This window comes from Marinoscillum furvescens DSM 4134 (genome assembly GCF_003386095.1).
In the GTDB taxonomy this organism is placed as follows: Bacteria; Bacteroidota; Bacteroidia; order Cytophagales; family Cyclobacteriaceae; genus Marinoscillum; species Marinoscillum furvescens.
In genome coordinates this window covers 1-55,175 of record NZ_QREG01000030.1, presented here as the reverse complement: position 1 = coordinate 55,175, position 55,175 = coordinate 1, and the positions used below count along the sequence as shown (strand labels likewise).

45 protein-coding genes are annotated in these 55,175 nt (G+C 45.2%); 11 read left to right on the top strand and 34 right to left on the bottom strand.

The window, feature by feature from the left end; translation table 11 throughout:
* The 5 genes from C7460_RS21685 to C7460_RS21665 all read left to right on the top strand — a co-directional run.
* On the top strand, nt 1–480 hold a 480-nt coding region (locus C7460_RS21685; RefSeq protein WP_147303047.1), incomplete at its 5' end, for a transposase.
* A 945-nt stretch (nt 481–1,425) separates the two neighbouring features.
* Entirely contained in the window at nt 1,426–2,565 is a 1,140-nt protein-coding gene (locus C7460_RS21680) for a cystathionine gamma-synthase (RefSeq protein ID WP_115870244.1), read from the top strand.
* Nucleotides 2,566–2,628: 63 nt separating this feature from the next.
* Complete coding sequence (locus tag C7460_RS21675; protein ID WP_115870243.1) at nt 2,629–3,078, top strand: DUF1572 family protein; 450 nt, start codon at nt 2,629–2,631, stop codon at nt 3,076–3,078.
* 63 nt (nt 3,079–3,141) lie between these two features.
* Complete coding sequence (locus C7460_RS21670) at nt 3,142–4,257, top strand: fatty acid desaturase family protein (RefSeq protein ID WP_115870242.1); 1,116 nt, start codon at nt 3,142–3,144, stop codon at nt 4,255–4,257.
* An 89-nt stretch (nt 4,258–4,346) separates the two neighbouring features.
* Entirely contained in the window at nt 4,347–6,203 is a 1,857-nt protein-coding gene (locus tag C7460_RS21665; RefSeq protein WP_115870241.1) for a cation:proton antiporter domain-containing protein, read from the top strand.
* Between the two features lie 6 nt (nt 6,204–6,209).
* On the opposite strand, the gene bioA is transcribed toward C7460_RS21665, so the two are convergent.
* Together bioA and bioD are read right to left on the bottom strand one after the other, a co-directional pair.
* Nucleotides 6,210–7,484, bottom strand: coding sequence for an adenosylmethionine--8-amino-7-oxononanoate transaminase (gene bioA, locus C7460_RS21660; protein WP_115870240.1), 1,275 nt, complete (start codon nt 7,482–7,484; stop codon nt 6,210–6,212).
* Entirely contained in the window at nt 7,472–8,080 is a 609-nt protein-coding gene (gene bioD, locus C7460_RS21655; RefSeq protein ID WP_115870239.1) for a dethiobiotin synthase, read from the bottom strand. Before bioD ends, bioA begins: the two co-directional genes overlap by 13 nt.
* A gap of 91 nt (nt 8,081–8,171) precedes the next feature.
* Here bioD and C7460_RS21650 point away from each other — a divergent pair, with 91 nt between their 5' ends.
* Nucleotides 8,172–9,014 carry a 1,4-dihydroxy-2-naphthoyl-CoA synthase gene (locus C7460_RS21650; RefSeq protein WP_115870238.1) on the top strand — a complete coding sequence of 281 codons (843 nt, stop codon included), beginning with the start codon at nt 8,172–8,174 and terminating at the stop codon, nt 9,012–9,014.
* A gap of 93 nt (nt 9,015–9,107) precedes the next feature.
* On the opposite strand, the gene C7460_RS21645 is transcribed toward C7460_RS21650, so the two are convergent.
* From C7460_RS21645 to C7460_RS21600, 10 genes are all read right to left on the bottom strand, one after another.
* Entirely contained in the window at nt 9,108–11,093 is a 1,986-nt protein-coding gene (locus tag C7460_RS21645; protein ID WP_115870237.1) for a hypothetical protein, read from the bottom strand.
* A 13-nt stretch (nt 11,094–11,106) separates the two neighbouring features.
* Nucleotides 11,107–11,850, bottom strand: a complete 744-nt coding sequence (locus C7460_RS21640) for a hypothetical protein (protein ID WP_115870236.1) — start codon at nt 11,848–11,850, stop codon at nt 11,107–11,109.
* Between the two features lie 89 nt (nt 11,851–11,939).
* On the bottom strand, nt 11,940–12,356 hold the full coding sequence (locus C7460_RS21635) for a hypothetical protein (RefSeq protein ID WP_115870235.1): 417 nt from the start codon (nt 12,354–12,356) through the stop codon (nt 11,940–11,942).
* Nucleotides 12,357–12,374: 18 nt separating this feature from the next.
* Nucleotides 12,375–14,192, bottom strand: coding sequence for a GLUG motif-containing protein (locus C7460_RS21630; RefSeq protein ID WP_115870234.1), 1,818 nt, complete (start codon nt 14,190–14,192; stop codon nt 12,375–12,377).
* On the bottom strand, nt 14,192–16,924 hold the full coding sequence (locus C7460_RS21625; protein ID WP_170148133.1) for a BACON domain-containing protein: 2,733 nt from the start codon (nt 16,922–16,924) through the stop codon (nt 14,192–14,194). The genes C7460_RS21630 and C7460_RS21625 overlap by 1 nt, the downstream gene beginning before the upstream one ends.
* A gap of 39 nt (nt 16,925–16,963) precedes the next feature.
* Nucleotides 16,964–18,064, bottom strand: a complete 1,101-nt coding sequence (locus C7460_RS21620; RefSeq protein WP_147303046.1) for a hypothetical protein — start codon at nt 18,062–18,064, stop codon at nt 16,964–16,966.
* A gap of 17 nt (nt 18,065–18,081) precedes the next feature.
* The gene (locus tag C7460_RS21615) at nt 18,082–18,858 is read right to left on the bottom strand and encodes a DUF5683 domain-containing protein (RefSeq protein ID WP_115870231.1); all 777 of its coding nucleotides are present in this window, start codon (nt 18,856–18,858) and stop codon (nt 18,082–18,084) included.
* Nucleotides 18,859–18,888: 30 nt separating this feature from the next.
* Nucleotides 18,889–19,545 carry a hypothetical protein gene (locus C7460_RS21610; RefSeq protein ID WP_115870230.1) on the bottom strand — a complete coding sequence of 219 codons (657 nt, stop codon included), beginning with the start codon at nt 19,543–19,545 and terminating at the stop codon, nt 18,889–18,891.
* A 136-nt stretch (nt 19,546–19,681) separates the two neighbouring features.
* Nucleotides 19,682–20,458 carry a response regulator transcription factor gene (locus C7460_RS21605; RefSeq protein WP_115870229.1) on the bottom strand — a complete coding sequence of 259 codons (777 nt, stop codon included), beginning with the start codon at nt 20,456–20,458 and terminating at the stop codon, nt 19,682–19,684.
* A 10-nt stretch (nt 20,459–20,468) separates the two neighbouring features.
* On the bottom strand, nt 20,469–22,340 hold the full coding sequence (locus tag C7460_RS21600; protein WP_147303045.1) for a tetratricopeptide repeat-containing sensor histidine kinase: 1,872 nt from the start codon (nt 22,338–22,340) through the stop codon (nt 20,469–20,471).
* A 487-nt stretch (nt 22,341–22,827) separates the two neighbouring features.
* Between C7460_RS21600 and C7460_RS21595 the strand changes: the two genes are divergently transcribed.
* Together C7460_RS21595 and C7460_RS21590 are read left to right on the top strand one after the other, a co-directional pair.
* A complete protein-coding gene (locus tag C7460_RS21595; RefSeq protein WP_115870227.1) occupies nt 22,828–23,466 on the top strand; it encodes a hypothetical protein in 639 nt (212 codons plus the stop codon).
* Nucleotides 23,463–24,617 carry a hypothetical protein gene (locus C7460_RS21590; RefSeq protein WP_115870226.1) on the top strand — a complete coding sequence of 385 codons (1,155 nt, stop codon included), beginning with the start codon at nt 23,463–23,465 and terminating at the stop codon, nt 24,615–24,617. The genes C7460_RS21595 and C7460_RS21590 overlap by 4 nt, the downstream gene beginning before the upstream one ends.
* Here C7460_RS21590 and C7460_RS21585 read toward each other — a convergent pair.
* Nucleotides 24,614–25,738 carry an aminotransferase class I/II-fold pyridoxal phosphate-dependent enzyme gene (locus C7460_RS21585; protein ID WP_115870225.1) on the bottom strand — a complete coding sequence of 375 codons (1,125 nt, stop codon included), beginning with the start codon at nt 25,736–25,738 and terminating at the stop codon, nt 24,614–24,616. The two genes, C7460_RS21590 and C7460_RS21585, sit on opposite strands and share 4 nt — an antisense overlap.
* Before the next feature lie 228 nt (nt 25,739–25,966).
* Between C7460_RS21585 and C7460_RS21580 the strand changes: the two genes are divergently transcribed.
* The gene (locus C7460_RS21580) at nt 25,967–26,902 is read left to right on the top strand and encodes a lipid A deacylase LpxR family protein (protein ID WP_170148132.1); all 936 of its coding nucleotides are present in this window, start codon (nt 25,967–25,969) and stop codon (nt 26,900–26,902) included.
* Here C7460_RS21580 and C7460_RS21575 read toward each other — a convergent pair.
* Entirely contained in the window at nt 26,899–27,870 is a 972-nt protein-coding gene (locus tag C7460_RS21575; protein WP_170148131.1) for an NADPH:quinone oxidoreductase family protein, read from the bottom strand. The genes C7460_RS21580 and C7460_RS21575 overlap by 4 nt on opposite strands.
* 153 nt (nt 27,871–28,023) lie before the next feature.
* On the opposite strand from C7460_RS21575, the gene C7460_RS21570 reads away from it, so the two are divergent.
* Nucleotides 28,024–28,509, top strand: coding sequence for a DUF4199 domain-containing protein (locus tag C7460_RS21570; RefSeq protein ID WP_115870222.1), 486 nt, complete (start codon nt 28,024–28,026; stop codon nt 28,507–28,509).
* Here C7460_RS21570 and arsC read toward each other — a convergent pair.
* From arsC to C7460_RS23905, 18 genes are all read right to left on the bottom strand, one after another.
* Nucleotides 28,506–28,847, bottom strand: coding sequence for an arsenate reductase (glutaredoxin) (gene arsC, locus C7460_RS21565; protein WP_115870221.1), 342 nt, complete (start codon nt 28,845–28,847; stop codon nt 28,506–28,508). The genes C7460_RS21570 and arsC overlap by 4 nt on opposite strands.
* Before the next feature lie 181 nt (nt 28,848–29,028).
* The gene (locus C7460_RS21560; protein ID WP_147303044.1) at nt 29,029–29,325 is read right to left on the bottom strand and encodes a hypothetical protein; all 297 of its coding nucleotides are present in this window, start codon (nt 29,323–29,325) and stop codon (nt 29,029–29,031) included.
* Nucleotides 29,326–29,645: 320 nt separating this feature from the next.
* Nucleotides 29,646–31,247 (bottom strand): cell division protein FtsZ, encoded by a 1,602-nt coding sequence (ftsZ, locus tag C7460_RS21555; RefSeq protein ID WP_115870219.1) that lies wholly within the window; start codon nt 31,245–31,247, stop codon nt 29,646–29,648.
* Between the two features lie 52 nt (nt 31,248–31,299).
* Nucleotides 31,300–32,595, bottom strand: coding sequence for a cell division protein FtsA (ftsA, locus tag C7460_RS21550; protein ID WP_115870218.1), 1,296 nt, complete (start codon nt 32,593–32,595; stop codon nt 31,300–31,302).
* 121 nt (nt 32,596–32,716) lie between these two features.
* Nucleotides 32,717–33,472 carry a cell division protein FtsQ/DivIB gene (locus tag C7460_RS21545; RefSeq protein WP_115870217.1) on the bottom strand — a complete coding sequence of 252 codons (756 nt, stop codon included), beginning with the start codon at nt 33,470–33,472 and terminating at the stop codon, nt 32,717–32,719.
* Nucleotides 33,462–34,847, bottom strand: a complete 1,386-nt coding sequence (gene murC / locus C7460_RS21540) for a UDP-N-acetylmuramate--L-alanine ligase (RefSeq protein WP_115870216.1) — start codon at nt 34,845–34,847, stop codon at nt 33,462–33,464. Before murC ends, C7460_RS21545 begins: the two co-directional genes overlap by 11 nt.
* On the bottom strand, nt 34,844–35,932 hold the full coding sequence (murG, locus tag C7460_RS21535) for an undecaprenyldiphospho-muramoylpentapeptide beta-N-acetylglucosaminyltransferase (RefSeq protein WP_262511862.1): 1,089 nt from the start codon (nt 35,930–35,932) through the stop codon (nt 34,844–34,846). Before murG ends, murC begins: the two co-directional genes overlap by 4 nt.
* A 32-nt stretch (nt 35,933–35,964) precedes the next feature.
* Entirely contained in the window at nt 35,965–37,134 is a 1,170-nt protein-coding gene (locus tag C7460_RS21530) for an FtsW/RodA/SpoVE family cell cycle protein (protein WP_115870214.1), read from the bottom strand.
* Nucleotides 37,134–38,504, bottom strand: coding sequence for a UDP-N-acetylmuramoyl-L-alanine--D-glutamate ligase (gene murD, locus C7460_RS21525; protein ID WP_115870213.1), 1,371 nt, complete (start codon nt 38,502–38,504; stop codon nt 37,134–37,136). Before murD ends, C7460_RS21530 begins: the two co-directional genes overlap by 1 nt.
* A 25-nt stretch (nt 38,505–38,529) precedes the next feature.
* Nucleotides 38,530–38,922 (bottom strand): hypothetical protein, encoded by a 393-nt coding sequence (locus C7460_RS21520; protein ID WP_115870212.1) that lies wholly within the window; start codon nt 38,920–38,922, stop codon nt 38,530–38,532.
* Nucleotides 38,923–40,101 carry a phospho-N-acetylmuramoyl-pentapeptide-transferase gene (gene mraY / locus C7460_RS21515; RefSeq protein WP_115870211.1) on the bottom strand — a complete coding sequence of 393 codons (1,179 nt, stop codon included), beginning with the start codon at nt 40,099–40,101 and terminating at the stop codon, nt 38,923–38,925. It lies immediately after the preceding gene.
* A 34-nt stretch (nt 40,102–40,135) separates the two neighbouring features.
* On the bottom strand, nt 40,136–41,599 hold the full coding sequence (locus C7460_RS21510; RefSeq protein ID WP_115870210.1) for a UDP-N-acetylmuramoyl-L-alanyl-D-glutamate--2,6-diaminopimelate ligase: 1,464 nt from the start codon (nt 41,597–41,599) through the stop codon (nt 40,136–40,138).
* Nucleotides 41,599–43,698, bottom strand: a complete 2,100-nt coding sequence (locus C7460_RS21505) for a penicillin-binding protein (RefSeq protein WP_115870209.1) — start codon at nt 43,696–43,698, stop codon at nt 41,599–41,601. The genes C7460_RS21510 and C7460_RS21505 overlap by 1 nt, the downstream gene beginning before the upstream one ends.
* Nucleotides 43,695–44,060, bottom strand: coding sequence for an FtsL-like putative cell division protein (locus C7460_RS21500; protein ID WP_115870208.1), 366 nt, complete (start codon nt 44,058–44,060; stop codon nt 43,695–43,697). The genes C7460_RS21505 and C7460_RS21500 overlap by 4 nt, the downstream gene beginning before the upstream one ends.
* A 25-nt stretch (nt 44,061–44,085) precedes the next feature.
* Complete coding sequence (gene rsmH, locus C7460_RS21495) at nt 44,086–45,006, bottom strand: 16S rRNA (cytosine(1402)-N(4))-methyltransferase RsmH (RefSeq protein ID WP_115870207.1); 921 nt, start codon at nt 45,004–45,006, stop codon at nt 44,086–44,088.
* Nucleotides 45,006–45,449: a division/cell wall cluster transcriptional repressor MraZ gene (gene mraZ, locus C7460_RS21490; protein WP_115870206.1), complete on the bottom strand. Its 444-nt coding sequence runs from the start codon at nt 45,447–45,449 to the stop codon at nt 45,006–45,008. The genes rsmH and mraZ overlap by 1 nt, the downstream gene beginning before the upstream one ends.
* A 491-nt stretch (nt 45,450–45,940) precedes the next feature.
* A complete protein-coding gene (locus C7460_RS21485; protein ID WP_115870205.1) occupies nt 45,941–46,648 on the bottom strand; it encodes a hypothetical protein in 708 nt (235 codons plus the stop codon).
* Entirely contained in the window at nt 46,605–52,898 is a 6,294-nt protein-coding gene (locus C7460_RS23905; protein WP_170148130.1) for an ATP-binding protein, read from the bottom strand. Before C7460_RS23905 ends, C7460_RS21485 begins: the two co-directional genes overlap by 44 nt.
* Before the next feature lie 318 nt (nt 52,899–53,216).
* Between C7460_RS23905 and C7460_RS21475 the strand changes: the two genes are divergently transcribed.
* Nucleotides 53,217–53,477 carry a hypothetical protein gene (locus tag C7460_RS21475; protein WP_115870204.1) on the top strand — a complete coding sequence of 87 codons (261 nt, stop codon included), beginning with the start codon at nt 53,217–53,219 and terminating at the stop codon, nt 53,475–53,477.
* Nucleotides 53,478–53,766: 289 nt separating this feature from the next.
* On the opposite strand, the gene C7460_RS21470 is transcribed toward C7460_RS21475, so the two are convergent.
* Entirely contained in the window at nt 53,767–54,246 is a 480-nt protein-coding gene (locus C7460_RS21470) for a hypothetical protein (RefSeq protein WP_115870203.1), read from the bottom strand.
* Nucleotides 54,247–54,818: 572 nt separating this feature from the next.
* Nucleotides 54,819–55,133 (bottom strand): hypothetical protein, encoded by a 315-nt coding sequence (locus C7460_RS21465; RefSeq protein ID WP_245986516.1) that lies wholly within the window; start codon nt 55,131–55,133, stop codon nt 54,819–54,821.
* Between the last annotated feature and the right edge of the window lie 42 nt (nt 55,134–55,175).

The window sequence follows — 55,175 nt, the reverse complement described above, 5'->3', positions numbered from 1 at the left end:
AAAATCTTTGACAATAAAGATGCAACAGTGCTTCCCGGTATAACCGATTATGGATGGCTGCAGATATATGGCGAAACGGGGAGTGATTTAAGTAAATGGCCAACGGAAAAGCACTTTACAAGTTGGCTAGGATTAGCTCCAGGTCAACATAGGTCGGGGAAAATGAATAAATCACGAAACAGAAAGCAACACCCTAAAGCAGGACAAATATTCCGTCAGTTAAGCCAAAGCCTAATCGAGAGCAAGCAGATTGCACTAGGAGCTTTTGGTAGGAAGATAAAAAATAAGAAAGGAGCAGGAGTTGCTGTTAAAGCAACAGCTAGGAAGCTAGCGGTGCTATATTGGAAACTAATGGTAAAAGGACTGGCATATACCGAAAAAGGGATTGCGGCATACGAGGAAAGAATAAAATTACAGCAAGAAAGGTGGCTGCAAAAAACTGCCAAAAAGCTTGGATACCAGCTTACAGTTAGTGCGTAGAAAAATACGTCATCGGTAGCTGGCGGACGGCCAGTCGCGGACGGCCAGTCTCGAAAGATAGACACACAGCTCGATTCTTGGTTTTTGCCTTATAGTTCGAGACTAGCCGCCCGCCAACTACCGATGACAAAACCATTACTCAGAGCCACCTTGCCTGCTGCACCCTCCGCCCATGTTGGTCTTGTGACCAACAGGTGGGTGTAGATAGATTGTCGCATCGAGGAACAGTATCACAGGCAGTCCTGGATTGGATAGCTGTAGGTGACAACACCTACAGCGGCTGGAGAAAAGTGCTTTAACCGCTCTGCGCGCTCTATTGTCATCGTAAAAATTCAATCTGAGCACTAAGAGAACGAATCATCGCGTTTTTGCCAAGTTTATCCTAAAAATCAGCGAATAATTCATGACCATAGTGCTACCAAACGCTTCCATGGTATTGCTGACGGGCTCCATGAGCCACAATTAAACTTTCTTAGGTAAGCCCACATAAAACCTGCTAGATCCATAATCAACCACCCTCTAAAAAAAACATCCCGCACGAGGCGGGATGTCGACTACAAAATTGTGTACCAAATGTTAACCTAATTCACTATGTACAAAACAACTCTGCAGTTTATCTTCATAGCTATAGCATTGCTGTTCAGCGTGTTGCTATACCTCAAAACGTCTTTGGCTTGTCTACATTGTGGTGTCTCCAGTAAGCATACGCAAAAAATGCTAATCCGTTTGATTAACTCAAAAAATCTGCTCACCAGAACTGATACTCGAAGATAGTAAAGTTTTGATGCATCGCAGAAACAAATCCACCAGTCTGCGTTTTTCTTTTACCAACGGTAACCATTTCTATGCAAAAGCGTGTGCATGATAGCATACTGACTTTGGCAAATGCTTTAAACTTCTAATCTTTGCCACCGTCACAAATCAAAAACAGAAGACAATTAACCTATGAAATTCGGAACGAAAGCCATACATGCCGGCCAGGAGCCAGACCCAAGCACAGGAGCGATCATGACTCCTATCTACCAAACGTCCACCTTTGTGCAGGCATCTCCGGGAGACCACAAGGGCTATGAATACGCGCGAACTCAAAACCCCACCCGAACCGCACTAGAAGCGAATATTGCCGCACTGGAAGGTGCTAAGTTTGGCCGATGCTTTAGCTCAGGAATGGGCGCTACGGATGCGATCCTGAAGCTATTTGAGCCAGGCGACGAGATCGTGAGTACCAATGACCTCTATGGTGGCACTTATCGGATGTTCACCAAAATCTATGCGAAATATGGCATCAAGTTCCGCTTTGTGGACATGAAAGACCTGGATGCTGTAAAGTCTGCAGTAAATGAAAACACTAAACTGGTGTGGGTAGAGACGCCTACCAACCCTATGATGAGCATCGTGGACATTGAAGCCATCGTGGACATTGCCAAAAGTGTGAATGCCAAAACAGTGGTAGACAACACGTTTGCGAGCCCTTATCTGCAAAACCCGATTGCGCTGGGTGCAGACATAGTGATGCACTCGGTGACCAAATACATCTCTGGCCACTCGGATGTGGTGATGGGCTTTGTAGGCACCAGTGACCCTACCATAGACGAGCAAATTGGCTTTATGCAAAACTCAGCAGGAGCGGTACCAGGCCCTCAAGACTGCTTCCTGGTACTCAGAGGGATCAAAACCCTTCATGTACGTATGGATCGCCACTGTGACAATGGGGAGAAAATTGCCCACTACCTGCGCGATCACGACAAAGTGAAAAACGTCTTCTGGCCAGGATTTTCGGATCACCCCAATCATGACGTGGCGAAAAAGCAAATGAAAAAATTTGGCGGCATGCTGTCCTTCGCACTGAAAGACGACAGCCAGGATGCGGCATTTAGACTGTTGGAAAAACTAAGAGTCTTTAGCCTGGCCGAATCACTGGGAGGAGTAGAGTCACTAGCCGGTCACCCAGCCAGCATGACACATGCGAGCATTCCCAGAGAGCAAAGACTGGAAGCCGGACTTACCGACTCGCTCATCCGACTATCAGTAGGTATCGAAGATGTAGACGACCTGCTCAGAGATCTGGAAGAAGCCATCGGATAATATTTTACGGGATGCCCCAAAGACCTGCTCTGGGGCATCCCCTACTTACCAATCACTGATGTCATGACCCAACACCTTGCCCAGCTTTTTGTCCGCGACCTGGATCGCCTTGCTACAGAACTAGAAAACTACACCTCCGAAGAACAGATTTGGAAAGTAGCCCCCGGCACCTCCAACAGTGCAGGAGTACTGGCCAAACACCTCATCGGCAACCTAAACCACTTTGTAGGTGCCATTTTGGGCAACACGGGATATGTTCGCAACCGCGAAGAAGAGTTTACCAATGCGCCAAAACCAGTCACCTCACTACTCCGCGACATTACCGACCTAAAAGACCTGCTCACTCAAACTCTAGCGCAACTGGATGAACAACAACTGGCTGCCGACTACCCGCTGGAAGTGTTTGGAGCGCCTATAAAAACCGATTTTTTTCTCATTCATTTACAAGGACATCTCAACTACCATCTGGGCCAGATCAACTATCACCGTCGGCTGCTAGCCACAGATAAATAAAATAAAGGACTGTGGGGGAGCATTTTCGCAGTATCTTGGGGTCAATTACGATTTCCCCCTTTCATGAATAAAGCAGCAGTTAAATTTAACACACAAGATCAACCTGAATTTTTTAGAGAACTACGATCACGTGTGAATGCGCACTTCCGCGACAATAACATTTCTAAATATGCAAACCTCAACATGAAGCTGAAAACAGTTTTCATGATTGCATTGTATTTCACCCCATTTGTACTGATGGTCACAGGCACTGTGACTGGCACCTGGAGCGTTTTGGGTTTATGGGTACTGATGGGCATCGGCATGTCAGGCATAGGACTGAGCATCATGCATGACGCCAATCATGGCGCTTACAGCAAAAACAAACACGTCAACAACTTCCTGGGCTATCTGGTAAACTTTCTGGGAGCCTACCACCAAAACTGGAAGATTCAGCACAACGTACTCCACCACTCCTACACCAATGTGGATGGACACGACGAAGACATTGCCAAAGAAGGCATCATGCGTTTTTCGCCCAATCAGGAGCACCGCTCTTATTTCAAGTTTCAGGTGATCTATGCACCGTTTTTGTATGGTTTGATGACCCTCTACTGGTTGGTAAGTAAAGACTTTGAGCAGGTAGTACGCTACAAGAAAAAAGACCTCCTGGCAGGCCAGGGCCTGACGTTTCGAAAGGCCATGCTAGAAGTTAGCTTTAACAAAGCCTGGTACGTGGTACTATTTCTTGTGCTACCTCTGATTGTGGTGAGTTTGCCCTGGTGGCAAATTGTTCTTGGCTTTTTGGCCATGCACTTTATCTGTGGCTTGTTCTTGGCACTGATCTTTCAGCCGGCGCATGTTATTAATGAAACCAACTTTTACGAACCAGACGAGTTTGGTAGTGTAGAAAACAACTGGGCCATTCACCAGCTACTCACTACCGCCAATTTTGCAGGCAATAGCCGAATCTTCTCATGGTTTGTAGGTGGTCTCAACTACCAGATAGAGCATCACCTCTTCCCTAACATTTGTCATATCCACTACCGACAGCTATCGAAAATCGTAAAAGCTACTGCAGAGGAATATAACATCCCCTACCACCAGCACAGAACGTTTTTCAGCGCGGTGAGAAGTCACTTTTCGCACCTGTATAAGCTCGGCACCAATACTTACGACATGAAGCTGACAGCCGCCTAAGATCAGAAAAGCCGCCAATTTTGATGTTCAGGTTGTAATGAATATCTTTCAAGTTTCAACCTTTAAGTTCCAACCAACTTAGCTACTCTATGGACACCATTAATTATTGGCCACTTTTCATCATTTTCATTATTGCCTGGATCGTACCGTTAGTCCTCTCTTGGCTAGAGGTCTCTAAGGTGCCAGCGGTAATTGTGGAGATCATCATGGGAGTGATCATGGGGCCGTTCGTTTTTGACCTGATCCCTGACACTCCATACATGGATTTTCTGGCTAAAACAGGGTTTCTGTTTTTGATCTTCCTGGCGGGACTAGAGATCGATGTGAGTAAAATGCTCTCATCACTACCAAGAGGAAAAATCCGCATGGTAGATGTAGTGAGCAACTCGCTACTGGTAGCCCTCATCATATATTTCGGCTCGTTGTTTCTGTCGCTACCCTTCGCCTGGTTGGTGGCACAGTTTATAGAAATAGACGTGGTATTTCTTACCATCCTACTACCTACAGTGGCACTCAGCATCACAGTCCCTATACTCAAGGCAGAAGGTGAACTTTCACGAAAGTTTGGACAGATCATGCTGATGGAAGGTGCCATAGCTACCATCATGAGTATTATCCTCATTTCGGTATACTCTGGTGTGTTGAAAAATGGTTTTCAGGTAGAGCTCCTGTTGTTTACAGTGATCTTTGCGGTGTTTGTGGTGACCTACATCGTGGGCAAACGCATGATGCGTGTGCGGACTTTTCAGCACCTGTTGTATAGACTAGAGCATGCTGCCAGCCAGATACGCGTAAGAGGTACTGTAGCCCTCTTGCTCCTGTTCGTGATCGTGGCGCATTGGATCAACACCGAGCTGGTCATGGGAGCCTTCTTTGCCGGCACCCTGATGGCACTATTCGTCAATAAGGAGCGCTCTGCCCTGCTCTTCAAGCTGGATGGCATGAGCTACGGCTTTTTCATCCCGATTTTCTTTATCATGGTAGGTGTAAAGCTGGACCTGTCCTCTCTGGCTCAGTTTCAGGACTCTATTCCACTGATTCTCACACTGATTGTTGGCTTTTCGGTAACGCAAATCCTACCTGCACTGATCCTTTCCCGGGTATTTGGTATCAAAAGAGCCTTTGCTGGAGGTGTGCTGCTCTGCGCACGCATGGGTCTGACCATCGCAGCGGCACAGATCGGCCTTTCACTGGAGGTGATCTCACCTGCCGACAATGCGTCCATCGTCACAGCAGCAATCCTCATTAGCCTGATCTCACCGCTCATTTACAAGATATTTTCCAGCGAGGGTGAGGCGCACTACGGCATCTACATTTTCGGTGGCAACCGCTCCAGCCTGCTATTGGCGGAGCGCATCAAAATGCACGGCATCTCCTGCCTTACGGTCCTCCAAAACAAAGACATCATTCCAGAGTTTGAGCGCAAGAGCATCAAGTTTAAAGCTGTGGATCACCTGAGCACGGAGACACTAGACAAGCTGGACATACGTACGGGAGACATGGTCATCGTCCTTACTGAAAACCGGGCGCTCAACCAGGAACTCACACGCCACCTGAAAGAAGAACTAAATCACCACAAGGTGATTACCAAGAAACAGTCGATGACGCACGACATCATCAATGCGGACTCCAATCTAAAGTTTGTAGACATTGATGAAATCACGGCCAAGTATGTGGAAGACATGATCGTGCGCCCAGACTCTGTTACGGCATTGGCCGAAAGCTTTGGCATGTACCGCGTAGAAGAAATACACATCAAGCGCTCCGACATCCACCGCAAGCTGGTCAAAGAGATTGCCTTTCCACCTACAGGGTCGCTGGTAATGCAGCGCAGGGGTAGTGAAATCTTCATCCCTCACGGAGACACGCACCTACTCAAAGGCGATGTGATCACCGTGATCGGCAACACCGCAGCACTCACACAGTTTAGAGAGCTATTGGAGTGATCATTTCTACTGTCGGGTAGCCAAAAATTCTTCGATGGCTGCATACATTTTCTCCAGCTCGTCGTTGGTGATGATGTATGGAGGGATCAGGTAGATCACGTTACCCAGAGGTCTCAGGAGCATATCTTTGGCCATAAAAAAGTCATATATAGCTTCCTTTAGGCTACTGGTATAGCCCGCGTCATCCGCATGTAGTTCAATCGCCAGTATGGTACCTCTGTGGCGTACTTCCTTCACTTCCGCAGTGGGCTGAAAGCGCTCCACAAAAGCTGCATGCGCCTGGCTGATGCGCTGGATATGTTGCTGACACTTCTTACCAAGCAGCAGCTTCATGCTGGCATTGGCCGCCGCACAGGCGAGCGGGTTGGCCGTATACGAGTGGCCATGAAAAAATGCTTTGAGCCGATCTTCCACATCAAAAGCCTTGACCAGGCGCTCATTCACGGCAGTAACGCCCATGGGCAGGTACCCTCCAGTGATGCCTTTCGAGAGGCAAAAAAGGTCTGGCTCTTCTTTCAAATAATCGCAGGCAAACATCTTACCCGTACGTCCAAAGCCAGTCATCACTTCATCAGCGATACAGATCACGTCTTTGGATTTGGCTATACGCAAAAGCTCATCCAAAACCTCTGGCTGGTACATCTGCATGCCAGCAGCCCCTTGTACAAGTGGCTCGAAAATGAAAGCTGCCGTATCATCGTTTACGATTTCTTGCATACGCTCGATCGCTGCTTTTCCATCACCTGATGGAAAAGGCAAAAACTCTACTTCGAATAGAAAGTCATTGAATGGTGCAGAGAAAATATTGCGCTCTGCCACAGACATACTCCCGAAAGTATCGCCATGATAGGCCCCTTCCAGCGCTATGATCTTGCGCCTCGGCTTGCCCTCATTGTGCCAGTACTGGATGGCCAGTTTTATGGCTACCTCTACAGAGGTACTGCCATTGTCACTAAAAAACACTTTGGAGATGCTTTTGGGCAACAGCTTGAGCAAGGTTTTTGACAAGTCGATGGCCGGCCGGTGAGTGAATCCCGCAAAGATCACCTGCTCTACTTTCGCTGCCTGCCGGCTGATGGCCTTGTTGATTTTAGGGTGACTATGTCCATGGATATTCACCCACCACGAAGAGATCGAATCGATGATCTTGCGCCCATCGTGGGTGTGGATGTAGACCCCTTTTGCCTTTTTTACCGGTATGGGCTTGTTGCCCGCCAGCGGCGAAAATGGATGCCATATATTTTTTTGATCAGCCTTTTCCAGATTTGTTAGTCCCAGCATTTGCGTAGTTGTTCAGCGTATTTTTTTACGACTTCTTTCGTGATTTCTTCTTCTCGCTCTATTTTGAGCAGCTGTCGGTAGCCCGATTTAAGTAAGATGATGCGCTCACTCTCTGGGTTAGACTTCCCATTGAATATGATGCCTTTCACCGGATAGCCTTTCGCTTTTAAGTACTCACAGGTGAGGAGCGTATGGTTGATACTGCCCAGGTACAGGTTAGACACCAGCACCACTTCGGCTGCAACCCGCGGAATGATATCCGCCACCACATCGTCATCATTGAGCGGAACGAGTACCCCTCCGGCGCCTTCTACCACCAGATCTCTGTTGCTCACCGGCGGTACGATTTGATCCAAATCGATGTGTACCCCATCAATAGCGGCAGAAGCATGAGGAGAAGCAGGCGTCTTGAGCAGGTATGCTTCTTTGTAAAAGTTACTTTGATCATTAGCTACCAGACTTTGGACGGTTTCCGTATCTCTGGGCTCACCAGATTGCACCGGTTTCCAATAATCTGCTTTCAGCATTTCTGTAAGAATGGCACTCACCAAAGTCTTGCCACTGTCTGTATCTATAGCCGTCACAAAATAATTCATGATGCGAAGTTATAACAGGAACATTTAAGAGAGGGAAATGGATTTATTTTGAGTTTATACATATTTGCGCTGACATTAATAAAAGATCATCATGAACAAGCCCAATTGGACCACCGTAAAGGAATACGAAGACATCACCTATAAAAAATGCGGCAGTGTAGCCCGAATCGCATTCAATCGCCCTGAAGTGCGCAATGCGTTTCGCCCCAAGACGGTAGCCGAACTCTACCAGGCATTTTTGGATGCACGAGAAGATACGTCTATCGGTGTGGTCTTGCTTTCCGGTGAAGGTCCATCGTCCAAAGACGGTGGCTGGGCATTTTGCTCAGGTGGTGATCAGCGTGCCAGAGGCCATCAGGGCTATGTAGATGATGACGGCATGCCACGTCTCAATATCCTGGAGGTACAGCGCCTGATTCGCTTTATGCCTAAAGTGGTGATTGCTGTGGTGCCCGGATGGGCTGTAGGTGGTGGCCACTCACTACATGTGGTGTGTGATCTGACACTGGCCAGCAAGGAGCACGCCATTTTTAAGCAAACGGATGCGGACGTCACCAGCTTTGATGGTGGCTATGGATCAGCTTATTTGGCAAAAATGGTGGGCCAAAAGAGGGCTCGTGAGATTTTCTTCCTCGGCAGAAACTACTCCGCTCAGGAGGCCTATGACATGGGCATGATCAACGATGTGATTCCACACGATGAGTTAGAAGACACAGCCTATCAGTGGGCTCTGGAGATTCTGGAAAAGTCCCCTACTTCCATCAAGATGCTCAAATTTGCCTTCAACCTTACCGACGATGGCATGGTAGGTCAGCAGGTATTTGCCGGTGAAGCCACACGCTTAGCCTACATGACCGATGAGGCCAAAGAGGGTCGTAATGCCTTCCTCGAAAAGCGCAAGCCTGACTTTAAGGATATCAAGTGGATTCCTTGATTGAATATCTAAAAAAAGACTTCCCAGCCTCAAAAGCCGGGAAGTTCGTAAGCGGTGAAAATTAGTTACTTAAATTCATGAGTATAGAGCTGATTATTTGAATGAATACCTCACCTCAAAATGGCCGTCATTGTCTGACTCTTTATTGTCGTTGATTCTGAGCTGAAGAAGTCCGTCCCTATCTGCGGCGATGGTCTCCTGAGTACCAACATAAAACCAGTCTCCATCACCAATTTTACCAATCAAACAGCCGTGGTTGTATCTGCCATCCACATTGTGCGTTCGAAAACCAGAAATACCATTTGGGTAACATGGAACGGAAAAAACTCCTAAAGTAATTGATCCATTTGCGCTCAAATTAATTTCGTCCCCTTTCTTGAGGCTTATGTGAGTATAATTTGTCCAAGGTGTAATCTTGAGCAGATGATCTCCAATTTTTTCTGCAACCACAACCCCCTTTGCGTCCAGGTTATCCAGGGCGGTCACCCGTAGATCACCACCTTCCAAGTCGATCTTATAAAATGTCGTTCCACTCTTGACATAGCTCCCTGATTCTGCTTTTAACTCTCCTCCTTCCCAAGGTTCTATGTAAGGGCTTGTACTTTTCCTGTATTCAGTCGTGAGTTCGAGCATATATAGTTCGATTATATCTCGTGGAGCATTTTTAACTTTAAAATTTCCGCTTACTGCGTATTGATTATTTCGTTCATCATCCAACCTCACCGTGTAAATTTCCCATCCTCTACTATTGCGGAATGTATTAATGTCGGAGTATAGATCATCTCCCACTTGCATGTAACCTAGATTTTCAACTCTTCGAATGAACTTCTTACCATCCTCAGTGTAGTATCTATCCTTGATATCAGATCCGAGTCTCATGATATCAAAAATATCCTCGATGGTGGGCAGGCTTGATTCGTACTTGATTTTGAGGTCTTTTCTTCTTTGAGCAATCTCAGCTTTCTTTTCTTTGATCAAATTGACTCGTACGAGTTCCTCTCTCCTTCGCTTTTCCTCCTCTTCTCGGAGGTATTTTTCAATACGCGCTATCCTTGATTGAATAAAATCATCTAGCTTTTCAATATTGGGAACTGACTTAGTATTAGAAAGGAATTTTCCTCGAAGTGCATCCAATTCTGCCACAGTATAATATTTCTCAGCCTTTTGTGCTATATCATACGCGCTGATGGATACAAAGTATGTTTTCTTCTCTTTATAGTATTCATAAATCGATTTAACAGAGCTGTAATCCTCGTATTTTCGGTACTTCTTTTTAAGCTCTTCAAAGGCACGGTTTACCTCTTCTATCTCGGAAATCTCGAAGCGGGTTTTTTCCAGACTTTTTACTTCTATTACTGCGAGGCTTTCAAGTACGTCCTGCCGCTTGTTTTCAATTAAAGCCTTCATTTCGGACTTTACGGTCGAACTAGCAAATCTATAAATCTGGCTATTGTTATGCTTAAAGTTGTCCAGCTCTGCTAACGTTTTGAAGGTATTTGGTAAACCTGTGACCTGGTCTTTTTTCAGGATCAAATCCTTATCTGCCGCCGCTTCTTTTTTGGAACTGATTAAATCAAGTATTCCATTTAACTCGACAGTAGTAAGTAAGCCAAACTCAGTTTTAATTGACTTTTCCACTTTCATGAGTGCTTCCAAACTCAAGCTACTTTTCAGTTCAGTTTTAATGTTACTGAGCTTACTCCTTTGAGTTTGCGCTTTCGACACTCTGCTTTTCACTTCACTAAGGTTTGATGATAGGAAAACCTGATATAAATAGTCTCTTAGCTGCCAACATCCGTTGACATCTGCGCACTTAAATAACTTCTTTTTGAGCCTCTCAACTTCCTTCTCACTAAAGTCCACAAAACTCTTTTTACTAATTTGGGTGAAGTATTTATCAGAAATCAGGTTATAGGATATTCGGTCAAAAAGTTTCCTATCTTTTGTAGGGTGATCATAAGACACTTCAGGAAATTCACGAATGACCGTTTCGTAGAGTTGAGCAAATTCATCACATTTCTGCGCAACCAGATTGAATGAATAGCTGCAAACCAATATGAAAAGAAACCACGTTTTCATGAGCACTTAGCTTTTAATCACAAGATTCTATGGAGAACGACGCTACTGGCTCAGAAGGCGGATATGCCCCGAAATAGATTTCCACATTTGACGGATTGTCATCATCACCGATATAGTAGACGGCCTCCCAATAGATAGTCCAAGAACTCCCCAATTCAGCAGCTTTATCCTTGGATACATTAGCTGTGTAGCGGCAGCTCCTCTTCTTAGGCAGTCTTACATTAAAAGTGAATGTTTCACTATTGAAATCATACTGCGGGACTTTTTTCGGTGTGATTGTGACAAGGCTCTTTCTTCTGATTTCCTCTGACCAAGCGTTTAAGGCAGTAAGAACGCCTTGTTTCTCCAGTTCCTTTACAATCTCAATTCTTTGAAACTGGCTTTTTTGATCGTTATAATTCCGGAACCCTCTGAGCAATTTGTTTCTACCTTTTTCGCTCAGCAGCATTTTGAGATTATCAAAAAAAGCTTTTGAAGATGGCTCCTGCTCTTTGATATGCCACAGTGCATCAATCCTCTTTTGATTTTTCTTAATAGCTCTTACGAAGGAGTGGTTATTGTTCAACCTCACCCCATAGCCACCGCTTTTGAAATACACTATTTTATCATTCAGGGTATTGGCTGAAAAGTCAGCAAGAAACTTATTTTCAAACTCGATATTGTAGGTTTCAAAATACCGACCAAGCGTTCCTATTGGGTTTGAAATGGAAACACTGGAAATTAGCATGGTGAATACTATAATAATTGCTTTTTTCATCCTTTCGTTTTTAAGTGATACCCTGGATTTTGTATATCTGAAAGATTTATGAACCTTTCATCCATTAGAAATAAATGATCATAAAGATCCTATGACGTCTTCCGCTGACTTTTGAGTTTATTCTGAACAATTTGATAGAGGCCAAAAACAATCAGGAAAACCCACAGCGAGTAGCCCCAAACCCAATCCATAAAGGGAATACTGTATGCCGGCAAAGGGTCTGATAGCACTCCGGCTGCCTGGAGTTCGGCTAGCTCCTCCTCTCTCAATGGAATATAAGAGCCCTCGTCATTTTGCAACACATAACCATCATCTGATAGATACACACCTAGCAGGAGGTATTGTGTAGTGGTTTTATAAGCCAGAAATAAGGGCCCACTGTCTGATTCGGGAAGATCAATTTTCTGAATCGTGCGAATGGTTTCATCTTTCCCAAACATAAACTTACCTGCAAATATCTCACTGGCAGCAAGCAATAGAATCAATAAAAAAAGAGTCGCTCTCATAGTCTATAGAGTGTGGTGTCAATTATTATTCATCATTCGATCCCATTGGACATCCAGGCCAACAGGCATGTTTTTGAGGGCAGGATAGACATTGGCATCACCAAAGTCCCATGAGGTTTCGTCCCAGGTGAGGTATATGCTCACATCAGAAGTGACACCTTTAAGGGTTTGTGTGGGATAGCCCACACCTCCGTATGATGAATCCATGCCACTGCTGGTCACGTCCCAATAATTGGTGCCTGTCACCGAGCCACTATTGCGTCCAAGTAGACCTCCGGTTTTACTAGCTCCAGATACGGTACCAATAGCATAAGAGCTAACTACTGTACCGGAGTTATCTCCAATCAAACCGCCTACATAGTAGGAGTTAGATTCCACTGCCCCGGTAGCATAGCAGTTGGATAGCTCTCCGGAGAATGCCCCTATCAATCCACCAACAGATTGACCATTGGCTATTACCCGACCGGTAGCGTAACAAGAAAGCACGCGAGGGTAACCGGAATAGCGAGCTCCTATCAGCCCTCCCACATCGCTCACACCGCGCACGGTGGCGGTTGAGAAGCTGTTTAGCACGTAAGGTCTGTCGGAACTTCTATAGCCTAAAAGGCCTATCAAGCCACCCACCTGATTGCCACTGGCTTTTGATAACCCTTCGCTAAACGACTGCTCCACAGTTCCATTTATCTGCCATCCTAATAAAACACCTACGCTGGACGAGCCCGATACCGTACCCGAAACAGAGCAGCCGTAGATCCGCCCCTTGCTGGCACCAACCAGGCCCCCTACATACGAATCTCCCGATATGGAAACATCAAGAAGAGCCACATCCTCAATGGAAGCACTCTCCGCCGTATAAGCAAAAAGACCCACGTAATCGGCCTGACTCTCTATGCTTAGATGGCGGATGTAGTGGCCATTACCTACAAATTTTTTAGGAAAATCCTTTTTTTGATGGGCTCCAATCGGAATCCAACCACCCACAGCACTCAGTTGCTCCTTCAATGCAAGATTGCGATAACTCGTATCGGCTTCAAAATCCAGGTTCGTAACCAATTCAAAACCTACAAACGCATCGAAAGTATCTCGATGATGCTCGATACTCATGCGATAAAGGTCATCGATGGTTCGAATATCAATCAGCCTGTCATGATCCTCATCCACCCAGTTCAGATCATCAGGGTTTTGAGTGTTGTACTTCAGTGTGATCTCATGCTTTCGATTGCCAATACTCGCGTGAATGAGGGAGCGCTTTACCCCCGAAGTAAAAACTGTCCGATCTACCGATACAATCACATCCACAAAATCATGAGTGGCATGAGATGCACTTATCACTCCAGTCTGGGGACTGATGGTGAGGTTGGGATCGTCTGTAGACAGATTAAATTCCGCATCAAACGAAGTATTGTTTTCCAGTCTCACAGCAACCTCACTTTCGAAAAAGCCCATATCTATGGATGATGTAGAAATGGCTATCGTTCGCAATCGCTCCAACGCCACATCCACACTTATCTGCTTGTCCGTAACATCGTGGCGGAAAGCATTGGTCTGAAAATCTCTTGCCGATACCTCAAAATCATAGCTACCTAACTCAGCAGCCAAAACAGGTATTGTAAACGAATAAAAGCCTTCTTCATCCGCCGTAGTATGGTAACCATCGACCACAACCTCCGCATGAGGAACACCCACAGGAATTTCCAAAGCCTCAATCACAAGGCCAGAAATGGACACCTCCACAGTACCTTCCTCACCCTCCTCTGAAAGGTCGAGACCCAATTCTCCACAGCCCCACAAGCCCCAAAGCAGTAAACAGACGATATAGTAATAAAATCGATTCATCACCGCTGAGCATCTACTCCGTTAGGCATATCTTTCAGTGCCGGGTATTGACTGGCATTTCCAAAGTCCCACGCTTCACTACTCCAGGTGGTATAGATGCTTGTATTGGAAGTGACACCTTGAAGAGTGGTAGTAGTCTGTCCGGTAGCATCTCCTGCCGAAGTATCTACGCCGCTGGCATCCATGTCCCAGTAGTTAGTGGAGGATACGCTTCCAGAGTTTCTTCCTACAAGACCTCCAACACTTGAACTACCCTCTACTGCACCAATAGCATAGGATGTATTTATGGTACCTGCATTATTACCAACGAGACCTCCCACATAATAACTCTCAGCTGACACATCACCTGTAGCATAGCACGAAAGTATCTCACCTCCACTGAAGCTACCGATCAGCCCCCCTACATCTTGAGAGGTGGACTCCACATTGCCTTTGGCATAACATGACTCTACAACCCCTGAACCGGTATACCGATAACCTATCAATCCTCCTGTGTGCCTGGCTCCCGAAACCTTGGCCGTGGAGTATGAATACTCTACTTTCCACTCATCACTACTTCTAGTTCCGAGATAGCCTATCAAACCACCTACTCCATATCCATCAGAATCTACAACCCCTGAGGAGTAACAGCCACTAATCTCACCTTTTTCATGTACCCCTACGAGTAAACCCAGAGCGTAATCAGTGGAACTGGCATTACCAGTAACAGAGCAGTTGAGAACATCCCCACGATTGTGTCCTATCAACCCTGCTGTATTGCGGTACCCAGAGAGAAATTTAATGGTGACATTTATGTTGCGAATTTCCGAGCGGAAAGTAGTGGACGCAAACAAAGCAGAATTAGACGAAGTACGATTGATCGATAAGTTTGAAATCGTAAACCCATTTCCCTCAAACTCAGCATTGAAATCACCATTAGACAGACCTATAGGTTCCCATCCACTTCCAGAAGTATAAGATGACTTTTTGGAGGCATCTTTGTAACTATCCGAATCCTCGAAGTTGAGGTCACGCACCAGCTCATAGCCTGTAAAGCCCCCATCGGGTGCCCCTGCCAGCGAACTTCCATCAGCATCTAAGTCATTTCGGATCGCATCCAGGTCTTCAATCGTGAATATTTCTATCAGTCCATCATTGTCGTCATCAGCATCTACTGAATTCACTACACCATCATTATCATCATCCTCATTTCCTCCACCTCCAGAGCCGGACTCATTCACGGTCATAATTACTTGCACCTCATCATCACCTCCATTTCCCGAAAACTGAAGCTTGGCGCTGTAGTCACCGTTGACCAGACCAGCTCTGTTCACAAAAACCTGGATCACCTCTGACTCAGAAGCCGCAACATTCCCCTCAGCCGCACTGAGTGAGAGCCAGGACTCACCGGCATCTATGGCTATGTTGGCACTCCAGGCCAGACTAGCAGATCCGGTATTTTGAATATTCAAATCAAGCGATGTAGTTTCTTCTCCAAAATTCATGGTCGTTTGGTCAATCACAATAAAGGCTCCTGAAGCATCCACTTTCTCTGCAAGCACTCCTAGTACTGCCACACCAGCAGTTTGAGACTTGAAAGAAACTGAAGTCTGATTGCTTCCGATGGACAGTTTGGAGCGATCAACAGTGAAAGTGAAGGAGGTTTGATTTTTCCCAGTGAGCGTGCCACTTGTCTTATTTACGCTCAGCCAGTCCGCAGAAATTTCTACAGCGTACGTGATGTCTGCAGAATTAGGGTTGCTCAGCGAAACCTCCTTGGAATTATCCCCTGTACCGAAATCGATTTCATCTGGATTTATTTCCATGGATTCTAAAGGTGCTTTGGTCATCAACACCTGAACAGTAATAGCCCCACTACCCGGGATATTAATAATTACAGCCCCACTGTAGTCACCTTCTTCAAGCCCAGTCTTATCCACAGTCACAGAAAGATTGTCTTGATTGAGACCATTTACAGTACCGGTAGATTTACTTATCTTGATCCAGTTTTCCGTTTTGGTCACTTCATAGGAAACCGCCGAGTTTATCGTGTTTTTCAAAATGAGGGATTTCTCATCTTCATCGGAGCCAAAGTCAAGTTGAGTTGGAGAAATTTCCAATGGGGTTTCAGGGTTGTTCAAAGCAGTGACTACTAAATCCACCGATGCTCTATTGGCAACATTTACCGTCAGTGTGGCTTCATTGAGGCCAAGTTCCATCTTTGACCTGTCTACAGACACCAGGATGTTTGCACTGTTTTGAGACTGAAGGGTGCCTGATGACTTGCCTGTTGTGATCCAGCTACTGGGGGCTTCTATCTGATAGCTAATCTCAGTAGAGATCACGTTTTTAAAAGAGAGTGATATTTCTTTTTTGGACTCACCAAAATCCAAACTGGATGGACTTACCGTGATAGCAGGCTTTGGTGTAAGTGAAATATCTACCGAGGACTGATCCAAACTTCGCACTGTAATGTCCCCGGACTCAGCAGGCTCAAAATCAGGATGACTCACTGCCACTTTATAGTCCCCAATTGTGAGGTTTTCAAAAAGAAAGCGGCCGTCTGTACCCGTAGTTTTGGACTCGGATTTCGCACCCACCAACGTGACCACAGCCTGTGCCACAGGTTCTCCAGATCCAGAAGAAAGTGCATTGGTCACAGTACCTTCCAAAGCCCCACTCAAGACGGTCTCTTCATCTTGACAAGCAAAAATGATTAAAGACAACAGAAGCATAAGAACGAATGCTTCCATGTGGATAAATTTCTGATTAATTAACATAGTATTCCTTTCTTATCTTTTTAGTTCGGTTAGTTTCTGTTGGATTATAGACCACTGAGGTCTGAGATTGAGTGCTTCCTCCAAATCAGCAATCGCATTAGTACGGTCACCCATGGCCAGGTAGGAAAAGGCTCTGGCTGCATAGTCTCCTGCTCGCTGAGGCTCCCTGTTTTCTATAGCAATAGAGTAGTATTTTACTGCCTCCTGATAGTCTTCCATACCGAAATAAGCCCGAGCCTTTTCCGTGTAAGCATTCCAGTAATTTTTATCCAATGAAATGGCACTATTGGCTTCAATCAGCGCTTTCTTGTAGAGACCAAGCTCGTTGAGATACTTGGCCTTGTTGCGATACGCAGCGGTATAGTCGGGTTTGTATTCAGTGGCCTTGCCATAGTAGGCCACGCGATTGATATGATCCCCCTCAGAAACGCCTCTGATAGCTCGAGCCTTCTCAAACCACATTTTAGCATAGGACGTATAGTCGAGGTTGCGACTGAGGTCAATGTATTTTTTACTTAGTGAGGCCGCATTAGTCCAGCCGTGGGCTATGGCATTAAGTCTGTCACTTCGAGCCGGATGAGTCTTGGAAGCTTTCTCTCCCCCGGCATTTTGCATGGCGGCTTGCGCTTCTTCCAGAGTGGCTCCCAGCCTATTGAGCGCAAACCCGGAAAACTCGTCTGCGTCCAGCTCTTTCTCAGGTCTGCTACCTACCCCATCCAGTGTATGGGCGTTGAGATGATGGCCTATCTCATGTGCCAAAATACTTACTGATGCCCAGTCCGTCTGAGATTTCATTCCTATCCGCTCCAAAAACCCTTCATCGTAGATGATGTACCTAATATGACCTATATCACCTTCCAGATTTACGGCAAATGCGTTGTTAATATTGGAGCACTGTACCACCAGGAAGTTCATTTGCAATCCCAATTGATTTAGAATTTTCCGAATGGATTTTTCAGCGTCTTCTGAACTCTCAAAGCCTAACTGTGGGCATATTTGCTCCTTGGAAAATTTGGCATTGTGTCCGTAATAGCCACATGCTTCCACGCTTTGAGCTATACTTACACCGCCATTTAGCAATAAAACCAGCATGATTAAAAAGCAACTTTTCATAGCTTGTGCCTTTATCACTAAAACATCAGTTTCAACCCTGCCTGATGCCCCGTAAAAGCCCACTGCAGTCGACTTTTTGACCCTTCAAAAACGTAAAGATTCTTATCAGACGCGGTGGCATCTACGATGTTAATAATCCAGAGGGCTGCAGCACCTACGCCTAATATTGTACCGGTGGTCTTCCAGGTTTTGGCGTTTTTGTCGTATGAATTGTATTGCGCCAGATCCCCTTGCATCAGTGCCAGATTGGCCTGATCACGTTGCTCACCTGATTGGCTAAAACTGAATATAGTACCTGCGATCAGCCCTACTTGTCCAATACTAAAAAACAGTCCTTTTGAGGGTTCTTTATTGTAAAACTGCCCCCAACCTGGCACCAGCGAAGATCTCCAAATGAAATGCCCCTTAGACATGACTCCTCCATCTGTACGCTCTCCACGTTTAGGGGAACCAATTAAGGTGTAGAAATATTGACCATCATTCCATTTTTTCACCGGAAAAACGAGAAGGGTTTTATTCTTTACTTTGACCTGACCACTGCGTTTAAACTCACTATTGACCTGTTCGTTGATGATTTCTCGCTTTTGCTCCACAGAAAAGCCGGCTACTACAAGTCCCCGCTGTATGGCTAACGCCTCCAGGGCATCTAAAAACGCCTCGTCACGAGAAGAACCCTCACCCACGAAGTAGTCAAACATTTGAGACTCTGACTGAGGGTTTTCGTTGATCCATTTTGGCTGCGCATAAAGCGAAATACCGCATAGCAGTGCACATATTAAGAAGGTAGGTTTCATAATAAGGTGGTGATTGATTAAAAGAAAAATTTAGAAATCGCCCAGATCGCCATCATCCGCTTCTTCAGCGGCTGTTTCGATGGCGGCCATTACTGCACTAGTCTTATCTGATATGGAAAGTTGCTCCATCGCTTTGGATAGGTTCTCTTTGACCGTCTTGGCATTGATGGAGTAGAGAAAGTAGACTTGCCAGTACACTTTATTGGTTTCTTTTTCCAGGACTTTCTGCCAATAACTGGCCACACGTGTAAAACCGGTGAAATTAGCAGCAGTTTTCATCTTCTCAGTGCGTGTAAACAACCTATCACGCGCCTCTTCTGAGATCGTCACGTCGTTTTTCACCGATGCGTCAATCTCCTGCTTCAGTATACTAGCAAACTCAAAAGAAGCATTTAGAGCAGCTACTCTACGAGTATCATCCAAAGAAAATAAATCGGTAGAGCCATTATTAGCTACCTCCCGAGCAGTTGCTACAAAAAGGTAAACATCATCCTTTTTGTCCATCTTAATCTTATTAGCTCTGCCCTTTCCCAGTCTCTTAAAGTCTTTTCCTCGAGACCAGTTTACCCAGTGAGGTTTATTCCCACTGTCTTCTAGCTTTTTCTCCTTTTGGCCGAAGGCATTCGTGCAACCAATTGTAAATACAGCAAAAGAAATTAGAATCAGATGTCTGAATGATTTAGTCATAGCAGTGAATTGTTATTTCAATTGTAAAATTCACTGATTGACCAATGACCTCACAGAAGTGATTATTTTTTCCGTTTAACCTACACAAACAACGCTAAAAACGACCAAATTTGACGTCTAAAAATACCGTTTTACACTATATTTGATGAAATTTATCGGTAATAGACTTGCGGTACCTTGATCCAAGAGTAATTTCTTCATCGGCAATGAGTACAGCCTTTTTAAAAGATCCGCCAGAAACATCCTGAAGATCCAAAACACGTTCTACGTGCATAGTATTGATGATATAGTAACGTGACGCCCTACATAAGTTTGGATAAAAAGACAGGCGTTCCTCTATTTTTGACAAATTTAGCGCTATAGTGGGCAAGAGCCTGGGGTCTGCATTCAGTCGGTCTTTGGTCATAATTACCGCCGTATCTCCTCCATTGGATTTAATCCATAAGATATCATCGAGTTGTATGGAATATCGACCTCTTCCATTTTTCACAAAAATTCGATCATTCAATGTCTCAGTAGATGGACCATAACTCCCCATTGATCCACTATTGACTGCATTGAATATGGCCATCTTTAGTTCATTATTTGTAAATGGCTTATTCAGAAATGCAATGGGTTTAGTTTTGGTGATTTCGTGTAAAGTCTGATCATCTTCCCGACTTGTGAGGTAAATCACTTTGACTTCACCATGTGCTTGTAACCTTGCAGCTAAATCTATACCGGTCAGCTTACCAGCCAGATTAATATCCATTACAGCTATGTCAGGTAAGTCACCTTTAACCTCTCCCCAGGCCTCCTCTCCAGAGGTAAATGGCCCCAGGATATCGCTATAGCCAAACATTTTTAGACGATCAATGATATCATACCCCAGTACCAACTGATCCTCTACTACTACAATTTTAGGCACTTCCATTGTTAGTTTATCAAAAGGTTATTTCATAGCGCAATCCACCTTCACTAATCACTTGCACATCGGCTTTTAACTGCTTACACAAGATTCGAATAAGTCTTATACCAAAGCTATCAGTTTCATACCAATCTACCGAATCCGGTAATCCAGGCCCATCATCTTGCATCACAAGAGCCTGTTTACCACGGTCCAATGTTACTTGAAGTAAGAATTTAGACTCATTGGAAAGCCCATATTTGGCTGCATTAAGAGAAACTTCATTTACGATCAACCCAATGGCAAATGCCTGATTATTGTCCCACGATATATTCGGAATGCTTATCAAACGCTTGTTAGAGCCTAAACCATAAGCGTCAAGGGTATTTTCAACTACCTCTACTAAAAATGGTGCTGCCTTCACGTGTTCCCCGTCATCACTTCCGAAAAGTTTGGTATAAAGTATGGAAATACTCTCTATTCTCAACTTTTCAGCCAATAAAACATCATAGATTTCTTCATCTTTAAAATGCGGAAGTTGTGAGTTCAGTATTCCTATAATTCCAGCTAGTGAATTGACCGTGAAGTGAAAATTTTGACGATTGAGAGCGTCTATCTGTTCGTTACTAATCACCAAATCCTGGTTTACTCTTCTTAGTCGCTGGCGCTGACGGTAAATCACCGCAAAAAGCATAAGAAAGACGATGAACACTATGATCATCACCCCCACCAAAAAGGAATTTCTCTTAGCAGAAGCCACAGCATCCTTTGCGCGCTCTCGAGCACGATTTGCTTCAGTTTCTTTCTGATCAAGTTCATGTTCTTTTACCACACGTTCAGTAGCTAGCTTTCCATTATGAAATAGGGAGTCATTTAGCTGAGACCAGTGTTTTAAAAAACCAAAAGCTCGCTGATAATCAGCCAATCGGAAATAAATATCAGATAAAACTTCATAGCAATCCAGCAACAGCTCACCTGCCTGCTGACGTTCCGCATAGGCTAGCGCTTCGAACACCTTATCTCGGGCTAACCGTGTATCCCCGCTTTGTAAGGCGAGCTGAGCCTGATAGCAAAAGGTACGTGCCTGCAAAGCCCCGTTCCCTTGCCGAGTGCTTACGTCTTGAGATAGTGAAAAATAATGAGCAGCGGAATCAAGGTTTCGCTGCTTGAGGTGGAGTTCACCAATACTGTTAAGTGTGTAACCCAGGGATGAAGAATCAGATAGTAAGGAGTGTCTAAGTGATTGATCTAAATAAAAACGAGACGAATCCAACATTCCTTCCTGTAGAAAGGACAGCCCCATATTGTTGTATACTTGCGCTTTGCGTCGTGATGAGGTGCCTCCAGCTAACATCAAAGCCTTTCGATACTCGGTGATGGCCTGTCTATATTCGCCCTGATCAAAATAGATATTACCAATGGCAATATGAATAGGTCCTACTTTATATGAATAATGTGGCCTAAGCAAGTCGGATGCCATGAGATACAATGCGATCGCCTCAGTATGCCAGCCTAATGATTCATACACATTACCAATATTTCGCCATCTACCTGCAAGAGAAAGTGTATCACTCCGCTCCAGATCCACTTGTTCAGATCTCCTGTAGTAATGAAGGGCACTGTCATACTGGCCCATTTTTTTATAACACAACCCAATATCATTGATCAAATTGGAATACATATTGATACTATCAGAGGGAACCATCTGATGAATCGCCTGCCGGTAAAAGATGATCGCACTATCGTAATTTCTTCTGTAGTAAAATGAATCTCCACGTTTTAGCAAGGATATCGATTGAGTCAAGTGAGGATTCACCCGTTTGATGTTAGTGGCTTCTTGACAAGCCGTAGCTAACATTACTATCACAGAAAGAATCACTTGGCGATACATATGATTCAATAATAACAAGAGCTTGTCAAAAATGACAAGCTCTCGCTCATAAACCTAGTCTTAATCGTCACAGTCACCTTTACAATCTGGATCTACCGGCTCTCCAGAGTTGCCAGTTTGGGTGGGCTGGATGGTTGGTTCTTCCAAACCGTAATCGCAAGAAAAAACCATACAAGACATCAAAACAACAAGTAACATTAACGCATTTTTCATTTCATTGATATTTAGAAAAAGGCGTCTTGCAAGACTAAAAAAGGGTATTTACAGAATCGATATGGCTCAGTCCCTCACTTCCCGAGCTGCTGCAGATGAGCCCGACGGTTGCCGATGCACATCACCAATATTCACGATCTGGGGTCTGGCGGTGATGTGAATTACTTGTGATTCCAGCGATTCCAATGGAAATTCCTGGGATTCCTATGAAATTCCGAAAGGATAATTAAATTGACTTATAAATAGTTAGGCACAAAAACTGACTCCCACTCTAAGGGGTACCTTTAAAATCATGTACTTAAGAATCTTCACACTTTTTTTATCTATTGCATGGAATCTTGGGCCTATTCATGCCCAGTCAGGAGTAGCATACAGAACAAAATCACTTTGGAACGACTCTTATGTTAAAATTGATGCGCGTGATCTTCCCTTGAATACCGAGGATGGCGAAGATATCAACAGTCCCTTAGGAGGGTTTAATAAGACGCTTATATCTAAAAGTGAAGGATATCAGCAACCTCCTACTCTCGCAGAAAATTATCTGGAGATAGGAATTGATCTTGACAACCAAAGCGGTTCCGAGCTACTAATCGATAACATTAAGGTTATTCCTAAAAACTCAACAAACATTGAACACCTCATCACAAACAGGGGATCATGGACAGGACTAATGGCCAGCCAGCACTACTTTGGTGCGGTGGATATTCGTCTACAATCGCTATCAATGCCTACCACGCTAGTGCCTGAAAATTTGGTACTAGAGCAATCAGGAGATCAAAGACTACAATTGTCTATAGATGCAAGGGAGTTAGCGAAAGGAAAGGGAACTAAACTATTACAATTTGTAATTTGTGTGGAGGCTATAAACCTAACCTCCAATGAAAAATTTGAAATCAGGTCTGATAGGGCCTATCACATTGTGGTGAAATGAAACTTGAGCATTTTAAAAAGAAACTAGATCAATTTGATTTAGAAATAGATGATTTCATCACACATCATACGCCACAGCAAGTTGCTAATGCACTGCGTAATTATGTACTTGCGGTAGTTGCAGAAAATATATCACACCCTGTTCTTAGGCAAGAAATAACCTTAGTCAAGAATTCACCTCGTCTGACACCAGCAGCATTAAAGCGAATCGTAAATCGAACCATAATTCTTAGACTTTCTGAAAAAAAGACACAACTCCAAGCAGGAATCATCTATCGATATTTCTGTGGTGCCTATTCAACTGACCTCAAAGGATTCCAAAAATCTGAAAAAGGCTTAGAAATAATATACTCAGGCAATTGCCCGGACAAAGAATTGATCAACGACCTGGATAAGTACAGGGCATTGAGTAACATTTTCAGTAAAGAGAAATCCATTCCGAGTACTGTCACTTTAAAAGCATGCATGGTGTTACTAGATGTGAGAAAAAGTACTGTGGAAAAATTCATGGATTTGAAGGTAGAAACCCCTGAACCCCACACGAAACTTCGTTCTCGCTCGGTTTCATCTATAAGTAAAACTATCATTTTACTCGCAATAGGCTGCTTTACGGCAGGACTGGTCCTCTACTTTACCATCGCATCAATCAGCCCGACGATTAGTGAACGTAAACCGATACCCTCCTCCGAAGTGTTTAACAACACATACCCGCTACAAAAAGCAGACGGAGATAACCGACTGGTGGTGGACATTCTAGGAGTTCACTCCAAAGTAGAAAGTGGTCTTTTGCTAAATCCGCCAACACTTTCACTTTTAAGATTCAAAGTATCTAACTATACAGATTATAATGTATTTCCAGACAAGATCATTGTACAAGGAGCACGGAGAAAAGAAACCAGCAATAATGAACCACATGCTGCGATAAGATTCGATACGGAAAACACCCCAACCCTTAGAATCTCTTCTACCAGGAGCCTAGATGGCTTTTCTCTCATCAATGACGAGGCTTTTCCGTTCCTACCCCCAGACTCATTCACCACTGGAGAACTTTTAATTTCGTCGGATAATTCCAAAAGCTTAACCCTGAGAATCCTTTTACATGACGAAGCGAATGACCATGAAATCATGAGTACAACCGTGGAAATACCCTAACCCACCAACTTTAAAAGCAAAGACGTCAAAGCCTCCAGCTCCTGTTTTGTATTGTGAGTGTGGAGGCTTATTCTTAGGCGTTCGGTGCCACGCTGTACTGTGGGGGAAAGCACCGGTCGCACATCAAAGCCTGCCTCCTGGAGCTGCGAAGAAATGGATCGAGCACGTTCATTGCTACCGATGATGATTGGCTGTATAGCCGTATCACTTATGAAGGCCGGCCACAGCTTCTGGAAAGCAGCAATGCGGTCATTGAGCTCTTGCTGCAAATTTTCATTGGCTCGTAAAAACCGAAAGGCCTCCCGGATGCTCAGTACGCTATGCGGTGGCAGTGAGGTGGTATAAATGAAAAGCCTGCCAAAATTGACGAGGTAGTCTTTGAGCACCTGACTCCCTGCCACACAAGCTCCATGTACGCCCATACCTTTACCAAAGGTGTAGACACGAGCGAACACCCGATCTGCCAGTCCTTCAGCCACCAGCATGCCAGCACCTGCTGCCCCATAGCAACCTGTACTGTGCGCTTCATCTACGATCAGATAGGCACCATACTGTTCACAAAGCTCAATGATCGCTAGCAAGGGTGCCACATCACCATCCATGGAAAATACGGTCTCTGTAAGCACAAAACACCTACCGGAGGCCCGTTGGAGACGTGCTTCCAGGTCCTCCAGGTCATTGTGTCGAAAGGCCACCGTGGCAGCTCTGCTGAGCCAGGCACCTTCTTTGAGGCACACATGGGCAAGCTGGTCATAGAGGATGGTATCTCCTTTTCCGGCTACAGCCGAAACCAACGCCTGATTCGCAGCATACCCCGAATTGAAAAGCAATGCCGCCTCAGCTTCAAAAACTGACTTTAACTCATCCTCTACTTCTTCGAATAAGGGATAGTTTCCCGACAATAACCTGCTGCCTGTGCCACCGTTAGCCAGGCGCATAGATGCTGCCTCTGCAGCGATTCGCTCCCGCAATTCACCATTTTGGGATAGCGACAAGTAGTCGTTGGATACAAAATCCACTAAACCTGCTCCAGAGCGTAAGCTGCGCAGATTCCCTTGTTCCTGACGTGCGTACAGCTGGTTTTTTAAAAAGTCTAATGGGCATTGATCTTTTGTCTCCATATCTGAGTGGTACTATACCTAAAGTCGTCTTTGCAAGATTACGTAAGAAACTGCTAACTAGCCAGACGGGTATACTCGCTTCGACGCAATTTTTGTTGGCGGCACAAGGTGGACGCGATGCTCATAGGCATAATCATCCGCATCCCTTAAAATACCGCATTCAGCCACCAGTTTGGGCCAATCATCCAATAGATCCCAGTGCTTGGATAAATGAGATATCTTTGCCCTATGCATAAAACGATTGTCACGTGCGTCTTACTACTTCTGTGCCTTACTGGCAAAGCTCAAAGTGACCCGCTAAAAATGGATTTTCAGCTAGTGGTGGACAATGATGCTTTCACATTGGACTTGTCGCAAGACCAATATTACTCCAGCGGCATTTATGCAGCCGCCAGGTTTCTGATGGATAGCACCAGGGCTGTAAAGCGAGTACGAACCTATCAACTCAATCACCGCATTTATACCCCTTCCTGGATTGGGTGGGACAGTCCTTCTCTGCTGGACAGACCATACGCAGGCACCCTCTCTGCAACGCTAGGTAACGAGTATTATTTTCCTGGAAATCATTACCTAAAAGCCCATCTGGAGATTGGCTGGATGGGGCCTGGATCGCTTGTTGGACAGACGCAAAAAACCTGGCATCGATGGTTTGGCATGCCTGAGCCAAAAGGGTGGAAATACCAAATCAACAACTCTCCAATTGTGAACCTTCACCTCAAATACGCCAAAGCCCTGATTTCTACCCGAAACTTTGAATTAGTGTCCGAATCTACCGTAAGTGCAGGCTCTATCTATAATCTGGCACGGCAAGAGCTGGTGGTTCGTTTCGGAGAACTAAAGCCATTGAGCCAGTCCGCATATGTCAGCGCCTCTATTGGCAACCAAAAAGAAAAACGAATAGAGCCTTCGCTGACAGAGATTTACTTTTTTTATGCTCCAGGACTGGAATATGTGCTTTACAATGCGACACTGGAGGGCAACCTCATTGGCAAAAAATCAGAATATGCCACTGAAGCAATCGATTGGGTATGGCAGCATAAAGCTGGTCTAATGATGAGCTGGCCCCGGTTTGACCTGGCATTTACAGCATACTGGCGCACTCGCGAAAACCCCGAAGCACTCCCTCACGACTATGTGGCTATCCGAATGAATCAGCGCTTCTAAACACTCAGTACCAATTTCCCCTGAACCTCTCTTTTTTCAATAGCTTCTAGTGCTTTCTCTCCATCTTTAAGAGGCATGACATGTGAGACTTTTACATCTATCCTGCCCGCTTCCAGCCAGTTGAGCAACTGAAGCACGTTACGCCGGTTGTCATCGGGCTGATTGCGCCAAAAACTTCCCCAAAATACTCCAACGATCGAGGCACTTTTCAGCAGGGGTAAGTTCCATGGAATGGCCGGCACATTACCCGATGCAAATCCAATGATCAAATGCCTACCGCCGGGCTTAATTGCTCTAAAGGCCTGTTCCGAGCTCACCCCTCCTATCGGGTCAAAGATCACATCACACCCTCCCATCGCTTTGAGTTGTGCTTTTAAATTATCATACCCCAGGGCATCATCAGCACCGTTTTCTAGTGCAAACTGCCGCTTAGCCTCAGTGGAAGCTACTGCTATTACTTTGCAGCCAAGCACCCTTCCGAGCTGGACAGCAGCCGTGCCGGTACCACCAGAAGCCCCCAACACCACGAGTGTTTCACCAGGCTTTATCTCCGCCCGGTCTTGAAGTGCATGATATGCTGTGGCATAGGTTTCCAGCAGTGCAGCCGCCGATTCGGGCCGTGCACCCGGAGGCATCCTGTAAGTGTTGACACCTTTAGCAATCGCAAACTCCGCAAATCCCCCCCAGGTCATAGATGCCAATACCATCTCCTCTGGATGCACGTGATCCACTTGTGCGCCGGTAGAGATTACCTCTCCATAGACCTCCTGTCCGGGAGCAAACGGAAGCTCTGGCTGAAACTGATATTTGCCCCTGGTTATTAGTGTATCGGGAAAATTTACGCCACAAAATTTCACACGGATTAATACTTCATCTGGCCCGGGAGTTGGTACATCTACTTCGGAGAGCGCCAGCTGGCGTGTATCCACCGATTGACAAAGCAAGGCATTCATTTTTTTTATGCTCATAGGTTTTGATTCATTAATCATCCTCAACTTTCACCCACTCCCGCTAGTGTGTCTTGCTCTCACCGGCTCTGAAATCACCAGGAATCCCAAAAAATGGGAACAATGCAGCCATTCTAACCCTTAATATAGTAGTTACACCAAAAGGAAACAATCATGAAGACTATTGAATCTAGAGGTTTACGCTATGGCTTATCAATAACCGTAGCTCTTGTCGCTTTCTTTTTTATAATGAAAGCATTCGGTTTGATCCACAATTATGGCCTTCGGGCATTTAATGGCATCATCATGTTCGTTGGTGTATACCTGGCTATTTATCGTTATAAACAGCAAAAGCAAGAGCAGTTTGAATTCCTGCAAGGACTGGGTGTTGGGCTTATTACCACCCTGGTCGTAGCCCTTTCGTTTTCGGCATTTGTGACATTTTTTATGATGGCCAACCCTGATTTTACAGCAGCGGTAAAAGCCAACGAACCCCATGGCATCTATATCAATGAATGGGGCGTGGCGCTGGGCATCTTTATTGAGGCTGCAGCCTCCGGATTTATCTTTTCGTTTATGACCATGCAGCAGCTAAAAACCAATATACTGCCTGAAATCAAAAAGAATAAGAAGCATTTGGCTATTGATGGCAAACACTAAAGAATATCCAATACCTTTTCGGGAGGCCGGCCTATTTCGGCCTTCCCGTCTTTGATCACTATTGGCCGCTCTATCAGCTTTGGGTTCTCCACCAGAGCTTCAATCCATTCTTCATCGCTGAGCGTTTTGCCTTTAAATTGTTCTTTGTAGATTGGCTCTCCTTTGCGCACCAACTGCTCAGGCTTGATTCCCAGCATCTCTACGATTTCCTGTAACTCCTTTTTCGCTGGCGGGGTTTTGAGGTACTCTATGATAGTGATCATTTCCCCTTTTTCCTCTAGCAAATTCAGCGTTTCCCTACTTTTTCGGCATCTCGGATTATGAAATATTCTGACCATGATCTATTCATTTTGGTTGTAAATTCGAAGTTACTACAATCACTAAAAGTGTGAAAATGAATCATTAGCCATCGTAGTTTGAACAACTCAAAGACACCATGCGAAGCAGCGCATAAAAAAAGCTCCCTGCATGTACTTGCGGGAGCTTCTTCTGATTTTAAGGGGGATTTTATAGTCTTGATCAGGCACTTTGCGTGTTTAGTGACTTCACCATAGATACAGGTCCGTATTGTTTGGTTTCCATCACGGACTTTTTGCCTTTGATGAGCTGTACTTCGGTATTTGGAAATCCCAGCTCAGAATGTTTTTTAATCACTTTTTGGTAAAACGTAGAGGCTGCAACCAGCTCGCCTTTCCCAAATGAATGCCGATGCTCATGCTTTTTTACGGGCGATCCCGGCACCACATGATACATGGTCACAACTACACTATAGCTCGGTTGAAAATTCTTTAAAAAGTTAGCCCAGGCTTTTTTCATCTGTTTGGTGTTTATATTCAGCTAGTCATATTTACAGGCGCAATCCAAACATACCAACGCTTTTTTGATAGGATTCGTATGACTTTTACACCTGCCACTGACATACTGTCAATCAAGTACCAAGTTTAATAAAATGAAGTCTTAATTGAAATGTTTTTACCTAAAAGCAGCCACCAAAACCAAAAAAATAAGGCCGCCAGAAAAATCCGGCGACCCCCGTCATGTGCAGAAAACTGCTTAATCGTAAGGACTGTTATTGATTTTGCCTTGATCTGAGCACCTTCCGGCTACCATCAGGCCGCTCTCTCAAGGCACCCTCATTAGTCCACGTTATCGTGCAAATACTTATTGTTACCAAGTATTTGATTATCGTCCGTTAGATTGAACTTCGAGATGTTACGCTCTGAGCTGTGAGGCACTTTGGTGAAAGTCACCTTTTTGCGCTCATAAGCAGGCACATCAAATTTTTCTTTGAAGTTCTGAGACGAAATATCCTCTCTCTTAGATCCTTCAAGCATTTCTTCACGTTTTCTCCGCTGCTCCATCAGTTCGGCCTTTTTCGAGCGAGCGTATCCCTGCATCATGCTTTCTACCTTGAAGAAATCATCAGCATCTTGCTTGTCGTCAGTCGCCTGAGGCTTGTCATCCTCTACGTCATCAAAAATCTCATAATCGCTGCCCAGGTCAAATTCAAAAGCTTCTTCCTTTTCCTCTTCTTCGTCCTCCTCTTCTACAGCCTTGCGGATTTCTCTTTTCAGAAAATCATATTTGAAAGAATTCTCTGAAGCTTCTTCTTGTGGAGACTCTGGTCTAAAATCATCCTTTTTTTCCTGATCCTTTACATCAAAAAGCTTGATCTGACGTGATGATTCCAGGTCGTACACCTTTTTGGTATCTTCCGTCTTTGGTGTATTTTCTTTTTTCACAGGGATGGGACGGATCTCCGAGTCGTTATCAAAGCCAGTGGCAATTACTGTCACGCGGATGTTTTCGCCAAGGTCCTGATCCACACCGTGACCGAAGATCACCTCAGCTTCATCGCCAGCGAACTCCTGCATGTAATCGGTGATATCTGCCAGCTCGTCCATTTGGAGCTCCGCATCCTCACCAGACATGATCGAAAGCAAGATCTTCTCCGCTCCCGTAATGTTTTGGTTGTTGAGCAGCGGCGAGTTAAGTGCTTCTTCTGCTGCTCGGCGTGCTCTGTTTTCACCATAAGTTTGTGCTGATCCCATCACAGCGGCACCTGCATCCTTCATTACGGTTTTCACATCTTCAAAATCGACGTTTACATAGCCAGGCACAGTAATGATCTCCGCTATGCCTTTAGCAGCCGTGGTAAGCACGTTATCCGCCTGACCAAATGCCTCTCGGATGGCCAGGTTGCCAAAAATCTCTCTTAGCTTGTCATTGAGAATGACGAGCACGGTATCACAGTTGGCTTTCAGCTCAGCGATACCTTCATTGGCTGCCTTCATCTTTTTGCGACCCTCAAACACGAATGGAGCCGTAACGATACCCACGGTAAGGATATCCAGCTCTTTCGCCACCTGAGCGATCACTGGTGCAGCACCTGTACCGGTACCACCTCCCATACCTGCGGTGATAAACACCATCTTGGTATCTTCAGAAAGCAACTCCCTGATGTCTTCTTTAGATTCTAATGCCGCATGCTTACCCTTCTCAGGGTTGGCACCAGCACCCAGACCTCCGGTGAGGTTGACTCCTAGCTGGAGTTTGGTAGGCACCGGACTGCTTTCCAGTGCCTGAATGTCTGTGTTGCACACCACAAACTCTACATCCTTGATCCCAAGGTTGTACATGTGGTTGACTGCATTGCTACCTCCTCCACCTACGCCGATCACTTTGATGATCGACTTGTGATGTGAGGGTAAATCGAATTGATACATATTATCTGCCATGACGTGGTTTTTTATGTAATTTCCTCAGTTAAACATCTATTTCAGTGCGGACTTAGTAGTCCTTTTCATCGTCTAAATCGTCGATGAGTAATCCCTTTGTTTTCTCAAGAATGTTCTTGAAAAACTTCGTTCCTTGTTTGTTGCGCTGCTGGTTGCGTCCTTTTGAAGTCTGGCGCTCATTGTAGCGATCTTCTCTGATGTCGATCGCGCGAAAACCAGACAACACCAAACCAATACTGGTAGCATACATTGGCGACTTGATGGTCTCCACTTTGCTCTTGCCCAGGTGCTCATTAGGATATCCAATACGCGTATCTAGCCCGGTCATGTACTCAAACAACTGCTGCAGGTTGGTGAGCTGTGAGCCACCACCTGTCACCACAATACCCGCCGCCAGCTTCTTGTTGTAGCCAGAGGTGATGATCTCGGTGTGAACCATTTCAATGATCTCTTCCATCCGTGCCTCGATGATGTGCGCGAGGTTTTTGAGGGAGATCTCTTTAGGTGCACGGTTGCGCAGCCCTGGGATCGACACGATTTCATTGGGGTTAGCTTCCTCTGAGATCGCTCTACCAAATTTCGTCTTGAGTAACTCTGCCTGATGTTCCATTACCATACAGCCCTGCTTAATGTCTGAGGTAATGATGTTGCCACCAAAAGGGATAACTGCCGTGTGTCGAATGATATTGTCATAGAATACGGCAATATCCGTAGTACCACCTCCAATGTCCACGAGGCATACACCAGCTTCTTTTTCTTCATCGCTCAACACCGCGAGACTGGATGCCAAAGGCTCCAATATCAGATTCTCAATATCAAGACCGGCACGCTTCACGCACTTGTTGATGTTATTGATTGCATTGGTCTGCGCTGTGATGATGTGGAAGTCAGCTTCCATCTTCACCCCAGACATGCCCACGGGATCTTTGATACCATCTTCGTAATCGATGATATAGTCCTGTGGCATCACGTGGATGATCTCGCTCCCCGGAGGGATCACGATGCGGTACATATCATTGTTGAGACGGTTCACATCTTCTACCGTGATCTCATCGTCCGTCTCGCGGGTGATAGAGCCATGGTGAATGGCACTTTTGATGTGCTGTCCGGCTATGCCCACGTTGACCACACGAATATCGATACCCGATTGCTCGCTGGCTTCAGCCACAGCTTTTTCGATGGCATTTACGGTTTTGTCAATGTTGGTAACGATCCCACGGATCACTCCATCAGACACAGCCTTGCCCATACCCAAAACTTCGAGCTTTCCGTACTCGTTTTTGCGCCCTACAATGGCGCATATTTTGGTGGTCCCTATGTCGAGACCTACGATGATTTTATCTTCCATTTTCTAAGCAGTTTGCGATCTTCACTGAGTTGTCAGTTGGCTGTACGTCGCCTTTATTCCCACACATGACTATAAGATTGCGGGCATCGTACGTTTGACTTATGACTTCAGGTCCGACCATTTATTCACAGACGATTTGATTTTCAAATTTTAAGTTCACCATGCTATAGGTGTTCCACCCTTTGTTGGGCAGTATTTCCTTATAAAACACTTTCAGTTTCCTGAATTTTTTTTCTAGCTTTTCTGGCATCCCAAACTTCACTTCCTGCTTGGTCACCTGCGGTAGGAAAGTCAGCTCCCCATCTCGCGCGATCACGATATGTGCAATCTGCGCTTTCCAAAACTTATCTCCATCGATGTATTTCAGGGTATTGAGCAACTCCTGCCCATACTCCGTCTCGGTAATGTTTTGCTCCCAGCTAAACGACCGCTCTAACTCGATGATCGGTACCCGTGCCGTATGTCTTGCGGTAGTAGGCAACAACTCCCCGTCTACACTGATGTACTGATCAGGCCCCGAAGGTGAAAACACTCTCGCAATCGGTCGTACCTGCTGCACCTTCACCATCAGGTTGCCCTTGATATCGCGGTATACCTGAGCATCCTTGATAAATGGATTGCGCTCCACTCTTCTCTCCAATTCTTTCAAATCCAAATCATCTATCGCCAGCCCCAGTACATAGTCCGTGCTTTCGTCGTTGAGCAGGTTGAGTACCTCCAGCTGATCGGTGAAAAAATCTCCATCCTGATCTTCGATGGTGACCAACACATCATTGACCGGACGTGAGGAGCTCTTCACACCGGTAAATCCGATAATCGCCAGCATTACGACTACTGTGCTCGAAAGGATCACTATGGTTTTTATTTCACGCTTCAATGTCAAAATGCTTTAAAAAGTGTGCCTTCAACTTTGGTACTTCCATGTCGATATTGCCTGCACCGATGGTACAGAGTAGCTCTACATCTTTCTCTTTGATCACGTCCATCAGCTCTGATTTTTCACATAGCGTTTTTGGCTCTTTAAAAATTTGATCAAAAATGACCCGCGAAGATATACCAGGGATTGGTTCTTCACGTGCTGGATAGATGTCTAATAATATAATTTCATCCGCCAGAGATAGACTTTCTGCAAAGCCTTTTTGGAAATCTTTTGTACGGCTGTACAGATGTGGCTGAAACACAGCGGTTAACTTCTTCTTTGGAAACAACGCCTTCACAGATCGTAAAAAAGCAGAAATTTCTGTCGGGTGATGAGCATAATCGTCGATGAAGGTGAACTTATCCTCTTTGATCACATACTCGAACCGTCGCTTCACCCCTCGGTAGCTGGCGATGCCCTCTTTAATCACCTCCGGATCCATACCCATATCCAGTGCTACTGTCACGGCTGCCACGGCATTTTCCACGTTGTGAAACCCCGGCACCGACAGTTTCAGGTCCTTGATTACTTCTTTGCCTTTATAGTTAAAAATAAAGGTTCCGTTTACTGCACGTAGTGCTTTGGCCTGCACATCTCCGGCATCTATGCCATAGGTGTAGTACAGGTGCTCCAGGTGCATGTTTACCTTCTCCGCAGCTTTGTAATGGATCAGCGTTTTTCCCTCTTCACCAGAAAGCTGCAGGAAATGACCAAAGGCTTTTTTCATTTCCTCTTCCGTACCATAAATGTCCAGGTGATCCGGATCTACAGAAGTTACAATCGAGTAGTTTGGCGAAAGCCTGTGAAACGAACGATCAAACTCATCCGCCTCCACTACTACGGGCGCCTCTTTGTCTGCCACCAGCATGTTGGTATCATAGTTGGCCATAATACCCCCTACAAAAGCCGAGCATTTCTGCGCAGACTGATTGAGCAGGTGCGCCACCATAGACGAAGTAGTGGTCTTGCCATGCGTACCTCCCACTGCTATGGTGTAATGTCCACGTGAGATCATGCCCAGCACTTCTGAGCGTTTCTTTACGATAAAACCTTTCTTCTGGAAAAACTTCAGCTCACCGTGGCTCGCAGGCACAGCCGGAGTATACACCACCAATGTGCTTTCAGGGTTTAAAAACTGCGGCTTGATGGCTTTGCGGTCATCTACATAGTGAATCCACATGCCTTCTAGAGACATACGTGTGGTCAGTGGGGTCTCTACCCGATCGTAGCCACCAACTGCTACGCCTCGTTGGTTGAACCACCGGGCAATAGCACTCATACCGATACCACCGATACCGACGAAATAAACGCTATGTATATCTTCGAGCTTCATGCGATTAGTTTCACTACTTCATTTGCTATGTCTTTGGCGGCATCAGGCCGCGACATGTTCTTTATATTCTTTGCCAGTACGGCTTTTCTTTCTTCATCTTCCAGCAAGGCAAAAGCTGCATCTAGCAATTGCTCCTGTCCGTCACTATCCTTTACCAGGATGGCTGCATCGCGCTCCACAAGTGCCCTGGCATTTACAGTCTGGTGGTCTTCTGCCACATTGGGGCTAGGCACCAGTATGCTCGGTTTTCCTGTAAGCATCAGCTCCGCTATGGATAGCGCTCCTGCTCGCGAGATCACTACATCGGCCACCGCATAGGCATAGTGCATTTCGCGCACAAAGTCCTTGATCAGGATGTTCTCTGCCTGGTCTCCAGAGCGTTCTTTCATTTCATTGAAATAATAGCCCCCTGTCTGCCAGATCACCTGATAAGGCGAATCTGCCAGGCGTTGGTACCCGGACAGTATAAACTCATTGACGGAGCGAGCACCCAGGCTCCCCCCTACGATCAGGATGGTTTTCTTCTTTGGGTCCAGCCCAAAAAAACCATATCCTTCGTGTTTTTTACCTTCCTCCAAAAGGATGGTTTTGCGCACCGGGTTTCCGGTGACCACCAGCTTATCTTTTGGAAAGTATTTTTCCATGCCTCCGTGCGCTACACAGATCTTGTTGACGCTACCTGCCAGCCACTTATTGGTAAGGCCGGCATAGGAGTTTTGCTCCTGAATAAGCGTAGGTATCTTTTTGGCGGATGCCGCATACAGCAACGGACCACTGGCATAACCTCCCACTCCAATCACCACATCGGGCTTAAACTTTCGAATCAACCCAAACGAACGTGTGATACTGGACAGCACTTTGAACGGAAACATCAGGTTTTGCAGTGAAAGGCTCCGCTGGATTCCGCTGATCCATAGCCCTACAATCTCAAAGCCTGCTTCCGGCACCTTCTTCATCTCCATCTTGCCTTTTGCACCTACAAAGAGGATTTCCACATCCTGGTGTAGCTCTTGCAAAGCTTGTGCAATAGAAATGGCCGGATAAATATGTCCTCCAGTGCCACCACCACTGATCATGATGCGCAAGGGTGTTTGTCGATATGGTTGTTTCGTTTCGATTATGCTGCTTCTTTTACGCGTTCTTTACTATAAGAATTGGTCACCTGTGACCCAATATCATCGATTTCACCACGGCTCACACTCAGGATAATACCCAGTGCAAGACCAGTAAATAGCTGTGAAGTACCCCCCATACTAATGAGCGGTAGGGGCAAACCGGTAATGGGCCCCAGCCCTACTGCCACGCCCATGTTGACCATGGCCTGCATCACCAGTGCAAAGGACAGTCCTGCCGACAGCAGTCCGCCATACGCCCGGTCACTCTGCGCTGCAGCTTTCATACCCCGATAGAGCAGTGCTAAATACAGGCTGAGTACCAGCAGTCCGCCAAACATACCATACTCTTCCAGCACGATGGCAAACACAAAATCCGAGTACGGGTGTGGTAGGTAATTTCTTTGATCGCTCTGCCCGGGGCCTTTGCCAGTGAGCCCGCCGGTAGCTACAGCGATATAAGCCTGCTTGGCCTGAAAAGGCACCTCATCACTATCGATAAAGTGCTCTATACGACTAAGAGCTGTGCCCGCTCGCTGACCTAGTGCCAGCGCCGCGCTCCCTGCCACTACACCGATCAGTGCCAGCATGGCGAGGTATTTCATAGGCACACGCCCGATAAACAGCATGAGCATGCACGTACCAAATAGCAATACTGCCGTAGAGATATTGGTCATGGCGATCAGTGCACAGATGATCCCAATCCATACGAGCATCGGAATGATGGCTTTTTTGAAGTCTGCAATGCTTTTTTGTCTTCTGGAAAGCATGCTGGCCAATGTCACTACAAGGGCCAGTTTGGCCAAATCCGATGGCTGAAAGGCCTGATTGATCAATGGAATGGTAATCCAGCGCGAGGCTTCGTTGATATTGGTTCCAAACTGCCAGGTAAACAGCAGCAAGGGCACTGATAGCCACAATGCCACAAGAGACAACTTAGAATAGTATCTATAATCGATCTTGTGCGCGATCCACATGGCTAGTAAACTCAACAATACCAGGGCGGAGTGCTTAAACAAATAGTACTCGGTATCTCCTCCCATGCGTTTGTACGCAAGACTTCCTGTGGAGCTATACACCACCAGGATACTTAGCATAGACAGCAAAAACACGATGAACCAAATCACCGGATCTCCCTTCAAATTGCGATATGCCCAATCTTTGATCGTGTTCATCATAGGATTTCTTTAGCGTTCAACATTTCCTTTACTGCAGCCCTAAACTGGTCTCCTCTGTCTTCATAGTTTTTGAATAAATCAAAACTGGCACAAGCTGGAGACAACAGCACAGCATCGCCTGCTGCTGCCAACTCAGCTCCAAGGGCCACTGCTTCGCTCATCTGCTGTGTTTCGTGAATCACCGGGACTTTTCCTTCGAAAAATTCCTTGAGCGGAGCATTATCTACCCCCAGGCAGATCAGCGCTTTTACCTTTTGCTTCACAAGCATCTCTACTTGCGAATAGTCGTTTCCTTTATCTACACCCCCGGCGATCCATACCAGATCTTGCTTGATGCCGTCCAATGCATAGTACACCGCATCCACGTTGGTGCCTTTAGAGTCATTGATAAACTTCACACCCTCTACCTCTCCGCAAGGCTCTAGTCTGTGCGGCGCATTGACAAATGACTTCACGCCTTTGAGGATATCCTGAATGCTCACTTCCATGTTTAGCGCGGCTAACACTGCCGACATGGTGTTGATCATGTTGTGCTGACCAATCAGCGCCACCTCCGATACCGGAATCTTGTGTTTTGTATTCTTGTATTTGTAGTTGAAAATCAAGTGATCGTCTGCCATGTAGGCCTCCCATCGGGGGTCTTTGGTGGCCGAAACGGCAAACAAGCATGCATCGATTTTGCGCTTAGACACCTCAGCAGAAACCGGCTCACTGTCCACACAGTAAACAAATGACTCCTTGTGGCTAAGGTTTTCTACAATTCTAAATTTGGCATCTACATACTTCTGAAAATCATTTTCGTATCGATCCAGATGATCAGGAGTGATGTTGAGCAGCACGGCCACATCGGGCTTAAACTTTACTATCCCATCTAGCTGGAAGCTACTCACCTCCACCACATAATAGTCGTGTACTTCCTCGGCCACCAGTTTGGCCAGGCTATAGCCCACATTGCCTCCAAGCGCTACTTTATAGCCAGCACTTTTCAAAATATGATGTGTGAGCAGTGTGGTCGTGGTTTTCCCATTGGTGCCTGTAATAGCTATCACTTTGGCTGTCTCTGGAATGTACCGGTACGCAAACTCAATCTCAGAAATCACGGGGATTCCCTTTGCGGTAAGCTCCTGAATGAGCGGTGCACTGTCTGGAATACCGGGGCTTTTCACCACCTCTGACGCCTCAGCTATTCGCTCCCTGGTGTGCCCGCCTTCCTCAAAAGCAATACCATACGCATGCAGCTGTGCCTTGCGGTCTGCAGCTATACTGCCACCGTCTGACACAAAAACGGCATACCCGTGCTTTTTGGCTAGTATAGCCGCACCGATTCCGCTTTCGCCTGCTCCTAATATGGTAAGTACTTTACTCATCTATGCTTTACCGTCTATGCTTTTTTTAGTCTCTTTCAAATTCGTCTTTGCGCTTTGCAGCCTTTGTCTTTTGCTCAATGATCTGATCACAGCAGATGGAATAGAGCGACAACAGCTCATAGCCTCTTTTCACAAAATCGATGAGAATCGGGATGTTGCGTTTACGATTGGCATCATCCAGCTTGTCCATCATAAAGATGAGCTCATCCATTTCTTCTTCCAGGGCATCTACCTGGGTATAAAAGCTCACCTCTGTCTTGGCGCCAAGCACCTTGTTGAGCACCCGGTCCAGCTTCTGGGCTGTGCGGATGATTGCCGATGAAAAAGCCATCAGGTTGCTCCCCGGTATGAGGTCCACCATTTCGGAGGCTTTTTGCTGAAATTTTTCGTTGAGGCGAGAGAGTTCTTGAAGCGTCATTTATCTAAGTTTAAGCGTTGCTAAAGTAATAATGGCCAGTAGAATACCGCAGGTCCAAAAACGGGTCACAATGCGGGCTTCGTGCCAGCCTTTTTTCTGATAGTGGTGATGGAGCGGAGACATCAAAAAGACCCTTCTCCCTTCACCATATTTTTTTCTGGTGTACTTGAAATAAGCCACCTGAATGATTACCGAAAGATTTTCGATTAGGAAAATCCCACAAAGCACCGGGATCAAAAGCTCCTTTCGGATCACTAGTGCGAGCACGGCGATGATCCCTCCTAGCGAGAGGCTCCCCGTATCGCCCATAAATACCTGCGCCGGATACGAATTGTACCACAGGAAGCCAATACATGCTCCCACAAACGCCGCCCCGAAGATTACCAGCTCACCAGAGTTGGGGATAAAGGCGATGTTGAGGTAGTCGGCAAACACGGCATTACCTGACAAGTACGCCAGGATAGCCAACGTGAGGCCGATAATGGCTGAAGTACCAGCCGCCAGTCCGTCCAGACCATCAGTGATATTGGCGCCATTGGACACGGCAGTAATGATAAAAATCACCAACAGCACGTAGATCAGCCAGGTATAGTCTTCCAGAAAGTAAGGCAGTAGCCAGTCGTACTGAAATTCGTTGTTTTTGATAAAAGGCAGCGTGGTAACGATGGAGCTGCTATCCGAGATACCAATGCCTCCCAGCTCAGGGATGGCTACATCCGGGTGCATCACCATGACAAGCCCTACTACCAAACCAATAACCACCTGTCCGACGATTTTAAACTTTCCGGCAAGGCCTTCTTTATTTTTCTTTTTGATCTTGAGGTAATCATCCATAAAGCCGATCATGCCCATCCAAAATGCGGTGAGCAACAGCAACTGTACATACACATTACCTACTTGCGCAAAGAGCAACGTAGGGATGATTATGGCAGCTATGATGATGATGCCCCCCATAGTAGGTGTACCCGCTTTTTGCATCTGCCCATCGAGCCCCAGGTCTCTGATGGACTCACCCAGCTGAAAGCGCTGGAGCATATTGATGAGGCGCTTGCCAAATACAATCGTAATCAACAGAGAGATGAGCGCTGCCATACCTGCCCTAAAGGAGATAAAGCGAAATACGCTAGCCCCCGTCAGGTCAAATTGTTTCTCTAAAAAGTCAAATAGGTAATACAGCATTTTTGGTCTCTGTCTCTTTTATTTTGGTTTACACTTACCCGAGCTGATTGTCGAGCATTTCTTTTAATATTTCTTTATCGTCGAAGTGATTTCTCACCCCGTTTATTTCCTGATAGGTCTCATGGCCCTTGCCTGCCACGAGTATGATATCCATCGGTCCGGCCAGGTTACAGGCTGTACGGATGGCTTCTTTTCGGTCTTCGATGATCATGGTTTTGCGCTGATCCACCTTGGAGATCCCCGCCATCATGTCATCAAGTATCTGCTTGGGGTCCTCATTTCTGGGGTTATCAGAAGTAAGGATCACCTTGTTGCTAAACTCCGCCGCAATGCGCGCCATCTCGGGTCGCTTGCTCTTGTCCCGATTGCCACCGCAGCCCACTACAGTCACCAACATCTCCTGATGCGTGCGCAGGTTGTCTATGGTCTTTAGTACATTATCCAAAGCATCCGGCGTGTGTGCATAATCCACAATGGCCAGCACCTGATTAGGGTTAGCCACCTGCTCAAATCGCCCGCGTGCTCCGTCCATCTGGGACAGTGCAGTGAGCACCTCTTCCTTTTCCTCTTCCAACAGCACCGCCGCACCGTATACGGCCAGTAGGTTGTACGCATTGAAGTCTCCGATGAGCTTAAACCAGGCATTGACTCCATCTATATCCAGCTCCAGCCCCTGCAGAGTGTTGTGCAAAATCTTGGCTTTAAAGTCAGCCATCGCCCGCAGCGAATACGTATTCTTTTCCGCTTTGGTGTTTTGCAGCATGATCTGCCCACGTTTGTCATCCACATTTACCAGGGCAAAGGCTGACTTGGGCAGGCGATCAAACAGGATCTTTTTAGCTTTGATGTACTCATCAAAAGTCTCGTGATAATCGAGGTGATCATGGCTCAGGTTGGTAAAAATGCCCCCCTGAAAATGCAGCCCACTGGTACGCTCCTGTACCAATGCATGCGAACTCACCTCCATGAAACAATGCGTACATCCACGCTTTACCATATCTGCCAGCAGCGCATTGAGCTGTATGCTGTCCGGCGTGGTAAACTGCGAAGGCAGCACCTCGTCATCGATTTTATTTTCTACCGTAGAAAGCAAGCCCGTCTTGTAGCCAAGGTTGCGAAACAACTGATACAATAGCGTAGCGGTGGTGGTCTTCCCATTGGTGCCCGTCACCCCTACAAGCTTCAACTTTCGCGATGGATTGTCGTAAAAATTGGCTGCTACGATACCCGTAGCAGCCGGAGTATTCTCCACCTGAATGTACGTAATACCCTCATTCAGCTTGGACGGCAGATTTTCGCATAACACAGCCGTGGCTCCAGCTTCAATGGCGGTAGAGATAAAGTCATGACCATCTACAGTAAGTCCCTTGATGGCACAGAATAGTGTGCCGGGCTTCACCTGACGGCTATCAAAAGCAATGGCCGCAATGTCCTGCTCGCGCTCGCCGTGAATCTCGGTGAGCGACACCCCATACAATATGTCCTTTAGCATTGCCATTAGCTCAAATCAATTTTTATGCTGGTCCCTCTGGCGAACCTGGTGCCTGGCAGCAGTGACTGAGTAGCCACTCGTCCTCTGCCTTCCACGCTCACTTTGAGGCCCATATTTTCTAACACAAACAGCGCATCGCGAAGCGTCATGCCCCGCACATCCGGGATGCGCTCTGTTCTGGGTTCATTGTTTTCCCAAAACACCGAATGGTTTACCACATCGGTAGTCACCCAGGTGGCTTCCGTATCCGAGTGATTGGAGATGCCCAGCTCATTGGCGATCATCTTCAGCTCGTCATGCTTGCCAGAGCGAATCAGCGGGAAAATCCCTGCATACTGATCGCGCTGCTCTGGCAGTTCCTCATGCAGTTTGGTCTCCAACGCATAGATCTTATCGGCAATCTCTTTGAACACTGGTGCCGCCACATCACTTCCGTAGATCTGGTACCCTTTCGGCTCATCGATCACCACGATGCAGCTATACTGTGGCTTGTCCGCCGGAAAATAGCCCGCAAACGACGTGTAGTACGCATTGGTATAGCGGCCATTTTCCACCTTTTTGGCGGTGCCCGTCTTGCCCGCAATCTTGTACTTCTCGTTGTGAATGTTGGAAGCGGTGCCACGCTCTACCACACCCTCCAGCATCAGGCGCACCTTGCGCAGCGTCTCCTTAGAGCAAATCTTAGGGTTGAGCACTTTTGGCTCATAGCGCTCGATGTTTTTGTTGGCTTTCTTCACGGCCTTTACGATCAATGGCTGAATCATTTTTCCTCCATTGGCCACCGCATTGTACAGCGTAAGGGTCTGGAGAGGCGTCATTTTCAGCTCATAGCCATGTGAAATCCACGGCAGGGAAATCCCACTCCACGTACTGTCGGTAGGGTCCTTGATGTAAGGCAGTCCCTCACCCACCATCTGAAAGCCCAGCGGCTTGTCCAGCCCGATACTCTTGAGGTAGTCCGTATAGCGCGACGGGTTGTCTCCAAAATGCTTGGTGATGAGCTTCGCCGTGCCGATGTTGGAGCTTTTTTCAAATACTTCTTTTACCGTAAGGACCCCATAGCCACCGGGCTTATGATCCCGCATGGTTTCGTTGAAAAACTTCATGACACCATCACCGGTATCCACCGTATCATTCAGGCCGATATTGGAGTCTTCCATCAGCGCGATCATGCTGGCCAGCTTGAAGGTAGACCCAGGCTCACGTGCACCCTGGCTACCCACGGCATAGTTGTAGCGCTCGTAGTATTCGCCTTTGCTATTTCTGCTCAGGTTGGAAATCGCCTTGATCTCCCCCGTTTTCACTTCCATGAGTACGGCCACTCCATAGTCTGCGCGGTGCTTTTGCAAGTGCTTGAGCAATGCCGACTCGGTAACGTCCTGGAGGTTTACGTTGATCGTGGTTTGGATGTCATAACCGTCTTTCGGGCGCACCTCGGAGCCATCATAAACGGGCTTCCAGCCGCCTCCGGCCATTCTTTGGTAGAGGGCCTCCCCGTTTTCGCCAGCGAGCTGACGGTTGAAGCTATACTCCAGTCCTACCACTCCTCGGTTGTCCGAATTGACGGTACCGATGGTACGATAGCCCAAATGCGAAAAAGGCAGAAATCTCTTTTCCACCTTCTCGAAGATAATACCGCCTGTAAGTCTGCCTTCCCGAAAGATCGGCCACCGTTCCATGCGCTTTTTGTCCTGATACCCTACCTCCTGTCGGTTGAGTATTAGGTATCTTCTCCGGCCTCTCCGTGCCCGATCGATTTTGCGCCGATACTGCATCGGCGAGGCGTCATCGAAATAGCTGGACAGTAGGTAGCAGAGCGAATCGATGTGTGGATTGTAGAGCTCATCTGCCGGCAGGTACGGATCAAATGCCAGCCGGTAAAACGGCAAGGAGGTAGCCAAAAGGCTCCCATCGTCGGCATAGATATTGCCACGGGTGGCGTTTACTTTCATCACCTGCAAGCCCATGGACTCGGCATAGCCTTTCCACTTTTCACCCTCCACATACTGGATGGTCACAATGCGAAAAAGTATCCCTGCAGAAAAGAGGAATACCAGCATAAATGCGATCCTTACGCGAAGCAATATGGCTTTTTTGATGCTCATTCGCTCACGATGATTTTGTAGGGTGACACATCACTTTCTTTCAAACCAAAAGCTGCAGCCTTTTTGGCTACTTCTGATTGCTTGCTAGCGTACTTGTATTCGGCTCTGAGTGTGGTATAGTCAGCGCGGAGGTCTTCTACCTGAGACTCCAGGCGGCTGATGGTTCTGATTTTCTTTTCGGCGTAGTGGCGGCTGCCAATGTACACCACGCACAGGGCGCAGATAAATACGATCTGTGGAAGGAAACGCACATGGATCACCTGCGATAGCGACTCGTCTACCGGCACAAATCGCTCGAGCCAGGTGAAGAAGCTCCCCTGTCTGCTTGATTTTCCTGGTATTTTGTACGTATTCGTTGCCATTTTGAGTGTTGCTTGTTGCCTGTTGTTATTCGTTTCTTTTTGCTATTCTTAGTTTGGCGCTGCGCGCCCTGTTGTTTCGTTCCAGTTCTTCATCATCGGCGGTCACGGGCTTTCGGGTTACGGGCTCGAAGGGCCTGATGATGTTGCCATAAAAATCCTTTTCCTGTTTGCCGCGACGGTTGCCGGTGTTGATGTAGTTTTTGACGGGGCGGTCTTCCAGTGAGTGGTAGCTCATGACTACCAGCTTGCCTCCCGGCTTCACTACCTCGGCTGTTTGCTCCAGAAAATCGTAGAGCGCACCCATCTCATCGTTTACTTCGATGCGAATAGCCTGAAAAAGCTGCGCGAGGTATTTCATCTCCCGGCCTTTTGGGGCGGTTTTCAGGGCGATGGCTTTCAGCTCTTCGTTTCGGGCGATGGTACGCTCACTGCGTGCCCGGATGATGGCCGCTGCCAGTGTGCGGGCGTTTTTGATTTCGCCATAAGCGCTGAGGATATGAATGAGGTCGTCTTGCTCGTAGCTATTGACCACCTCTTTGGCCGTAAGTGCCGCTCCCCGATCCATGCGCATGTCCAGCTCACCATCGAAGCGCGTGGAAAACCCACGGCTGCCTTCGTCTAGCTGATAAGAGGATACCCCCAAATCTGCCAGTATGCCATCTACCTGCTTCACCCCATAAAAGCGCAACTGGCGCTTGAGGTGACGGAAATTGGATTCTATGAATGTAAAAGAACTTTTTGCCTCCTGGAATATCCCAGTGCTGGCATTGGCTTTTGCGTCAGCATCCTGATCAAAAGCATAGAGATGACCACCATCTAGCTGGCTGAGGATTTCACGGCTGTGCCCCCCTCCGCCAAAGGTGACATCTACATAGACGCCTCCCGGCTGAATGTCCAGCGCATCGATGCACTGCTTCAGCATAACCGGTATATGATAAGTACTCATTACTCGTCCAGGAATTTCTGTGCCAGTGCCGAATACTCTTCCGGATCATCTATCTGATGTTCCTCAAATACCTGAGGATTCCACATTTCAATGTAATTGCCCATTCCGATCAGAACTGCCTCCTTTTGCAGTCCGGCATGAGCGAGCATCTGTTTTGGTATCAGTATCCGTCCCGCATTGTCCAACTCCACCTGAGCGATGCTCCTGAAGAAGTTACGTTTCAATTTTCTCTGCTCGGCGTTGAATTCACTAAGCGCAGCAATCTTGGCATGTATCTTTTTGTATTCTAACATTGGATACAGGATCAGATTAGGCTCGAATCCTTTTCGGATTACGAGCTCGTGTGTTGAAACTTCGGGCAGATTAGCCTTGATCTTTGCAGGTAAGACTAACCTGCCCTTAGTATCCAACTTACACTCATACTCGCTTGTAAAAAAAGCCATGTTTGAGCTGCCCCACCTTCAGTGGAGCGTTGAAAAATATAAACCACCACTACAAATGTATGGAAAAGTCCCACAAAATCAACCACATTCTCCCACTTTCCTCCACCATTTTAAAAAAATACGTTTACAGGCTGTAAAAGGTTGTTTTTTGAAGCGTAAAATGGGTTTTGGTTCATAGCACGCTGAGTATCAGCGGCTAAAAACGGGGAGTTTCGAGCGGTGATTTTAGGATTTTGGGTAAAAATGGAAGTTTGGTGGGGCGCTGTGGGGCAAATCAAAAATTTTTACGATTTGGTGGGAGAAAGTGGTAGGTGGCTGGGGAAGTGGGGAGATGTGGGGGTGTGTCTCAAATGAAAATACTTGATCTTCTAGGGAGTGCAATAAAATGGACTAAGCTAAACCAGCGAACTTATTTGACTATTGTAACAAGTAGCAATTACTAGATTCCCTCAACAAAGAGCATTAAATACAAATATCTTGTAATTTCAAATTTAATTATGAGACTCTAACTCCTTTAGTTCACCATTAAATTTGTCTATTAGCCCTTTTTTGATGGAATCGAACTCCTCTAATTGACTAAGCTTTATTTTAAGTTCATCTATTCTTTCATTTGCCCCATCATCCGCTTGACTTTCAAGGTACTTCTTGTAATCTGAGGTAAATGTTATAATTCTCCTGTCTTGATAATCGATCAAGTCAATTGCATTCTTAAGATATTCCAACTTTTCTTCACTTAGATTTATTTGAAAAACAGTTTGACTAAGCAACTCAGAGATAATTGATCTAGCAATTTTATCTATTAACAAAGCATGATCAAGACTATTTATTGCCTTAGCATTTTCACTTTCTTTGCATTCTTCATGAATGTCAAAATGCACTTCTGGAGGATAAAAAAAAGGTTTTTCCTTAAAGAAACGAAGCTTTTCTAGCGTTTCAAAAAAAGGTTTAAAATCATCGAGATAGCTCTTTAATGTTGGGACTGCAAATCTATCCTCCCAAAGTTTAAGAATAATCTCAAAGCATTCTTTCTCAGCCTTAGCTTTCTTACTTCCAGTTAGTTTTTTTGCTACTTCAATCTTTTCGGCCACATAATGTGCCATCCACTTAGAAAGTGTATCAGCACCTGGATCAAGCTCCAGTTCCTTGACAATGGATTTACCTAAGTCTATAATTTTTTGAGATGCTTCTAAGCCTTCCATCTGGTGTAAATAAGTAGATTTTATGATGAGTTAAATACTGGTATTCTTCTTTGTCTGATCTGTAGTTATATTCTATATCTCGACTTATATTGATATCAATAATCATGTGGCTATCATAGACTTTACAGAGTCTTTTGAGTAATTCTAATGACGCACTTATCCGAATACCAGATTGTTCAGGTTCTTTATCGTAATCCTGCCGCTCGCTACTCCAAATATCACATTCAAGGACAATTTGTCCATCATGAGAAAACCATTTTTGTCCCTCAACATCTGGTGTAATATTTAACAATTTATTAAAAGGCTCTCCAAAAGAAAATGGTGGATAGCTTATACTTCCCGAATAAGGGTCTAATTTATCGATCCCCTTGGACTCATATGCATCCAAAATAAATCCACGAAGTTTAAATATACCCGAATCAATTTCCACACTTCTCTCTTCATAATCTGGCAATTTGTAATCGCGATAATCACTTGTTGTTGTAAGTGCTCTCATCAAAGCAACTGAAGTGGCTTTTGAAACCAAGGAAGATGAAACTGAATAGGTTTCATATCTTGAGTTATGCCTTTCAGTCCAACCTCCCTTAATATTAAGCCACATTTCTTCTTCACGTTGGACTTTTATGCTTTTTAAATAATCTAGCTCCTGAATATCTACTCTCCACAGTTCATCTTTTTTACTTTCTTTAGAAATCCAATCGGGCCGTTGCAATGGGAGTTCACCTCTACTATCTGATAACCATTTACCATCAATCCTTGTCAGGCAATGACGAGACAGCCAATAATCCCAAGCATCTTCCTCATCTAAATAGTCTCTGGATGAGACAACAGGCATGTTTTCAACGAGCTTTGCTGCTACAACAAGCATTGAATGATAAGAGAGATAAAAATCCCAATTGTCAGTTTTTGGATATCTACCATGGTCATGCCATGTTTTCCTATCATTATCCCGATTCCACAAACCAACACGGGGATCATTATTATATCCTGATTTTGTCTCATGTGACCATTCTTTAACAATCACATTTGCACATAATTCTTGAACTTGTTTACTAGGAACCCCAAAAACTTCACCAAGAGGCTTATACCAATATTGATCAAAGTCCCAGCCAAAATGATGATCTATGCCAGTATCGACCTCACCACTTTGATGCAAGTAACTATCTATTCGATATCCATATTCCTCATTCCTAGCTTTACACTTACTCCTGCCAACACCTTCAAAGCTGAAGGTCTCTCCGCTACTATAAGTTCCAGGAATGGCTTTTTCGATGTTCAAAGCAGTTTCAGATGCAAACTTTTGGATTAATACGTGAGGCTCCATTTGAGAGTACTTCTGAAATTTTTCCTTATAATCGACTAATATTTCTGGATTATCTATCGAAACTCTACACAGTGCAAGGAGTAAATATTGTCTTGCATGCAAATTATAGAATGGAAATTTGTTACTTCCGAAGGCATCAACTTGGTCATGTTCCATCCATTCGATCAATGAATTTAAAACCTTGGTGCAACTAAAGTCAGCTAGTTTCTTCACTGTATGGCAAGCTTTCCAACGAGTTTCAGAGTGTGGTGAACCAAGTGCAGACCAGATAAATCCTGCAATATTTCTGTTTTCATCATTTGATACAAAGAGCCATTCATTCCACGAACCATCTCCAAAATCATCTTCAATATGCAACTCAAATCTTGACAAGGCGTAATCTGTCAATTCACTAGCTTGACTGGTATCTATGAATGATGATGCATGTCTTACAAAATTAAATAGTATGCTTGCGTTTGTGAACTCTTGACCTTGAGATAACCCTTGAAAAATACCCTTCCTCAACTCTTTGGCCAGATCATCATCAACTTCTAGTTCCCTGACAGCTGATCTGTACGAGTAATCATTGATCAAGTCATATGCGTACTTGACACCAAATTCATTGATAATTTTTGGCCATTTCTTCTTGAAACTTACTTTGTTTCTCCAATGATCAGGTATTGAACCCAAAACTTTTTGAAAATCATAGTGACTCACGTTTTCCGTGCTTGAGAGCAAATCAATAAACTTGTATAGTTCATCAGCCTTGATTCGATTTAATACTTCATTGAATAAATAACCTGATCTACAGAAACCGAAGCTATCATCCTTATCAAACTCACCTGAATATCTCTCAATTAAAGTGGCAAATCCTTCGGGATCTAAAATTTCCACGTTGTGGAAAATACGTTCCCATTTTTTCGAATCAAGTTTAGTATTAGTATTCTTTTGCTGTATTTTTTTTATGGGTTTTTCCCTTTTGGTCTGAGATTTATAAAAATTCAATACCTTATCCAACTCTTCATTACTAATCTGAAATTCATTGGCAATAGACTTCATTTTTACCCAATATTCTGAATCAGCTCCTTGTTTCCTTACCAAATAGTATGCATCATTGAAAATGTTAATTCTTGATTTATGAGAAGATTCATTATTCAGACAATTAGACAAGAAATCTATCAAATGATGGCTTGAAAAGAGGCGAGCCATCGACCATCCTACTGTCGGGTTAATCACTTTTGATTTTACAAGCCAGCTCAATATATCCTCCAAATGATACTCAAATCTTCCGATCTCTCTATCACGCCAACGGCTTAAAGCGGATATTCCAATTTGGGGAGACATCTTAGTGCAAGTTACTATTGCTCGGGATCGATCCCAGTGCTTTTCTCTATGGACATACTCTCCTACTAATTCGACGCAGCGAATAAACCTGTATGCCAATTCATCTGACGCCTGGGGAGCAGACCTTTCTCCCAACGATTGAACAGCTTCCCAACGCTCGACAATTTCATCTCCGAATTTAGAAACGATATCTATTGCATCTTCAAAATAGACAGCTGCATCATGCTTTGAACTTGAAAGCACTGCTCGTGCCAACGAAATGTAGCTATCGGCAATCTCTTCTGGTCCAGCATCTGTTAGTCCTTTTATCAATTCGTAAGTTGAACTTTCAATTTCGGGCAGTACACCATTCAGATGGCTTACTCTATTACCAGTTCGTAATAAATCTATTCGTTGGTGTATCGTAAAAGAAGAATTCTCCTTTAAAAAAACTGTGAAGTATTGCAGAATCACTTCTGGCTTATGCTTATTAGAATTTACCAGAATAGAATATGTTACGGACGCAATCTCATTATGTAGAAAATCATACGATCGATACCTACCACTATAGGCACTCTTCGAATCTTCATTAGCTTGATTTGCCTTTTCAGCAAGATTACCAATGTCGCCCGAAATCAATTGTGCTCTCAACAAATACCATGGATACAAACCACCTATTACTTCTTTGAATTCTTTAATATCATCTGTATAATTTCTCTTTTTATCCTCAGATGTATAGACCCTAGGCATGAGGTCATCTAGGTTAATGTCTGAAACTTTTGACAGTACACATCTAATAGAAAGAGCTTTTAGAAAAATAATACGTTCTTTTGATTCGTATCTTAAACCGGCTCCCTGAGATGCAATTTTTGGCACGTAGTAATCAAGCGTTCTTGCAATTAAGCTATCCTTCATCCCTCGGTGTAAACATACCTCTAAGAACGCTACTATAGAAGGGGTAAGATTATCATGAAAAGGGTCTTTGGGTTTTTTAATTCGTTTTTTTGAGTTAGCAAGCATTTGTAGGCACTTTTCAATGTCATCAGCTTCTGCAAACCTCCCCACTCTAGCCAATTCACTTACGATGGCAACAACATAAAATTTATTTTCCACTGCGTTCTTAAGAATTTGATCTATTTCATCAAATCTATCTGCATCAATTAATCTTTCAACAAGCTGCCTTACTACCTGAAATATGAACTCTTTAGGCTTTATGCTATTGAGAAATTTCAAGCATGATTTCGCACCATTAAGATTAAGAAAAGCATAAGCCATTTCCAGAATATCCTCATGACTAACCCCGTTTCTTCGATATTTATCTTTCTCTTTCTTAGAATCTTCAAAATAGACATGCAGCCAGTTCATGGCTGACCTCAAGTAGCTTTGAGCCTCCCCTTTGAAATCTTTAATTTCACTAAGTAGAGAGGCGGTATAAACGTTCTCAGAACCCTCCCAACTGCTTCTTAGAATCTTCTTAAAAGCTATTTCTTGTACTTTTAAATCGGACTGTAATTTGGGAAGTAAATCAATATTATTCTGAAATAGGCTTTGCTGTCTATGATCACCTGCAACTTCCTCTCCCGCTCTTAATGCAAGTTGAATAGCATCTTTGTATTTGGCCGATCTTAGAGCAGCCTTAAATGCGAATTGCAAACGATAAACAAGTACATTCCTTTTATCTAAAGGGTTACTGTCCGGCAATAGCTTATCAGATAAGGCAATCTCTATTAAATCATCATATTGCCCTGCCTGGAGATAGATTTGAGGGAGTATTTCTGCTACATAGGTATAATCACTTGCAAGTGGCTCTAAAACTTTAACATAACTACGAAAATCCTCCTCCGAGCTTAAAAAAGTATTTCTAAACCATGTTTCTGTCGGCTCATCTCTAAAGTGGACAGAGGTCGAATCACGCATCCAAAGTGAGCGGCCAATATCTATCATAAAGCTCTTTACGTCTTCAATGCTTACTTCTGATGCATTTGCTAAAACTTCCAATGGAATATTTGGTGGTAAACTCGCTAACCCTTTACAAATTCTATCTACACTGGTTTGATAGTCAGAAGTTAGGTTGTCTTTGATTTTATTGACTGCTGCATTTAACTGATCTTCTATTTGTTGTTCAACGGATGTTCCATAAGGGCCCAAATACTCTAGAAGTTCATTAATATTAGCGTGACCTGCTGTAATTGCATTCATTTGTACCCTAGGGTTTCCACTAGTTAGGCGATGAAATTCAAGTGCTTGATTTTCATTAACTTCTTGGAAATATTTTTTAAGGTTCTCAAATGTTTCCTCTCTAGTAAAGCCACTAATTTTCAATATTTTAGTGGAGCCTGATGGCTTCAACAATTGAGTTCTCTCTCCAGGCCTGCACAAATAAACTAGTTTACAATCAAGCGGGATATCCTCGCATAATAACTCATGAGCAAAACATGATTCGCCAACTTCTTTAGCCGCCATTTCCGCATTATCGGCAGCATCAATCAAAATGTAAAGCTTAGCTGATTTAGATATCTTCTTAAGACATTTAATTGACCTATCAATTCGTTTAAGGAAATCGCTAATGATATCACTATTTAAAGTAGAATCCTTAGGTATTATAGGATTACAAAAACCCTGAGCAGCTAACTCGTTTGCTATTTGCACTAATGCATCCCTATGCCTATGTCTTGGTTTACTTCTACTACGATATTTACCGGAGCCAAAACAATCATAAGCGACTCCAAACGAATCCTCTGGTAGTCCTTTTACAACATATTGACTGAAAACTGATTTGCCTACACCCCCTTCGGCCTGTATTACTATTGGCTGGTTTTCGCTGTTTATTACGTCAAGAAGATTTGAGTACTGCTTCCTATAGGTTATGTTATCGATATTCTCGAATTCTGGTTTCGCGGGAAATAATTGATCCTCCGAGGCTCCAAAAATTTTTAACACCTCCTCTTTTAATATTTCTCCATTAGAATTTGGAAGAACTTTTTTTTGAACCAAAGATACTAAACTATCAACCTGAGCTATTTCTACGAACCCAGGTTGCAACCTTGACATTTCAATCCTTAAATGCTCTTCTTGTTCTAAGTAGCTACCCTCGCTATCATTAAACCTTAAAAAGCCGCAAAATTGAGATAATTGATCATGATCAAGGTTTGTACAATCTTTTATGTTTTTATAAAATTTATTGCTTCGTTCTAATGTTTCATTAGCTATTGAATCAATGTTCTGTTTTAGAGTATCATCTATTTTCCTATTTGTTATTATTGTGTAGGTAACCTCGTTTGAAAAGTCATCGCGTACGAGTTGAGAGTATCTTTTGGCAAACTGAACAATCGTATGCTGCAATCGGCTAAAAGTAAACGGTTTAGGGTTTGGCTTGGATGTGTGCTTCAGTTGATAGTATTCTAGTCTCTTTTTTTTTGTCTCTGCATCTTGATAATATTCCGAAACGTCTATTACAAGTTCACCTGGTAATCCCAGTTCTTTAGACTTTTCAATGAGAATTGACTCTAAATTGGAATTTGGTTGTATCAACTTCAAGCAACGCCTTGCAGCCCATCTGTAATGGAAGACATCACCAGCGCGAGAAGGCCCTACTTGGGTATTTTCAACTTTCTTGATTTTCATTTATTCGAGAGAGCAATAAAAATTATTTACTTATAACCCAATTTAACTAAAGCACTCTGATTTTTAAAACCACAAATTACCTTCAATTTTTCACTACCACCCCCAACAAAAAAAGGATCCTTACGATCCTTTTTTTTGATTCATAGCTTCCAGGCAGGCGACTACTCGGAGGCTACCACGATCCCCAGCGACTTGAGCAGCTGAGGCCGCTCCTCCGGCGTGGCGGGCATGGCGGTCGGCTAGCCTCGAATTGTAAGGCAAAACCAAGAAGGGAGCTGGGGACCTTATCCTTCGAGACTGGGCGTCCCCCAACTCAGGATGACCCCAACTCCATGCCTCGGGCAGGGCATCCGCATTCCTATTTTGCTTAGAAGAAACCTTGGAGGTTTTGGAAACCTCCAAGGTTTATTGCTTTGCGGTAAAGATTTATGGAAAGGAGTAGCTATGCTGTACAGTGCATTGCTTTCAATGGCCTTCTATCGTACCAGCTACCCCACTTCACAAGTGGGGGTACCCACTTCAGAGGTGGGGGTGGGTACTTCGGAAGTGGGGGTAGGCACTTCAAAGGTGCAACGCTGAGGATTGGAGGTACCCCCTCCCACTTCATTTCCTCGCGCTTGCACCTAAAAGACGCAACGATGCAGCAAAAAGGTGCAAGCTCGAAGCTCAAACATGCAACGATGCACCTCCAAGGTGCCCCCTCCCACTTCATATGTGCACCGGCGGAGCTCTGAGGTGCTCGGCTGAGGCTTAGAGGTGAGTATCACGAGCTACCCACCAACACAAAAAAAGCGAACACCCAATGCCCATCCAATGGACAAAAGATGCTCGCTTATAATAACTGATCGCTGTGGGCAATGGCCCTGACCTACTCGGAGGCTACAGCGGCTCCATTGGAGCGCTTCGCAAAACGTCGCTTCAGATCTTCATGGATGGTTTTAGCTCCAGGAATGTTCATTTTGGAAGCCATTTTCACGCTGTTGTAATAGCTCAATGCCGTAACATACGCTTCTGAGCCAGCCAGCATGGTGGTGTCGCTAAGGTTGCTGGCCAACTGCTCTACCGTACGCAAAACAGGCATGAGCTGCTGGGTGAGTGCAAAGTCTTTTTTAAGCTCATCAGTGTTTAGGTAAGGAGGTACAAACTCTGGTGAATCCTCGGCATAGTCCAGCACTTTCTCCACAAAGGGCTCTGTACCGTCGCTCATTTTAGGAAGGGACTTGCGCTGTTCTGCACTAAGGGCTACAATAAACGGTGCCAGCGTACTTTGTATTTCGCTGAGTGCTGCTTTCACTTTTTCAATTTCCTCTGGTCTAATTTCAGTAGAGATCGAATTTTCCGTACTCATAGTTGATAATGATTAGTTATATGGTATAAAAATTTACACCTAAAACTATGCATATACCGCATTGCATACAATCCCCAAAATCTGGTATTTTTATTTCTAATAATGGTTGGTAGAGGCAACTGAAGGCTTCCGGTGGAGTCGAGTCTAATCCTTCGACCATGCCTGCGTAAACTGCGGCTGGGTCTTATCCTTCGAGACTGGCCGTCCGCGACTGGCCGTCCGCAACTAGGCGTCCCCCAACTCAGGATGACCCAGCCCCATGCCTCCGGCGTGGCGAGCTTGGCGGTTTTGTCATAGTGAGCGTGTCGAACTATAAGACAAAACCTTACGGTAATTATGAGTCGAGTCTTATCCTTCGACAGGCTCAGGATGACTCGACTCCATGCCTACAGCAGGCCCGCCTTCGGCGTGGTAAACCCTCCTCAGACTTAGCAAGCTCGGAGAGAAACCTTGGAGGTTTTGGAAACCTCCAGGGTTTAATGATGAGCAGGCAAGGTAACTCTCTTCGAGAGGTTCTTCAGCGGATGTTCTTATAATCGAGTAGGAAATGAGGGTGGATGATCAATCCAACCTCATTGTCCTCTCACACCACCCAGCGTACTCTCGTACTGGGCGGTTTCTTTGAAGTGTAAACTGTAGTGTTCAACTAGATTGAACAATCCGATCGTTTGGAACCAAGCCTTGTTCATTCCTTCATGGGCTTGTGGACTCCCGGCTTTCCTATACCATCCCTTGTGGGATGCAGCCAGAAGCACACTCCGCCATTTCGGTAGTCCAAGACTAACTAGAAATCGCGTTATGGTTATTGCTCGCTTGCATTGCTTGAGCCGAAAGCATCTTATCCTTCGATGTATCCAGCTACTCAATCGCTTAAGCCTGCTTAGCATCTTTGCGTTTCTGAAGTAATTGAGCCACCCCCGGAGCACCCT

Coding starts and splice junctions, on each gene's coding strand:
- C7460_RS21680 (WP_115870244.1), top strand. CDS start 1,426: ATGAAATTCGGAACGAAAGCCATACATGCCGGCCAGGAGCCAGACCCA.
- C7460_RS21675 (WP_115870243.1), top strand. CDS start 2,629: ATGACCCAACACCTTGCCCAGCTTTTTGTCCGCGACCTGGATCGCCTT.
- C7460_RS21670 (WP_115870242.1), top strand. CDS start 3,142: ATGAATAAAGCAGCAGTTAAATTTAACACACAAGATCAACCTGAATTT.
- C7460_RS21665 (WP_115870241.1), top strand. CDS start 4,347: ATGGACACCATTAATTATTGGCCACTTTTCATCATTTTCATTATTGCC.
- bioA (WP_115870240.1), bottom strand. CDS start 7,484: ATGCTGGGACTAACAAATCTGGAAAAGGCTGATCAAAAAAATATATGG.
- bioD (WP_115870239.1), bottom strand. CDS start 8,080: ATGAATTATTTTGTGACGGCTATAGATACAGACAGTGGCAAGACTTTG.
- C7460_RS21650 (WP_115870238.1), top strand. CDS start 8,172: ATGAACAAGCCCAATTGGACCACCGTAAAGGAATACGAAGACATCACC.
- C7460_RS21645 (WP_115870237.1), bottom strand. CDS start 11,093: ATGAAAACGTGGTTTCTTTTCATATTGGTTTGCAGCTATTCATTCAAT.
- C7460_RS21640 (WP_115870236.1), bottom strand. CDS start 11,850: ATGAAAAAAGCAATTATTATAGTATTCACCATGCTAATTTCCAGTGTT.
- C7460_RS21635 (WP_115870235.1), bottom strand. CDS start 12,356: ATGAGAGCGACTCTTTTTTTATTGATTCTATTGCTTGCTGCCAGTGAG.
- C7460_RS21630 (WP_115870234.1), bottom strand. CDS start 14,192: ATGAATCGATTTTATTACTATATCGTCTGTTTACTGCTTTGGGGCTTG.
- C7460_RS21625 (WP_170148133.1), bottom strand. CDS start 16,924: ATGGAAGCATTCGTTCTTATGCTTCTGTTGTCTTTAATCATTTTTGCT.
- C7460_RS21620 (WP_147303046.1), bottom strand. CDS start 18,064: ATGAAAAGTTGCTTTTTAATCATGCTGGTTTTATTGCTAAATGGCGGT.
- C7460_RS21615 (WP_115870231.1), bottom strand. CDS start 18,858: ATGAAACCTACCTTCTTAATATGTGCACTGCTATGCGGTATTTCGCTT.
- C7460_RS21610 (WP_115870230.1), bottom strand. CDS start 19,545: ATGACTAAATCATTCAGACATCTGATTCTAATTTCTTTTGCTGTATTT.
- C7460_RS21605 (WP_115870229.1), bottom strand. CDS start 20,458: ATGGAAGTGCCTAAAATTGTAGTAGTAGAGGATCAGTTGGTACTGGGG.
- C7460_RS21595 (WP_115870227.1), top strand. CDS start 22,828: ATGTACTTAAGAATCTTCACACTTTTTTTATCTATTGCATGGAATCTT.
- C7460_RS21590 (WP_115870226.1), top strand. CDS start 23,463: ATGAAACTTGAGCATTTTAAAAAGAAACTAGATCAATTTGATTTAGAA.
- C7460_RS21585 (WP_115870225.1), bottom strand. CDS start 25,738: ATGGAGACAAAAGATCAATGCCCATTAGACTTTTTAAAAAACCAGCTG.
- C7460_RS21580 (WP_170148132.1), top strand. CDS start 25,967: ATGCATAAAACGATTGTCACGTGCGTCTTACTACTTCTGTGCCTTACT.
- C7460_RS21575 (WP_170148131.1), bottom strand. CDS start 27,870: ATGAGCATAAAAAAAATGAATGCCTTGCTTTGTCAATCGGTGGATACA.
- C7460_RS21570 (WP_115870222.1), top strand. CDS start 28,024: ATGAAGACTATTGAATCTAGAGGTTTACGCTATGGCTTATCAATAACC.
- arsC (WP_115870221.1), bottom strand. CDS start 28,847: ATGGTCAGAATATTTCATAATCCGAGATGCCGAAAAAGTAGGGAAACG.
- C7460_RS21560 (WP_147303044.1), bottom strand. CDS start 29,325: ATGAAAAAAGCCTGGGCTAACTTTTTAAAGAATTTTCAACCGAGCTAT.
- ftsZ (WP_115870219.1), bottom strand. CDS start 31,247: ATGGCAGATAATATGTATCAATTCGATTTACCCTCACATCACAAGTCG.
- ftsA (WP_115870218.1), bottom strand. CDS start 32,595: ATGGAAGATAAAATCATCGTAGGTCTCGACATAGGGACCACCAAAATA.
- murC (WP_115870216.1), bottom strand. CDS start 34,847: ATGAAGCTCGAAGATATACATAGCGTTTATTTCGTCGGTATCGGTGGT.
- C7460_RS21530 (WP_115870214.1), bottom strand. CDS start 37,134: ATGAACACGATCAAAGATTGGGCATATCGCAATTTGAAGGGAGATCCG.
- murD (WP_115870213.1), bottom strand. CDS start 38,504: ATGAGTAAAGTACTTACCATATTAGGAGCAGGCGAAAGCGGAATCGGT.
- C7460_RS21520 (WP_115870212.1), bottom strand. CDS start 38,922: ATGACGCTTCAAGAACTCTCTCGCCTCAACGAAAAATTTCAGCAAAAA.
- mraY (WP_115870211.1), bottom strand. CDS start 40,101: ATGCTGTATTACCTATTTGACTTTTTAGAGAAACAATTTGACCTGACG.
- C7460_RS21510 (WP_115870210.1), bottom strand. CDS start 41,599: ATGGCAATGCTAAAGGACATATTGTATGGGGTGTCGCTCACCGAGATT.
- C7460_RS21505 (WP_115870209.1), bottom strand. CDS start 43,698: ATGAGCATCAAAAAAGCCATATTGCTTCGCGTAAGGATCGCATTTATG.
- C7460_RS21500 (WP_115870208.1), bottom strand. CDS start 44,060: ATGGCAACGAATACGTACAAAATACCAGGAAAATCAAGCAGACAGGGG.
- rsmH (WP_115870207.1), bottom strand. CDS start 45,006: ATGAGTACTTATCATATACCGGTTATGCTGAAGCAGTGCATCGATGCG.
- mraZ (WP_115870206.1), bottom strand. CDS start 45,449: ATGGCTTTTTTTACAAGCGAGTATGAGTGTAAGTTGGATACTAAGGGC.
- C7460_RS21485 (WP_115870205.1), bottom strand. CDS start 46,648: ATGGAAGGCTTAGAAGCATCTCAAAAAATTATAGACTTAGGTAAATCC.
- C7460_RS23905 (WP_170148130.1), bottom strand. CDS start 52,898: ATGAAAATCAAGAAAGTTGAAAATACCCAAGTAGGGCCTTCTCGCGCT.
- C7460_RS21475 (WP_115870204.1), top strand. CDS start 53,217: ATGACCCCAACTCCATGCCTCGGGCAGGGCATCCGCATTCCTATTTTG.
- C7460_RS21470 (WP_115870203.1), bottom strand. CDS start 54,246: ATGAGTACGGAAAATTCGATCTCTACTGAAATTAGACCAGAGGAAATT.
- C7460_RS21465 (WP_245986516.1), bottom strand. CDS start 55,133: ATGCTAAGCAGGCTTAAGCGATTGAGTAGCTGGATACATCGAAGGATA.